The sequence below is a fragment of the Alkalibaculum sporogenes genome (assembly GCF_009362815.1).
In the GTDB taxonomy this organism is placed as follows: Bacteria; Bacillota; Clostridia; order Eubacteriales; family Alkalibacteraceae; genus Alkalibaculum_A; species Alkalibaculum_A sporogenes.
In genome coordinates this window covers 1-50,373 of sequence record NZ_WHNX01000022.1, presented here as the reverse complement: position 1 = coordinate 50,373, position 50,373 = coordinate 1, and the positions used below count along the sequence as shown (strand labels likewise).

The window sequence follows — 50,373 nt, the reverse complement described above, 5'->3', positions numbered from 1 at the left end:
TTAGCAAACGATAGCTTCGCTAAATTCAAAAGAAGGAGACGATTAACGTCAAGAATTTTTGACTGTTTGAGCGTAGCGAGTTTCAAAAATTTAGTTAATCTTCGAGTTCTTTCATACAGTATGCGACAGCGTGTTTGAGTTTGTTTTAAACATACTCTTGCTCTCATCATGTATATGAGACAAAATCATATTCCATTTTTTCTTTGTTTTATCATTAGATAGCCCTGGTAATTACTAGTAAATTTACGATTATCCATTAATTTATTGTATAATCAAACTATTATATAATATAATGGAGTTAAGTTGAATTGTACATGTTTAAATATAGTGCTAAAGATATTAGTGAAGTTTATAAAAAGGAGATGATGTAGTGGAAGCGATAGTAGATGTAGTACAAGGTAAAATATCGAACTATAATCAAATAGACAAAGATTCTATAATCCTAAGTGATGAGGTAAGAAATCTTTGTGAGAAAAATTATTGTGGTAGTTACGGTAAGAACTGGGTATGTCCACCAGCTATAGAGAATTTAGATTCGATTAGAGATACATTTGAAAATTATAATAATTTTATGGTGCTTCATGAGGTTTATGAATTAAATGATTCATACGATTGGGAGGGCATGGTTAATAGCGCTAAAGATTTTCAGGAAAAGTTATTGTCAGTCAAGAAAGGTTTTGGCAAAGACTTTGATTTTAAGATATTTGGAGTAGGAGCATGTTCGTTATGCAAAACATGTACATATCCAGAAGATAAACCATGTAGACGACCTGAGGATAAGATTATATCACTAGAAGCAAGTGGTATTGACGTAATGTCATTAATGAAAGATAATAATTTACAGTACAATAACGGACCTAATACTGTTACATATATTGGTGGGATATTGTATTAAGAATATAAAATAGCAATTAGATATAATTAAAAATTTAAGAAATACTGTGTAATATGTTTTATGATCAATAGGCTGCCAGTTTGGCAGCCTATACTTGAATTTCTCTATTATACTTGAATAAGCGTCTAAGTCGCTATTTTTGTATAGAATTATTTAACAAGTAATTCTTATTAATAAAAATTACTTTTTCTATACTTTCTTTAGATGGACCTCCATCTACTTTTCGATTATTTACACATGCTTCTAGAGTTATACTACTATATACTGTTTCATCAAAGCAATCAGAAATATTCTTATATTCTTCAATAGTTAATTCTTCTAGTGTTTTATTATTTTCAATGCTATAAAGTACTAATTTTCCAATTATTTCGTGTGCTTCTCTAAATGGTACTTTATTTTTGACTAGCCAATCTGCTGCATCAGTAGCGTTAGTAAATCCTCTGCCTGCTGACTTATACATGACTTCTTTATTTACTTTTAATGTGGCAAGCATTTTTGTGAAAATTGGTATAGCCATGGAAAGAGTATTTACAGAATCAAATAATGCTTCTTTATCTTCTTGCATATCTTTGTTATATGCCAAAGGTAATCCTTTCATGGTAGTAAGTAAGGCTAGTAAATTACCGTAAACTCTTCCAGTTTTACCTCTTACTAGTTCTGCTATATCTGGGTTTTTCTTTTGTGGCATAATACTACTGCCAGTACTATATTCATCATCTAATTGTATGAAATTAAATTCATCAGAACACCAAAGGATAATCTCTTCGCTAAACCTACTTAAGTGCATCATCATTAGGGACATGGCACTCATAAATTCTATACAAAAATCTCGATCTGATACAGAATCCAAACTATTCATAGTTATACCATCAAAATCTAGTAATTTTGAGACATAAGTTCGATCTAAATTGTAGGTGGTAGTTGCTAGAGCTCCTGCACCTAGGGGCATAATATTTACTCTTTTATAACAATCTGAAAGCCTTTCACGATCCCTTTTAAACATTTCAAAGTAAGCTAGTACATGGTGAGCTAAGGTTATGGGTTGCGCTTTCTGTAGATGTGTATAGCCAGGCATAATTGTATCTATATTTTTTTCTGCAATATTTACTAATACCTCATGTAATTCGTGTAGTAAACTATCAATATGTTTAATTTTATCTTTTACATACATTCGAATATCTAGGGCTACTTGGTCATTTCTACTTCTGCCTGTGTGAAGTTTTTTTCCAGTATCACCTATCTTATTTATGAGGAATTTTTCTACATTCATATGAATATCTTCTGCAGAAACATCAAATTCTACTTTGCCCATTTTAATTTCTTGTAGAATTTCATTGAGTCCTTTTATTATAAGTTCAGCTTCATCTATACTAATAATTCCTTGCTTTCCTAGCATAGTTGCATGGGCTATACTTCCTTGGATATCATAACTGTACAATATATTGTCAAAATGTATAGAAGAATTAAAATCATCAGTTAACTGGCTAGTGTCTTTTGTAAACCGTCCTCCCCAAAGTTTCATGAAGTCACATCCTTTTTTTTATCATGGTTGATTCTTTTGCATTTTCATAAGTGCTCTTACTCTAAGTGGTAAACCAAACAATCTAATAAAACCTTCCGCGTCCTTATGATCGTATAAGTCACCAGTAGTAAAGCTAGCAATTTCTTCATTATACAATGAATTTGGAGAAGTTGCACCTGCTGATATTATATTTCCTTTGAATAATTTAAGTTTAACGACACCTGATATAGATTCTTGTGTAGTTTCAACAAATGCTTCTAAAGCTTCTCGAAGTGGAGTAAACCATTCACCACTATATACTAACTCAGCGTATTTAATTGATAAAGTTTGTTTATAGGAGTAAGTTTGTTTGTCTAAGCATAAATGTTCTAGTTCTTCGTGGGCTCTATAAAGAATAGTGCCGCCAGGAGTTTCATAGACTCCCCTAGATTTCATGCCGACAATTCTATTTTCAACTAAGTCAATAACGCCAATAGCGTGTTTTCCACCAATTTCATTTAACGCTGTAATCATATCATTCCCGTTTAGTTCTTTTCCATTTAATTTTATTGGGATACCTTTTTCAAATTCTAGTTCTACATATTCAGCCTCATTTGGGGCATTTTCTATTGTGTTTGACATCTGTAGTATTTTTGATAAATCAGGTTCAATAGAAGGGTCTTCAAGTTCTAAACCTTCGTGGCTTACATGCCATAAGTTTCTATCCCTACTATAACTAGTATCTTTTTTCATATTTAGTTTAATATCGTGTTTTAAACAGTAGGTTATTGCGTCTTCCCTAGATTTAATATCCCAAATTCTCCAAGGTGCTATGATTTTCAAGTGGGGTGCTAAAGCTGTCATAGTCAATTCAAATCGCACTTGATCATTTCCTTTGCCTGTAGCGCCATGGCATATAGCAACTGCACCTTCTAATAAGGCATAATGAACTAGTCTCTGTGCAATCAGCGGTCGAGCTATGGAAGTACCTAAGAGATACTTGTTTTCATACACAGCTCCAGCTTTCATAGTAGGGTAAACGTAATTTTGTACAAATTCTTCACGTACATCATCTATGTATAATTTGCTTGCACCTGAAGAAATAGCTCTTTCTTCTAAACCATCAATTTCTTGACCTTGGCCTACATCAATACAAACAGCAATTACTTCGTAATCATAGTTTTCCTTTAACCAGGGTATAATAGTTGTTGTATCTAAACCGCCTGAGTATGCTAATATTACTTTTTCTTTCATTCTATATTCCTCCAATAAAAATAATTCATTTTACTATTGAATAATTATACAATAATAATGTATAATATGCAATATAAATAAATATAAAATATTATTGATATAAATTGAAGAGGTGTTAAATTTGATTAAGGTAGCAGTTGTAGGAGCTTCAGGATATGCAGGGCAAGAACTTATAAGACTTTTGTATCAACATCCAAATGTAGATATTAAAGTAATCACATCTAGAAGTAATATAAATGAAAGATATGATAGTATGTATGGTAATTATATTAAACGGAGTAATTTAACATTTGAAGTGAATGATGTTGATAAAATATGTAAAGATGTAGATATAATATTTTTGGCACTACCTCATGGAGTTGCTTCTAATATAGTAACAAAAGATATTATATCTAAAGCAAAGATTATAGATTTAGGGGCAGACTTCAGAATAAGCGATTTAAGCATCTACGAGAATTGGTATAACACAAAGCATGGTAATGAAACACTTCTTAAAGAAGATTCTATTTATGGTTTGTGTGAGTTAAATAGAGAAAACATTGGTAAGTATAAATTAATAGCTAATCCAGGCTGTTATACTACTTGCAGCATACTATCCCTAGCACCAATTATGGATAAGAGTTTTATTGATAAAAAGTCACTAATAATAGATGCTAAATCTGGAGTAACTGGTGCAGGAAGAAGTTTAGATATTTCTACCCATTTTACTGAGTGTAATGAATCAATTAAAGCTTATAAAGTTGCATCCCATAGACATACACCAGAGATTGAAGAACAGTTATCTGTAATAGCTGGAGAGGATATACATTTGATTTTTACTCCACACTTAGTACCTATGAATAGAGGGATATTAGCAACTTGCTACATTAGATTAACGGAAGATATTCATATTGACGATATTTACAATATTTATCGTGAGTTTTATAAAGATGATTATTTCGTAAGATTATTAAATAAGGGAATAAATCCTGAGACTAAGTGGGTAAAAGGATCAAACTATTGTGACATAGGTATTAATTTAGATTCTAGAACAAATACCTTAATAGTAGTTGGAGCAATTGACAATCTTATAAAAGGAGCCGCAGGGCAAGCGGTACAGAATATGAACATTTTATTTGGTTTAGACGAGACAACAGGATTAGAAGATATAGCAATATTTCCAGTATAATGGGAAAAACAAATAAGAAAGAAGTGAGAATTATGCATATAGTAGAAGGCGGAGTTGTTGCACCTAAGGGGTTCAAATCAGGAGGAAAATTTATTGGTCTAAAGAAAAAAAGGAAGGATTTATCAATAGTACTAAGTGAGATTCCATGTAGTTTTGCTGCGTTGTTTACTACTAATAAAGTCAAAGCAGCACCAGTAATATGGAATCAAGAGATATATAATAATTATTCTAAAATCAGGGCATTGGTAATAAATAGTGGAAATGCCAATGCATGTACTGGACAAAAAGGGTATGAAGATACAGTATTAACTGCAAAGACTCTTGCAAAATCTATAGGAGCAGATCAACATGAGATATTAGTAGCCTCCACAGGTGTTATTGGAGTGCCACTACCTATAGATAAAATTACTAACAATATAGATGGTTTAGTTCAAGAACTCGACGATGATGTTGTATCGGGAATTAATGCAGCTGAAGGTATTATGACTACTGACACCAATATAAAAATGATATCAGTAAAGATAGAAATTGAAGGAAAGGAAATACATATTGGGGGAATGGCAAAAGGTTCAGGTATGATACACCCAAATATGGCAACTATGCTCTCTTTTATTACAACTGATATTAATATTGACGAAAGCTTGCTCAGAGATACGCTTAAAGAGATTACAAAGGACACCTACAATATGATTTCAGTAGATGGAGATACTAGTACAAATGATATGGTTATTGCTCTAGCAAATGGAATGGCAGGTAACGCACAAATAATCTCCCGTGATGAGAACTATAAAATATTTTACGATGCATTTTTATATGTTAATAAGTACTTAGCCCAAGAGATTGTTCGAGATGGTGAAGGTGCTAGTAAATTTATTGAAGTAAATGTTAATGGTGCTAAAAGTAAAGAAGATGCAATCTTAATTGTTAAATCAGTGTTAACTTCTAACTTAGTAAAAACTGCTTTATTTGGAGAAGACGCTAATTGGGGAAGAGTGTTATGTGCTGCAGGATACTCAGGAGCAGATTTTAATCCTGATAAAGCCACATTGTACTTTGAAAGTAATAATGAATCTATATTACTATTAGAACAAGGTTTACCTGTGACATTTGATGAAGATAAAGCTTTTAATATACTTAAAAACAATGACATAACAATAAGGATAGAATTGGAAGAAGGAGAGGGCTCATCTACAGGATGGGGATGTGACTTAAGTTATGAATACGTGAAAATAAATGGAGAATATCGAACCTAATCTATACTATTCGCGCTGAGCCTAGAGACCAAGATAATACCATCATATAATAAATAATAGATACAAAAGGAGTATATAATGGCCAAACATCTAAATAAAGCTACCACATTAGTAGAGGCTTTACCTTACATACAAAAATTTAACAATAAAGTCATCGTAATAAAATACGGTGGAAGCGCTATGATCGATGAAAAATTAAAGCTGTCAGTTATTAAAGATATTAGTTTAATGAAGCTTGTGGGAATTAAACCAGTAGTTGTACATGGTGGCGGAAATAAAATTAGTGAAATGTTATTAAAAATTGGCAAAGAACCAAAATTTATACAAGGACTTCGTGTAACAGATGACGAGACTGTTGAAATTGCAGAGATGGTTCTTTCAGGAAGCGTCAATAAGGGAATAGTTCAATTGTTTGAACAACAAGGTATGAAAGCAGTTGGTATAAGTGGAAAAGATGGAAAGAGTATTATCGCAAAAAAGAAATTAGTTGATGGAGAGGATATAGGTTGGGTAGGTCAAATTGATACTATTAACCCAGAGTTGATTAGGGCATTAATAGATGATGATTTTATACCAGTTATAGCTCCTATAGCATGTGATGAAGACAATAATACCTATAATATTAATGCTGACTATGTGGCAGGTGCTATTGCTTCTGAATTAAAAGCTGAGAAATTAATTTATATGACGGATGTTGAAGGTGTCATGAAGGACGTAAATGATAGAGAAAGTCTAATATCAAAGATAAAACTTAATGAAATACAAAACTACATAGAAAGTAAAGTAATTGTAGGTGGAATGATCCCTAAAATAGAGTGTTGTGCTGAAAGCATTGAGAAAGGTGTATCTGGAGTTCATATCCTTGATGGTAGAGTTGAACATAGTTTGATTCTAGAAGTATTCACTAATTCTGGGATAGGAACAATGCTTATGCCATAGGCACAGGAGTATAAAAGTAACACTATTTTAAATAAAGGCTAATACGCTTCACATACTATAGGAGCAAACTTATAGTAAAAAAAATAAACAAATAACCGGAGGTTATAGAATGGAAAATGATACTATAAAAAAGGGTAATCAATATATAATGAATTCTTATGCTCGCTTCCCTATTGTTTTTGATAGGGGAGAAAAAGTATATTTATATGATGACAAAGGAAAGAAGTACCTAGATTTTGTGGCAGGCATTGCAGTAAATTGCCTGGGGTATGCAAATCAAGAGTTTATTGATGCTATCAATGAACAGTTGAAAAAACTAAATCATGTATCAAATCTTTACTGGATAGAGCCTGCTGTTGAAGTAGCTGAAAAATTAGCTAAATATTCAGGTTTAGATCAAGTTTTTTATTGTAATAGTGGAGCAGAAGCTGTAGAGGCTGCAATTAAATTAAGTAGAATTTACAGTCAAAAAAATAAAAGCGAAGAGTGCTATGAAATAATTTCTATGAATCAATCTTTTCACGGAAGAACAATGGGAGCTTTATCATTGACTGGACAAGAAAAATATCATAATAATCTAAAACCTTTGTTATCTGGTGTTAATAGAGCGCAGATTAATGATTTAAGCAGCTTACAGGCTCAAATCACAGAAAACACATCAGCAATTATAATAGAACCAATACAAGGAGAGGGTGGTATTAACCCTGTTGATCAAGAGTATTTAGAGGAAGTTAGAAAAATATGTGATAAAAAAGATATAGTTTTAATATTTGATGAAGTTCAAACTGGAATAGGTAGGACAGGGGAATTGTTTGGATTTCAAAAATATGGTGTTGTACCAGATATCGTAACTTGCGCAAAAGGTTTAGGTAATGGAATTCCAATAGGTGCCATAGTGGCAAAGAAAAAGTTTTCAGTAGAATTTACGCCTGGAACTCATGCATCAACCTTTGGAGGCAATGGCATAGCTTGCAGTGCTGCAAAAGTAGTGTTAGATCAATTAATGGAAAAAGGTTTATTACAGAGTATCAAAAAAAGAGGAGAACATCTTGCTAATAAATTAAGTGAATTGAAAGATAAATTTAATATTATTAAAGATGTAAGAGGTATAGGTTTAATTCAAGGAATAGAACTTACAATTCCAGTATCTGATATTGTAGGTGCATGTATGGAAAAAGGATTACTACTTGTTCCATCTGGAGCTAATGTGATTAGATTTGTTCCACCATTGATTATCACAGATGAACAAATAGACGAGGGGATTTCTATTTTAGAATCCGTTTTGGAGGAAATTTAAAATGAAGGCATTTATATATTTGGAAGACGGTACAAAATTAGAAGGAAAATCTTTTGGTTCAGATAATACTGTGATTGGAGAACTAGTTTTTAATACTGGGATGACAGGATATCAAGAAGTGTTGACAGATCCATCATATAGAGAACAAATTGTAATTATGACTTACCCTATGATTGGAAATTACGGAATTAATAAAGACGACAATGAATCTAATGAGGTGCAAGTAAAAGCTTTTATTGTAAGAGAGTATAGTGTAATTCCTAGTCATTACGAGAGTATTAACACTATAGATAATTTTCTTAAAGAGAATAATATACCAGGTGTTTACGATGTAGATACTAGAATGCTTACAAAAAGGATAAGAAATAGTGGAAGCATGAAGTGTCTTATAACGACGAAGGAACTAAAGGATTATAAAAATCTAATTGATAGTTACCAATTACCAAAAGACATCGTAAGTATGGTATCGAGAAATTTGAAAGAATATTTTCCGGGAAATAATTACAAAGTAGGTATATTAGACTTAGGTCTTAAAAAGGGAATAGAGAACAATTTAAAAAAGATGGGTTGTTCTGTAATCATTTACCCGTATAATACTACAAAAGATGAAATTATGGACGATAATATAGACGTTTTGCTATTGTCTAATGGTCCTGGCGATCCAAAAGAAAACTTGAAGGTAATAGATTTAGCTAAAGATATGATGGGAACTCTGCCTTTATGGGGGATTTGTTTAGGTCATCAAATTTTAGCTCTAGCATTAGGTGGAGACACTTATAAGATGAAATTTGGGCATAGAGGTAGCAATCATCCAGTAATGAATATAGAAACTGGCAAAATATTAATTTCGTCGCAAAATCATGGTTATGCAGTAAAAGATGAATCCTTATCTGCTGGAATAATAAAAACTTACACTAATATTAACGATGATACTTTAGAGGGGTTCGATTACCCAGATTATAATATCAAAGCAGTACAATTTCACCCAGAAGAAGGTCCAGGACCTATAGATGGGCATATTATATTTAAAGAGTGGCTAGACAGCTTGAAGGAGGTCGAATAAAGTGCCTAAGAACAATGACATTAAAAAAGTTTTAGTAATTGGATCAGGTCCCATTATCATAGGTCAAGCAGCAGAATTTGATTATGCAGGAACTCAAGCTTGCAAAGCACTGAAAGAAGAAGGCATACAAGTAGTATTGGTTAATAGCAACCCAGCTACAATAATGACAGATGATAATATTGCTGACAAAGTATATATTCAGCCTATAAGTATCGATGCTATTTCGTATATAATATCCAAGGAGAAACCCGATGGTTTACTTGCCACTATTGGAGGACAAACAGGACTGAATATGGCAGTTGAACTACAAGAAGCTGGAGTTCTTGAAAAGTATAATGTTAAGCTACTTGGGACATCACTAGAAGCGATAAAAAAGGCGGAAGATAGGGAAAGTTTTAAAGCATTAATGGAAGAAATTGATGAGCCAATTCCTAAAAGTGCTATCGTATCGGAAGTAGAAGATGGAATTTTATTTTCAAAAGAAATAGGATTTCCTATAATAGTTAGACCAGCGTATACTTTAGGTGGAACTGGTGGAGGTATAGCTAATAATGAAAAAGAGCTTAGGGATATTATTTATACAGGCATTATGTTTAGTCGTATAAATCAAGTATTATTAGAACAAAGTGTAGCCGGATGGAAAGAATTAGAATACGAGGTAATGCGTGATAGTAATGATACTTGTATTATAATTTGTAATATGGAAAATATCGATCCTGTAGGTGTTCATACTGGAGATAGTATAGTAGTAGCACCATCTCAGACCTTAACGGATAATGAATATCATATGCTTAGACAATCAGCACTTAAGATTATTAGATCTTTAAAAATTGAAGGTGGGTGTAATATCCAGTTTGCTTTAAATCCTAAGAGCAAAGAATATATCGTGATAGAAGTAAATCCTAGAGTAAGTAGATCTTCTGCACTTGCTTCAAAAGCAGCAGGTTATCCAATTGCTAAAATAGCTGCTAAAATTGCTGTTGGCTTACATTTGCATGAGATAGATAATGCAGTGACAAAAAAAACTAAGGCTTCTTTTGAGCCAACATTGGATTATATAGTTACCAAGATTCCGAAATGGCCTTTTGATAAATTTGATTACGCTAATAGAACTTTAGGTACTCAAATGAAGGCTACTGGGGAAGTTATGGCCATAGATAGAAATTTTGAAAGTTCACTATTAAAAGCTGTTATATCATTAGAGGGCAATGTAATTTCAATGCGAAAAGAGTATCTAGAGAAATTAAACGATGATGAACTTGATGCTTTACTGTATACAGTAGATGACAACAGAATTTTTACTATATTTGAAGCAATAAGAAGAGGCACGACCATAGATCGAATTCATGAAATAACAATGATTGACAAGTGGTTTTTATATAAATTCGAAAATATCGTAAACGTTGAAAAAGAAATGATGAATAAAGAGTTAGACTTTGAACTATTACATAAAGCTGAAAAACTTGGATTTACTGACCGTGAAATTGAAATTTTATCTGGTGAGAGCAACGATGTAATAGATGCAATAAGAAGAGCGCATCAATTGTACCCTGTATATAAAATGGTTGATACTTGTGCAGGAGAATTTGAATCTACTACTCCTTATTACTACTCTACTTATGATTTAGAAGATGAAAATGTAATAAGCAAGAAAGAAAAAATTATCGTAATCGGATCTGGACCTATTAGGATAGGACAAGGTATTGAGTTCGACTATTGTTCTGTACATGCAGCTTGGGCAATACAAAAATGCGGTTATGAATCTATAATTATTAATAACAATCCTGAAACAGTAAGTACTGATTTTGATATATCTGACAAATTATATTTTGAACCTCTATTTATCGAGGATGTTTACAATGTAATTCGAAAAGAAGTTCCTAAGGGGGTTATTGTTCAATTTGGAGGTCAAACTTCTATTAATCTGGCACAAAAATTAATGAATAGGGGTGTCCAAATACTTGGAACATCAGTAAATTCTATCGATGTTGCAGAAGATCGAAAGCGTTTTGATAGACTACTTCAAGAGTTGAAAATACCAAGACCAAAAGGTACAGCTGTAACTTCATTGGAAGGTGGAATTAAAGCTGCAAAAGACATTGGTTATCCAGTTCTTGTAAGACCTTCTTATGTAATAGGGGGAAGGGCTATGCAAGTAGTATATAATGAATTAGAGTTGATAAAATATTTAAAAGAAGCAGCTAGTATATCTACAGAACACCCTATCTTAATAGATGAGTATATACTTGGTGTAGAAGTAGAAGTTGATGCTATTTCTGATGGAAAAGACATTTTAATTCCTGGAATTATGGAACACCTTGAGAGAACAGGTGTACACTCTGGCGATAGTTTTACTGTATATCCACCGCAAAATTTAAGTATAGAGATTATAAATAAGCTAATTGAATATACTAAAAATATTTCTAGGGCACTTAATGTGAAAGGACTTGTTAATATTCAATTTGCTATTAAGGAAGATCAGATATATATTATTGAAGTAAACCCTAGGGCTTCACGAACAGTACCTATTATGAGTAAAGTGACAGGTATACCGATGATTGATGTAGCGATGCAAGTAATATTAGGCGATAGATTAGCTGACCTTGCATATGGAACTGGATTAAAAGAAAGTGACAATTTAATAGCAGTCAAAGCACCAGTTTTTTCTTTTCAAAAATTATTAGATGTTGATTCAGCCCTTACGCCTGAAATGAAATCTACAGGAGAAGTATTAGGCATTGATACAAAGTACGAGTTAGCATTACTAAAAGCATTTTTGGGAGCTGGGTATGTATTCAATTTGAAAGGCAAAATATTATTTAGTATAGATGATAGAGGCAAAGAAGAATGCGTAGAGTATGCAAAAAAATTCATAGATTTAGGTTTTGATATTATTGCCACAGATAATACCTATAAGTATTTAAGTGAAAGAGGTATAAAAGTAGAAATGATTAGCAAAACTGACTTAGAAATAATAAAAGAAAAATTGAAAAAAGGGGAAATATGTGCAGTAGTAAATACACCTACAATTGGAAAAGATACTTCTAGAACAGGCTTTAAAGTTCGTTCCTACTGCCAGATGATGAACGTACCATCCTTTACTTGCTTTGATACAGTCGATGCGTATCTAGTGGCTTTAAAAGCTTTAAAAAGTGAAGAAGAAATCACATACGATACTATTTTAGAATATAGATAAAGATATAGTAATATATAAAGACGTTATTTCAGTAAATTGTTGAAATAACGTCTTTATAGCACTTTATATGTTTTTCCTATTAAGAGGCATACTCATACAGCGGGGACCACCACGCCCTCTTGAGAGTTCATAAGACTCAAATTCTAAAACTTCTATACCGTTTTTTCTTAAAGCCTCATTAGTGATGTAGTTTCTATCATAACATATTACTTTACCTGGTTGAATTGCTAGAGTATTGCTACCGTCACTCCACTGTTCTCTTCCAGCAGCAATCAAATTACCGTCTCCGCAGCGAATCAAATTAATTGCAGGTAATTTTAAATACTTTTTAAGTATAGATGTAAGAGTATCAGATTCGAATGAAATAGCCAATGCATTACCAGGGCTTTTTTTAATGCTGTATACGTCTAATGGGTTTTCAATTCCTGGGTAAATTGTGAACTTATCATAGTCTACCATTGTAAAAACCGTATCTAAGTGCATAAATTCTCGAGCCTTTGGAATGTCAAAAGCTAAGATTACTTCAAAAGATTCATTAGAGTATAAGAGCTTTTTAGCAACCTTTTCTACAGCTATTGAATCTGTACGATCGCTAACCCCAATAGCAATTACTTTATTTGATAAAATCAAGATATCTCCTCCTTCAATAGGATGAGTTTTATCCCTATTGTACCAGCGGGGAACATCTTTAAACCTTGGATGATAGTCAAATAGGTATTTAGCAAATAAAGTTTCCCTATTTCTAGTAGTTGAAGACATAACATTAAGTGTTACACCATGTCCCATAGAAGCAAAGGGATCCCTTTGAAAATAAAGATTAGGTATGGGATCCAGGTAAAAGGGGTATGGATTTTTAACTATATCTGCTAATGATTTTTTTGGAATGTGCGCTAACTCGGATTTTTGTACTCCTGCAATACATTTTTTAACCATGTCAATAGGAGACATTCTACTAAAAAAATCTCGTAGAGTTTCTTTTACAGCTTCTGTAGCCACGTTACCCTCTACCATAAAATCTTCTAAAAATTGTTTTCGAGTATCAGGGCAATTAAATATTTGAGCCATCAAATCGGTTAGGTAAAGCACTTCTATTCCTTCATCAATCATTAATTTTGCAAATTGCAGATGTTCTTTTTGAGCTTGTTTCAAATATATTATTTCATCAAATAAAAGTCTTTTTAGATATTTGGGTACAATATTTTCTACTTCATCTCCAGGACAATGAAGTAATACACTTTTTAATTGTCCAATTTCATTATATACGTTTAAACCAGAATTTTCAGTAATCATAATATCAAATCCTCTCCTATAACATCATTACCCAATTTTGCTAGATTTATTAATTTATTTTTGAATATCGAAAAAATCCAAGTCGATTTTAATAAGCAATTAAATACTAGAATAATTACTTTACTAGAATAATATAATGTAAAAACATATAAACGTAATGTAATTTAAGTGGAGGATGTAAATTTGGATAGAACTATTATTTATGCCCATAGAGGGGCTTCAGGATATAGTCCTGAAAACACTATAAGCTCATTTCATAAAGGTATTGAATTAGGAGCAAATGGAATAGAATTAGATGTACATCTCAGTAAAGATGGCGAGATAATAGTATGCCATGATGGAAAGGTAAACCGTACTACAAATGGTAGAGGATATATCAGAGAACTAAATTTAAAGCAACTAAAGAAATTAGATGCTGGCTCTTGGTTTAGCAAAAAGTATAAAGGAGAAAAATTGCCTACATTAAAAGAAGTTTTTGAAGTTTTTAACAAAGAAAAAATGCTAATAAATATTGAGATTAAGAATATCCCATTTATCTACCCTGATATTGAAAAGAAAGTAATCGAATTAGTAGAAAGCTTCAATGCGGTTAATAGAGTAACAATTTCTAGCTTTAACCACTATAGTTTATTAGAAATAAAAAAAATAAATCCCAAAATAAAAACAGGAGCATTGTATATGGCAGGACTCATACGTCCGTGGAAATATGCGCAAGATATAGGTGTAGATGCCATTAATACATACATGTATAATATTATAGCTATGCCTTCATTAGTTAAACAATCTATAGATAATGGGATAGAAGTTAATGCTTTTACCGTAAATGAACTTATACATATTAAAAAAATTTTAGAAACAAATCTTACTGGAATCATTACGGATTTCCCTGATCGAGTAGTAATGGTAAGGGGGAAAATGAGTAATAAACCCTAGAGCAATCACTAGGGTTTATAATTATAGTTTTACTTTATTAACGATTACGTTTTCTCTCTAGTTCAGTTAAGAACTTTTTCCTGATTCTTATACTATCAGGAGTAATCTCAACTAGTTCATCATCGTTGATAAATACTAAAGCTTCCTCTAAGGTCATAATTCTTGCAGGTGGAAGTTTAATAGCATCATCTGTACCAGATGATCGTACATTGGTCATTTTTTTGTTTTTAGTAGGATTTACTGTCATATCGTCATTTCGAGAATTAAGACCAATAACCATTCCTTCATAAACTTTTGCACCAGGCTCAATAAATAACTGGGCTCTTTCACTAATATTATTTAGAGAATATGCCATAGCTTCGCCATCATATTGTGAAATTACTACACCATTAGTTCTTTGAGGAATTGATCCTTTATGTTCCTCGAATCTTTCAAATCTTCTAACTAAAGTACCTTCTCCTCTAGTATCATTGACAAACTCACTGGAATATCCAAGTAATCCTCGAGTAGGAACTAGGTATTCGATGTCTACATACTCGCCTTCACCAGACATAGTTTCCATAACACCTTTTCTAACGTTTAATTTTGATATAACTGAGCCAGAATGTTCTTGAGGAACAGATATAATAACTTTCTCAACTGGTTCCATTAACTTACCATTTTCTTTGTGCATGATAACTTCTGGTTTAGATACACTTAGTTCATACCCTTCACGGCGCATGTTTTCCATCAGAATAGATAAATGCAATTCACCACGTCCAGATACTTTGTACCCATCTGTTTGCTCTAATGGTTCTACTTTAAGACCCACATTTACTTCTAATTCTTTTTCAAGTCTTGCTCTTATATGTCTTGTAGTTACGAACTTTCCAACTCGCCCAGCAAGAGGTGAGGAATTAACTAAGAAGTTCATAGACAGAGTTGGTGCTTCAATATTAATCATTTCCATAGGATCTAATTTGTCTACTTCTCCTATGGTTTCGCCTATTGTAATGTCAGGTATACCTGATATTACAACTATATCCCCACATTCAGCATTTTTTACCGCTACTCTACTCATACCTTTATATACAAAAACTTGAGCAATTTTACCTCTAGCAAAAGTGCCATCTATTTTAGCTATCTCAACAGTTTGACCTTCCTGAATAGTACCTTTATAAATTCTGCCGATTCCAAGCCTACCCAAATAATCATCATAAGCTAATGATGAAACTTGTAATTGTAGTGGATCTTCGTTTAAATCAGGATATTCATGAACATGATCAAGTATAGTTTCAAATAGTGGTGCAAGATCAGATGAATCATCATCAAGATCTTTTTTAATAATACCTTCTTTTGCAATACCGTAAAGTATTGGGAAATCTAGTTGTTCGTCTGTTGCATCTAAATCTACAAATAAATCAAATACCATATTAACAACTTCTTCGGCTCTTTGGTCTTTCTTATCTATCTTATTAATTAACAAAATAGGTTTAAGTCCCATTTCTAAAGATTTGTTTAATACAAATCTAGTTTGTGGCATAGGTCCTTCACTAGAATCTACTAATAATATAACGGTATCTACTGTTTTAATGATTCTTTCTACTTCTGATGAAAAATCAGCATGACCAGGTGTATCGACAATATTTATTTTAATGTCTTTATACAAAACAGAACAATTTTTAGAATATATTGTAATGCCTCTTTCTCTTTCTAAGTCATTACTATCCATAACACATTCTACTACTTCTGCACTTTCTCGAAATATCCCACTTTGAGATAAAAATGCATCTACCAAAGTAGATTTACCTGCATCTACGTGGGCAATAACTGCAATATTTATTATTTTTGACTTCATTAATTGACTCCTTCTTTCAAATTAAAACCTTTAATAGTGTATACTTTTACGTTAGTTTTTACAAGTTTTATATGATAAAAACTCGCAATTTTTTACAAATTTCTTTAAAAGCACCTTAATTAAACGATATACTAAGTAAAATATATGAAAAAAGGCTTCAATATGTAGATAATAGGAAATAAAGAAACAGGTGATAATAAAATTATATCGATTTAAAAGAAAGCACTAGTGTCAATTAATGAAAGTCAATAATCACTCGAACCACTTTAATATGCAATATAGTTTCCTAAAACTTTAAATTTCTTACAGGTTATTGATAATTCATTAAATGCCTTTTTTATATTTTCGTCTTCTAAGTTACCCTCAAGATCTAAATAAAAAGAATATTGCCATGGGATGTTTTTGATTGGCCTAGATTCTAATTTCATCATGTTAATATTATTTTTTGCTAAACATCCTAGAGCTTCATACAAAGCACCAGGTGAATGTGAAGTAATTAATATAAGACTGATTTTATTAGAATTTTTATCAAATGTAAGATTATTTGTTATTATAATAAATTTGGTTATATTATTTATATAATTGTTTATTTTAGAATCTAATATCTCTAAATTGTAAAAATTTGCAGCCATTTTATTTGCAATTGCAGCACAGGATTTATTATTCATTTCGCTAACTGCTTTTGCACTAGTAGCAGTATTTCGATAAGGCATTTCATGAAAATTCATTTTGCGGATGTATTGTTTACATTGATCTAGTGCTTGAGGATGAGAATAAACTGTAGTTATATCTTGAATTTTTGCATCTTTGATGGACATTAAATTATGATTAATCTCTACGCAGATTTCACCCACAATATAACAATTCTCATAAGTGTTTAATAAATCAAATACTTCATACACTCCACCAGTTGTAGAATTTTCAAAGGGAATAATACCATATTTGGCATTACCTTTTGAAACATCCTCAAAAACATCAGGAAAGAAGTCTTTATTTTCAAAGGTGATATTATCACCAAAAAATTCTAACATGGCCTCATAACTATACGAGCCTGGATCACCTTGGTATACAATTTTTTCTATTGACATATAAATGCAACCCTCCTATAATAGATTTCTATCATTATAAACAATATAAGCAAACAAATCAAATTTAAAGTGTGTAACAAATACTAAAATCATTAAATTATATATGAACATAACAAATATTGCTATTTATAATTTGAACGACTTAGTATATAATATTAATATAGTAATTTTAATTACTTATTCCTGAGATGTGCGATATACTCTAATATTTTGAACCTACAAATATTTATCGGGAGCTTTTGTTCTCATGATAATGTCAGGCCCTCCTCGAAGGGAAGACAGAGGCATAAGACGAGGCACCCACCTAGAACTCTTCTAGGCGTCAAAATCTTAGAGAACGGCATTTTGGGTAATTTAAGCACCTGCGGGTGCTTTTTTTGTGTTTTACTTTTCTTTACACTTTACAATTTTTAATTTACATCTTATAAGTTTGCAATTACATAATTATTGTGTATAATTCAATATAATAATAGGAGGGTCTTATGAGGAAGTATCAAGAAAATTATTTTACTTACATATATAATGTAGATGGACAAACATTCGACACTAAGGTTAAAGATTATCTAATGGATAAATTTCACTACTCATCTCGATTAATTAGAAAAATTAAAAGGGAAGGAGAAATATTAGTTAACGATATTAAAGTGACAATAAATGAGCCACTAAAAGCTAATGACAAAATTGTCGTCTATTTAGGAGAAGAACATATAGACAGTGATCCTGAAGATATTCCTATAAAAGTTATTCACGAGGATGATGATGTATTAGTAATCAATAAAAATCCTGGAATAGTAACACATGCTACTAGAAGTCATCCGAGAGGGACTTTAGCTAACGCAATTGCATTCTACTGGGAAAAAAATAATATTAATGCAAAGATTAGATTTGTAAACCGTTTAGATAGAGACACTTCAGGAGTAATAATAATTGCAAAAAATAAATATGCTCATCAGTTTATACAAAATGAAATGAAACAAGATAAAGTAGAAAAGATTTACTGTGCTTTGGTTGAAGGAATACCTGATGTAGAAGAAGGAACCATCCACGCGCCCATAGGTCGCCCTTATGAAGACTCGATAATGCGTATAGTAATGGAAGAAGGAAAAGAAGCTATAACCCACTATAAAACAATAAAAAAATTTAAGGAACACTCTCTACTTGAAATAAGATTAGAAACGGGTAGAACACATCAAATTAGAGTTCATTTAAAGAGTATAGGTCATCCTATTATAGGTGATAGCTTGTATAATGAAAATTCAATGCAATATATTAGCAGGCAAGCCTTGCATGCTAATAAGATAGTATTTAATCATTCAAGACTGCATATTCCATGTGAATTTAAGGCAGATATGCCTAGAGATATAGAAGAGGTAATTAACAAGTTGGAATTGTAGGATGTAAAAATCAGATAATATATAGCTAATATAGGATAAGGTTAATCGAGTTAGGATACTTAATTAATACTACAACTAAGTATAAAGCTTTTATAGAAAGAAGGTGAAAACAAATGAAGAAAAGAATTGTGTTAGCCACAATTTTTATAGTTATGATTATATTTTTAATCTTTGGTTGTTCATATTCTCCAGTTGATGTAGAAAATTACGAATATAAGCCACCTGAAAAAACTCAAGTCGTATCTGCAGATGGTGTGATCGTAGGCGAAATGTATAATCAAAATAGGACATATGTGAAGCTAGAAGAGATGCCAGATGATTTAATAAATGGAATTATTGCTGTAGAAGATTCAAGGTTTTATGAGCATCATGGATATGACCCTATTGGAATTGGTCGTGCATTGCTAGCAAATATCAGAAAAGGTGAAATAACTGAAGGTGCTAGCACTATTACTCAACAATTAGCTAGAAATCTTTTTGATGAAATATCGACAGAACAGACTATTTTCAGAAAAATAAATGAAGCCTTAACCGCTAGACAATTAGAAAAAAAATATACAAAAGATCAGATACTTGAAATGTACTTGAATGAAATTTATTTAGGTTCAGGAACATATGGAGTTCAAGAAGCAAGTAAAGAGTTTTTTGGAAAAGACGTATCAGAGCTCTCGCTACCAGAGAGTGCTATGATAGCAGGTCTACCACAAGCTCCAAGTGCGTATGCACCTGATTCTAATTACGAATTAGCAAAAAAAAGACAAGAGACTGTACTCGATAGAATGGCAACAGCTGGTTATATAACTGAAGAGGAAGCAAGGTCTGCTAAGAACGAAGAAGTTGTTATAATAGATAGTGAATCCTTAGAATCAAGTAAAAACAAACAAGGATATAGTGCTTATATTAATCAAGTTATTTTAGAGTATCAAAATCATTTGCAAAAGAAATATCCCAATAAAGAGATATCAAAAGAACAGACAAAAGAATTAATTGAAAATGATGGACTTACCATTCACACCACTATAAACAGTAAAATGCAGAATTTAGCCCTAGCGTCTCTAAATGAGGAACTTAAATCCTCTGTATTGCAGAATCATGTCACAGGATCATTTGTGACTGTTGATTCTGCATCAGGGGCGATTTTAGCATATTATGGGGGAAATACTGATATAGATATGGCGAAAATTCCAAGGCAGCCAGGATCTGCGATTAAACCTCTTATATACTCGATGGCGTTAGAGGAAAATATTATAACAGCTAATTCGTTAATTTTGGATGAGCCAACAAATTTCAATGGTTATAATCCTAAAAATGTTGGAGACAATTATCAAGGATATATTACTATAAGAGAAGCCATTGTCAATTCGGCGAATATACCAGCTGTAAAGATACTAAATACATTAGGTGTAAAAAAAACTATAGATTTTATCAATAATGAATTTGGAATTACATCTATTAAAGAAGAAGATTATACGCTAACCACCGCTCTAGGCGGAATGAGTTATGGCATTTCACCTTTAGAAATGGCAAATGCTTATGGAGTATTTGCAAATGGTGGTGTTAAGAATGAAGTGTATTATATAGATCATATTACAGATAGTAACGACAATATCATTTACAATCGTGAATATAGCCAAGTCAATACAAGGCAAGTAATTAGTCCAAATACAGCTACAGAAATTAAGCAAGTACTAATTGATGTAGTAAATCGAGGTACAGGGAAAAGTGCTAAAACACCTTATTCTACTGGAGGAAAAACAGGAACTACCGATGAAAACAAAGATCTATGGTTTGTAGGGTTTACGGGTAGTATAACCACTGCAGTATGGATTGGAGATACAGAAAATAAAGCTACAAATGGTAGAAGTGATTATTCTGCTAGAGTATACGGAAATTATATCACAAGATCATTAGAAGAAAATTTGATTGCCACTGAACAACTAGTGAAAACAGGTAATAATCCGACCATAAATATATCTGTATTGTCGCCAGCAGCTCAAGAAAATGTGGATACTAATAATATATTGGAAAGCCAAATTGTAAATATACTTATACCCGAAAATCAAGAAACATATTTTAATAGTGTTAGAATATCAGTTGTTGAAGTGGATAAAGACACTGGAAAATTATTTGTAGCTGGTAAATGTCCCGAAATTAGTAAAGAAGAGAGATACTACCTTATGGGTCAAGAACCTGTAGAACTATGTGATAAATTACATCTTATAAATAGAATAGAAGATTTTTTTAATGGAATAGGAAATGGTAATAAAACCCCTGCTGAATAAAGTTTCACTTTATTCAATTTATCTATTGTAAATAGCCAATAGGTAGGGTATTGATATACGTTTACAAAATGTTATGAATATAACAAAAACCTAGAGTTAGGTTGTTAAAAATCAGATTAAGAATAGCTAATTCATATGTCCATAATTTAAATTATGAACTTGATATAGAGGATTTGACTATTATCTGAATACAAAAAAGTTTTAAAATCGTAAAACTAGTTTATATCAAAATAAGCTGCCTAACTACAGGCAGCTTATTTTAATATAAAAGTAAAATTAACTATATAAACATATGTAGTTGATAATAAGCCGTTATATATACTTTGAAAAATATAATTGAACTCATTAGGCTTTTTCATCACTATATATAAAAATCTCTTGTAACTAAAAGAGTTGTATAATAATTATATAGATTGTATTAGTTGATTTAGAGAGATAATTATTATAAAAGTTAAACTTATGTGAAAACGTTATCATAATTTTTGATTTGTAATGACCTAATTTGTAAATACAAAGACAAGCGCATCTTAAATAAAGTACAAATAGATAAGAAAAAATGAATGTAAAATATTTTTTTTGCATATTTTTTTTATTGAATATACTTTATTGTACTCGTTAACAAAGATATATACTGCTTACTGATAAGAAATTAACAATTTTTTGCGAAATTAAGCTTTTTGCGGTTGACAAATACAGTTTCTACTATTAAACTAAGACTATAAAGTTGTATATACAAGTAAAAAAGTTTTTGAGTAAATTATCGCTTAAAAAAGGGAGGTAAAACAATGAGTCATGAAGTCTTAGGATTTGATGTAACTGCCGATGCTTTATTGGAAAAAGCCAAGAGAGACGGCGCGGAAACAATGTGGGACAGAAAAGCTGCTATGAAAGCATCTTGTGGATTTGGAGAAAAAGGTATCTGTTGTAAAAACTGTTCTATGGGACCATGTAGAATTAGTCCAGTAGAAGGAAAAGGTGCTCAAAAAGGTATTTGCGGTGCTACTGCCGATACTATTGTTGCAAGAAACTTTGCTAGAACTGTAGCAGCAGGGGTGTCATCTCATTCAGATCATGCGAGAGATATTATCCATGTACTACATATGGCATCTGAAGATGGTAATTATAAAGTGAAAAACCCAGAAAAGTTAATGAAACTTGCAAAAGAATGGGAAGTTGACACAGAGGGTAAAGAAATATACCAGATTGCTCATGAAGTCGCAGAAGTAGCGCTTATGGAGTTTGGTAAGCCATTTGGAACACAAAGATTCATTAAACGTGCTCCAGAACCAAGACAAAAGATATGGAAAGACCTTAATATAGAACCAAGAGCTATTGACAGAGAAGTTGCAACGATTTTACATTCCACTCATATCGGTTGTACTAGTGAAGTGGATAGTTTAATGGATATGTCTATGAGAACATCCCTTTCAAATGGTTGGGGTGGATCGATGATGGGGACAGAATTTACTGATATAGTATTCGGTACTCCAACAGCTAGAAGTACAGAAGCTAATCTTGGTGTAATTGAAGAAAACATGGTAAATATCTTATTACATGGACATGACCCTAGTTTTTCTGAGATGGTAGTACTGGCAGCAGAAGATCCAGAACTTATGAAACTTGCAAAAGATAATGGTGCAGAAGGTATTAACTTAGTTGGTATGTGCTGTACTGGTAATGAAGTAACTATGCGACATGGTGTTAAGATTGCAGGTAACTTTTATCAACAAGAAATGGCAATTGTTACAGGAGCAATGGAAGCTGTACTAGTAGATGTACAATGTATTTACCCTGCTCTACCAAAATTAGCAGAATGTTATCACACTAAGTTCATTGCAACTTCACCAAAAGCGAAAATGGAAGGCGCTACTTACATTGAATTTAATGAAGAACATGCATTAGATATTACGAAAAAAATCGTAAGAGAAGCTATCCTAAACTATAAAAATAGAGATAGAACTAAAGTGATGATTCCTCAACAAAAAAGTAAGGCGATGCTTGGATACAGTGTTGAAACAATTATTGATCATCTTGACAAAGTTGTAAATAGTCAAACGGATGTATTCGAAACTGTTAAGCCACTTTCTGATGTAATATGGGCTGGTGTTATTAGAGGTGCTGCAGGTATAGTTGGATGTAATAATCCAAAAGTGCAACATGATAATAGTCATATAACAATTATGAAAGAATTAATAAAGAACGATATAATTGTAGTTACAACAGGATGTGCAGCACAAGCAGCAGCAAAAGCAGGACTTCTTACTATGGAAGCTAAAGAATTAGCAGGTCGTGGACTTAGAGAAGTATGCGAAAGAGTTGGTATTCCACCAATCCTTCATATGGGATCTTGTGTAGATATTAGTAGAATTCTTGATCTTGTAAGTAGAGTTTCTAAAGAAAGAGGTTTAGATAACTCAAATCTTCCTGTTGTTGGTGTAGCTCCTGAGTGGATGAGTGAGAAAGCAGTAGGTATCGGTACTTACGTAGTGTCATCAGGAATTGATACTTTCTTAGGAATAACTCCACAAGTAACTGGTTCTGCAAGATTTGTGGACATTTTAACTAATCAGTTAGAAGACAAAGTTGGAGCTAAATTCTTCTTTGAAGAAGATCCAACTGTATGTGCTCAAAAAATTATGGAAAGAATAGAAGAAAAAAGAGATAGATTAGGAATATAGGTGAGTATATGAAAATTGCTATTACAGGAAAAGGCGGAGTTGGTAAATCAACCATATCCGCCGCCCTATGCAGATGTTTCAATGAAAATGGTTACAAAGTTCTTGCAGTAGATGCTGATCCAGACGCAAACTTAGCTTTGGCATTAGGTATGAATGCTGATGATGCAGCTAAAATAGTACCCATATCAGAAATGAAAGACCTTGTGGAAGAAAGAACAGGTTCTCCAGCAGGTACCTACGGGCAAACATTTAAACTTAACCCAAAGGTAGATGATATTCCCGACAGATACGCCAGGGAGTATGATGGTGTGAAAGTATTAGTTATGGGTAGTGTTGATATTGGCGGAGCAGGTTGTGTATGTGCTGAACACGTGCTCTTAAAGAAACTTATGTCACATTTGATTTTACATGAAAAAGATGTAGTTGTTATGGACATGGAAGCAGGCATAGAACATCTAGGTAGAGGGACAGCAAGTGAAGTAGATGCCTTTATTGCAGTAGTAGAGCCTGGAGAAAGAAGTGTACAAACATTTTATAGTGTGAAAAAATTAGCTGCTGATTTAGGAGTTTCTAATGTAATGGTGATTGGAAATAAGATTACCGACAAAGAGGACGAAGATTTTATTAGAGAACATGTTGGAGAAGAACATTGTATTGGTTTTATCTATTATGATAAAAAAATAAGTGTATCCGATCGTGAAAACACTTCTTCATACAAGGCCAGTGATAAGTTAAAAGCTAGTATCCAAGAAATTACTCAAAATCTAATTAATATAGTTAAATAATCGATCATATAGTAAGGGAGGATAAGCAGAATGAATCTGTTTAATATTATTTACTCAGGAATGAATCAATATCTTGAATTAGCAGAAGAAATGGTGAAAAAAGCAATTACTGAAAAAGGTAAAGACGCTAGCGTTAAATTTCCATCAACAGCTTACGCACTACCAGTAATATACGCAGTAACTGGTGAGAAGATTACAACAGTAGGTGAACTTGAAAAAGCATTAGAATTAGCAAAAGGATACATTCAAGAAGGAAAATTATTACAAAATGCACTAGATGCAGGTACTGCTTCAGCTATGTTTGCTGAAATTATAGAAGCTGTAAAATATACATTAGAAGAAAACCCATATCCAGAACCACTTCAAGGTCACTTAACTGATGCACAAATAAGAGCATTTGGGGTACCATTAGTAACACAAGATATCCCAGGTGTAGCAGTAATTATTGGAAAGTGTAAAGACAGTGCTACTGCTGCAGCAATTGTCAAAGAGTATCAGGAAAAAGGACTTTTAACTTTCATGGTTGGAAAAGTAATTGACCAATGTATAGAAGAAGGCGTAAAAATGGGAATAGATCTTAGAGTAATTTCTCTAGGATATGAAATCGAATCAGTTATTCACGTTGTTTCAGTTGCAATAAGAGCGAGCTTAATATTTGGAGCCGTTGCACCAGGTGATTTCCAAGCTCATAAACAATACATAAAAGATAGAGTTATGGCATTTGTAAATGTATTTGATGATTGGGATGATAAGATTATTGCTGCAGGTGCTGCTGCAATAGAATTAGGCCTTCCAGCAGTTACTGAAACATTTATTAATGAAGTACCTACATTATTGCTTCACCAACCTGATAATGACAAAGTGATTCAAACTTCTTTAGAAGTAAGAAATATTAAAATTAAAGTTACTAAAATTGATGCACCTGTAGGCGTATCTTCAGCATTTGAAGGTGAAAGAATTCGTAAGAATGATATGTATGCTGAATTTGGCGGACAGAAAACAAAAGCTTGGGAATTAGTTAGAATGAAAGACATCTCAGAAGTTGAAGACCATAAGATAGAAGTAATTGGTCCAGACATCGATACAGCAGATAAAATTCCTTACAATATGCCATTTGCAGTTGTAGTTGATGTTGCAGGAAGAAGTATGGAAACAGATTTTGAACCTGTACTAGAGAGAAGATTACATTACTTTATGAATTATATTGAAGGCGTAATGCATATTGGTCAAAGAAATATTGCATGGATACGTATAGGAAAAGAAGCTTTTGAAAAAGGATTCCGTCTAAAACATATTGGTGAAGTTATATATGCTAAGATGAGAGATGACTTCGATAGCGTAGTAGATAAGTGCCAAATCACTATTTACACAGATGCTGATATGGTTGCTAAACTAGAAAAAGAAGTTGCACTGCCACGATATGCAACAAGAGATGAAAGATTAGCTTCATTATTAGATGAAAATGTAGATACATTCTACTCATGTGCACTATGTCAATCATTTGCACCATCACATGTATGTATTGTAACTCCAGAAAGACTAGGTTTATGTGGGGCAGTTAGTTGGTTAGATGCAAAAGCTACAAAAGAATTAGATCCAACAGGAGCGGTTCAACCAGTGCCAAAAACAGGTGTTGAAGACGAGAGATTAGGTATTTGGTCTGAAGTAAGTAAAGCAGTTGAAACTAGTTCTCAAGGCGCTGTTTCAAGAGTATCATTGTATAGTATATTAGAAGATCCAATGACATCATGTGGTTGCTTCGAATGTATTTGTGGTATAGTACCAGAAGCAAATGGTGTAGTTATTGTAAACAGAGAGTTCGGAGATGTTACACCAGTAGGTATGACATTTGGAGAATTAGCTTCTATGACTGGTGGAGGAGTTCAAACTCCAGGATTCATGGGTCATGGTAGACATTTCATAGGATCCAAGAAGTTTATGAGTGCAGAAGGCGGTCTTGCTAGAATCGTATGGATGCCAAAAGAATTAAAAGAAGATGTTAGAGACAGATTAAATATTGCAGCAAAAGAATTGTATAATATTGATAATTTTGCAGATATGATTTGTGATGAAACTATATCGACTGAGTCTGAAGGATTACTAGAATTCTTAGAAGAAAAAGGACATCCAGCATTGTCATTAGATCCAATAATGTAATGCTGTAAGAGTCGCCGGAGACGGCGACTTGTATCCTTTATTTATACACTAATGTTAAAACTTAGATTTCTCCAGTTCTATAGATTCATGGATTATTATAAGTATACTTACTATCTTATCTGAATTAGGAATGAAACCTCCCATACAATGTATGGGAGGATGAATTGAGGTTTCCTTATAATATTTGGATTATTTAATACTTATCTAATGCCTTGGACACCCTGAATTCTTATGATATAATTGTATTATTAATACTTAAGGAGGCTACTCAAAATGTACAATAAAATAGCAGTTGCTGGAAAAGGCGGAACTGGTAAGACAAGTTTAACTGGACTTATTATAAACTTCTTAATTCAAGAGGGTAAAGGCCCTATACTTGCAGTAGATGCAGATGCAAATTCAAATCTTAACGAGGTCTTAGGAGTAGATATTCAAGACGATTTAGGAAGTATACGTGAAGAAGTGAATTGGGCAGAGCGTAAAGGAACTTCTATACCTGCTGGAATGACAAAAACAGAATATCTTGAATATAAACTGAACCAAGTAGTTTGTGAAGGAAATGGATACGACATGTTAGTGATGGGCCGAACACAAGGTGAAGGGTGTTATTGCTATGTTAATGGTATTTTAAAAAACCAAATTCAAAAACTTGCAGGTAATTATAATCATGTAGTAATAGACAATGAAGCTGGTATGGAACACATTAGTAGAGGAACTGTGGGAAATATGGATTTATTATTACTAGTAAGTGATTATTCTAGAAGAAGTATCCAAGCAGTAGGTAGAATAAAAGTTTTATCAGAAGAATTAAATTTAAAAATTCCTAAAATGGGCTTAATTGTAAATAAAGCACCGAATGGTGAATTATCAGAATCTATTTTAGAAGAAATCAAAAATCAAGAGCTAGATCTCATTGGTGTGGTACCATTAGATCCTACTATCTCTGATTATGATTCAAAGGGAATACCGTTAGTAGATATGCCTGAGGACACTTTGTCTAAATGTGCATTGAAAGATATACTAAAAAAACTACAACTGATTTAAAGGAGGTTCAAACATTGGCTTATAAAAAAGTTGCAAAGAAGTATAGTGGAAAGATTAAAGAAGTAACTATTGGTACTGGTGACAAAGCAATTACCTTGGGTGGAAGAAATGTATTACCCCTTCATGCTTTTGATGGTGAAGTTGGACAGTCTCCAAAAGTAGGATTGGAAATTGTCGATGAAGTACCAAGTGATTGGATTGATGCATTTGCTAATTTATACGGAGATGTTCAAAAAGACGCAGCAACATGGGCTAAATATGTTGAAGAAACGTATGCTCCAGATTTCATCTGTCTAAGATTTGAAGGTGCTGATCCAAATGGATCAAATAGAAGTGTAGAAGAATGTGTAGAAACAGCAAAAAAAGTATCAGAAAGTGTTTCACTACCTCTAGTCATTGCAGGTTCAAAGAATGTTGAAAAAGATTCTGAGATTTTTAAAGCAATTGCAGAAGCGCTAGAAGGAAAAAATATTTTATTATTGTCTGCACAAGAAGAAAATTACAAAACAGTTGGAGCAGCAGGTGCTTTAGCTTATAAGCAAAAAGTAGCAGCAGAGTCTTCTGTTGACATTAACTTAGCAAAACAACTTAATATACTAATGACACAATTAGGTGTGCAAAAAGAAGATGTAGTTATGCACGTAGGATGTGCAGCAGCAGGATATGGATATGAATATGTATCTTCAACTATGGATAGAATTACCCTTGCAGCACTAGGACAAAATGATGAAACATTACAAATGCCTATTATCACACCAATTTCTTTTGAAACTTGGTCTGTAAAAGAATCTATAGCAACAGAAGAAGACGAACCAAATTGGGGTAGCATTGAAGAAAGAGGTATCCATATGGAAGTCTCTACTGCAGCAGCATCTATAGCTTCAGGTTCTGATGCTGTAATTGTAAGGCACCCTAAGTCTTTAGAAGCAATTAAATATTATTTAAATAGTATTATCGGATAATTTAGTTCACTATAAGGAGGTAGTAAATTAATGGCTTTAAGTGGTATTCAGATTTTTAAACTAACACCAAGAACAAACTGTAAGGAATGTGGATTTCCAACATGTATGGCATTTTCTATGAAAGTTGCAGCTGGTGCTATTACAATAGATAAGTGTCCACATATTTCAGATGAAGCTACACAACAACTTGCTGAAGCAACAGCACCACCTATGAAAACTATCGTTATAGGAAAAGATGCTGCTGAGAGAAAAATCGGTGGAGAAACTGTCTTATTTAGACATGAAAAAACATTAGTTAGCAAAACTTTATTTGCAGTTCAATTTTCTGATACAATGACAGATGAGGTTATTGAATCAAAAATGGCAAATATAATAAAAGTTGATTATGACAGAATACAAGAACAAATGAGCGTAGAATCTATAGTAGTCAAATATGATGGTAACAAAGACAAATATTTAGTATTAATTGAGAAATTAAAATCATTAGGTAAAATTTTTATATTAGCATGTACAGATGTTAATATCGCTAAAGAAGCAATAGCATTAGTAAAAGACACTAAGCCTATACTTGTAGGAGCAAATAAAGACAATATTGACGACATGATAGCTTTAGCTAAAGAAAATAACGTTGTTCTTGGTTTAAATGGAGATACTGTTGAAGATATATATGCTTTAGTTGAAACTGCAGAGAAAGCAGGACATAAGGAATTAATCCTAAATCCTGGTACTACAGAAATGGCTAAAACATTTGAAAACACTATTGAAATTAGAAGAACTGCAATTGTTGGAGGAGATAGAACATTTGGTTATCCATCGATTGTATTCGCTAACGAATTATCAAACGGGAATCAATTTGTTGAAACAGCATTAGCGTCTACATATATACTTAAATATGGATCTATAGTAGTACTAGATGATATTAATTATCCTAAGGCATTAGCGTTGTTTGGATTAAGACAAAATATATTTACTGATCCTCAAAAACCAATGAGGGTTGAACCTAAAGTTTATGAATTCAACAAGCCTAAAGAGGATTCACCAGTACTTATTACTGTTGATTTTGCTTTAACATACTTTGTTGTTTCTGGCGAAATTGAAAGATCTAAAGCACCAGCATGGTTATTAATACCTGATGCAGGTGGATTGTCTGTATTAACATCGTGGGCAGCAGGTAAATTTGGTGGTACAGTCATTAAAAACATGATTAAAGAATGTGGAATAGAAGAAAAATTAACTAAGAAAAGACTTGTCTTACCTGGAAAGGTTGCAGTACTTAAAGGTGATTTAGAAGAAGAATTACCAGGATGGGAAATAATCGTAGGTCCAGAAGAGGCAATGCAATTACCTAAATTTCTTAATGAATTAGTATAGTAGTCTATAACTTTATATTAAGCAGGACATAATTACTCTATGGACCCTATGAGGGTAATATGACCTGCTTTTTTTACTAAATAAAAATTTTTTTATTCACAAGAAGACCGTTTAGACGATCTTCTTGGTAAAAACATTGAATACAACAAAACATGAAAGAAGGTCTATTAATGGATAAATTTATTGTTATCGGAGAAAGAATTCACTGTATATCACCTGCAATAAGAACAGCAATTAGTGAGAGAGATCCTGCTCCTATTTTAAAAAGAGCTAAAGAACAAATTGATGCTGGTGCAACTTACTTAGATGTAAATATAGGACCTGCAGAAAAAGATGGTGTTGAAGTAATGCAGTGGGCGGTACAGTTAATACAATCAGAATTTGACAATGTACCTCTTGCTTTAGATACTGCTAACAAAAAAGCTATAGAGGGCGGTATTAAAGTATATAATAGGTCTAAAGGAAAACCAATCGTAAATTCAGCAGATGCTGGAGATAGAATTGATAATATTAACCTAGCTGCTGCTAATGATGCTATGAGTATTGCATTATGTGCAAAAGAAGGTATTCCGAGAGATAATGACGAAAGAATGATGTATTGTCAAGAAATGATTGAGAGAGCTATGGATGCAGGAATGGAAGTTGAAGATTTATTATTTGACCCGTTATTTCTAGTTATCAAAGGAATGCAAGAAAAACAAGTAGAGTTGTTTGAAGCAATTAGAATGTTAAGTGAAATGGGATTAAAAACTACAGGTGGACTTAGTAATGTTTCTAATGGAACACCAAAAGAGTTAAGACCAATTTTAGACTCTTATACTGTTGCTATGGCGATGCAATGTGGTTTAACTTCTGCAATAGCAAATCCATGTGATAAAAGATTAATGGAAGCAATTAAAACATGTGATATGATATTAGGAAAAACTTTATATGCTGATTCTTACTTAGAATTATAATTTTAGGGTATAAAGAAAAGTAGAATTAATAAGATAATAATTAAAAGATATATTCCCGTATGAGAAAACTAACCACAAGTGGTGTAATATATTACACCACTTGTAGTAGTTATAATAAATCCATGAAGGAAGGGAAAAATGATGAGTTTATTTGAGATTATTTACACAGGATCAAATGCGGCCTTAGGCTTAGCACAACAAACCGTAGCAGATGCTATAAAAGAGAAAGGTAAGGACCATAAAGTAGCATTCCCAGGAACAGCTTATTCACTACCAGTCATTTATGCAGCGACAGGTATAAAAATCGCAACTTTAGGAGAGTTAGAAGGCGCTCTTGGAGTAGTTAAAAGCTTAATCGTTGAAGAAGAAGACATGGGAAAAGCGCTAAACGCAGGACTTGCCACTGCTGTATCCGCGGAAATAATTGAAGGCGTAAGGTATGCACTGTCAGAAGACCCATACAAAAATGAAACAGGAATAGGATTTGTACCAGACTCAATTATACGTTCTCTTGGTGTACCATTAGTAACAGGAGATATCCCTGGTATCGCAGTAATCATAGGAGAATCATCAGATAAAGATTCTTTAGGAACCATTGTAAAGGATTACCAATCCAAAGGTTTACTAACATTCTTAGTTGGAAATGTAATAGATCAAGTGGTAGAAGCAGAAGTAAAAGTTGGTTTAGAGTTTAGAGTTATTCCACTTGGAAACCAAATAACCTCTGTTATACATGTAGTATCTGTAGCAGTAAGAGCAGCGTTAATATTTGGAGCATTAAAACCAGGGGACTTAAGCGGTTTACTTAATTATACAAAAGAGAGAGTTCCAGCATTCATTAACACATTTGGACCATTAAATGAAGTAGTTGTATCATGTGGAGCAGGAGCTATAGCTTTAGGATTCCCTGTAATTGCAGATACAGATGTTCCAGAAGTACCTGGTGCATTATTGTCTCAAAAAGACCATAATGAAACAGTAAGGACTTCCTTGGAAGCTCGAAACATAAAAATAAAAATAAAAGAATTACCTATCCCAGTAAGTTATGCTTCAGCATTTGAAGGTGAACGAATTAGAAAAGATACATTATATGCAGAATTTGGTAGTAAAAGAAGCAAGGCCTGGGAAATAGTTAGAATGAAAGAAGCTAGCGAGATACAAGATCATAAAATCGAGATTATTGGGCCAGACATTGATAGTATGGATGAACCTGTATACTTACCACTTGCAATAATAGTAGATGTGGCTGGTAAAAATATGGAAGAAGACTTTGAACCTGTACTTGAAAGAAGATTACATTATTTTATTAACTACATAGAAGGTGTAATGCATATTGGACAGAGGAATATAGTCTGGATTAGAATAGGTAAAGAGGCATTTAATAAAGGACTTCGATTAAATCACATAGGTGAAGTACTTTACGCTATGATGCACGACGATTTTGGGTCAGTAGTAGATAAATGTCAAGTTACTATAATTACAGATAAGGAAAAAGTGGAAGAGTTAGAAAAAGAAATAGCTCTACCTAAATATAGATTGAGAGATGAAAGAATTGCATCGCTTACAGATGAGAGTGTTGATACATTCTACTCTTGTGCTATGTGTCAATCTTTTGCTCCAGCACATGTATGTGTAGTAACTCCTGAAAGATTAGGATTATGTGGAGCAGTAAGTTGGTTAGATGCAAAAGCTACTAAAGAATTAAATCCTACTGGAGCTTGTCAACCTATAGCTAAAGAGGGAGTAGAAGATGAGCATAAAGGTATTTGGAGTAAAGTAAATGAAACAGTAGATACGCTTTCAAGAGGTGCTGTGGATAGAGTTTCATTATATAGTATACTAGAGGATCCAATGACTTCATGTGGTTGTTTTGAATGTATTTGTGGTATCGTTCCAGAAGCTAATGGAGTAGTAATTGTAAACAGAGAATATGATGGTATCACACCTGTAGGAATGACTTTTGGTGAATTAGCCTCTATGACTGGTGGAGGAGTACAAACTCCTGGTTTTATGGGACATGGAAGGCATTTTATTTCATCGAAGAAGTTTTTGAAAGCTGAAGGTGGAATAGAGAGAATTGTATGGATGCCAAGTGAATTAAAGAAAGATATTGCAGATCGATTGAATTTAACTGCAAAAGAATTATACGGAATAGATAACTTCACAGATATGATATGCGATGAGACCATTGCGACAGATATTGAAGGAGTCGTAAGTTTTCTTACTGATAAAGGTCACCCCGCATTAGATAAAGATCCATTAATGTAAAGTTGAAGGCTTTTCGTTTACGAAAAGCCTCCATAACTTTTATTTTATGATAGGAAAGTTAGATTAGCTTGCTGGGTTCCAAACTTTGCTATCATACTTGAATAATGCGTCGAAGGCGCTATTCTTGTTACACCTAGGGGGAATATTATGAAAGTAATTATAAATACACCAGATAATAGAAAAGTTATTGATGTATCTAGTGGAGAAAACCTTATTGATATTATTAGAAGCGCTGGTATTAACATTGATGCACCATGTAATGGATTTGGTACATGTGGGAAATGCAAGGTAAAGCTTGTAAATGGTAAAGTTAAAGAAAAGAAGAATAGTCATAAGCTAAGTAATCAAAATAAAGATAGTAAGTACATATTAGCTTGTTCAAGTACTATAATTGAACCAGTAGAAATTGATGTGCCAAAAGAGTCAATACTCGATGTAACAAATATCAAAATCGAAAAAAACAATACTGAGCATTACGAGAAGTATTATAATATAAAAAAAACTTTTGAGAGTAAACATAGTACAAAGAAACACTTAGAAATATTAGAATTACAATTAGATATACCCAATATAGATGATAATATATCTGATGTGACTAGAATTAAGAAATTTATAACTAGAGAGCTTAAAAATAAAAATATTGAAATAGGTATTGCTTTATTAAGAAAGATTCCTAGTGTTTTGAGAGAAAATGAGTTTAAAATTGCAATAATATATACAGTGGATAAAGGAATTATTAAGTTATTAGATATTAGGTCTCAGGGCAATTTAAATATATACGGAGTTGCCATAGATATTGGCACGACTTCAGTTTCAGCATGTTTAGTTAACTTAAAGGATGATTCTATACTAAGTGAAGTGTCATGTGCAAATGCGCAATCTAAGTATGGTGCAGATGTAATTAATAGAATAATATACTCAACAAAAGGAAATGGGTTAAATAAATTAAAAGAAGCTATGGTAAGCGAAAGCATTAATCCATTGATAATTGAATTATGTTTATTAAATAGTATTTCTAAAGATGACATATTAATATTCACAGCTTCAGCAAACACTACTATGTCACATCTCTTATTAGAAGTTTATGCTGATTACTTAAGGAAAGAACCTTATATACCCGTATTTGCTGATACAAAAGATATAGCTGTAACTTCTGAGGATATGGGGCTTAATATTAATAAAAATGCAATAGTCATTATATCTCCATCAGTAGCAAGTTATGTTGGAGGAGATATTAGTGCAGGAGTAATTGCATCTGATATGAGAGAGAGTGAAAAGAATACAATATTAATAGATTTAGGAACAAATGGTGAGATAGTATTTGGTAATAAAGATTTTTTAATGACATGTGCTTGTTCTGCAGGACCAGCTTTTGAAGGTGGAGAGATTTCATGCGGAATGAGGGCTGCACATGGAGCGATTGAAGCTGTTACGATTGATCAATTGTCTTATATACCAAATTTAGATATAATCGGTAGTTATCGTCCTTATGGAATATGTGGATCAGGGATTATTGACTTAATATCAGAGTTGAAAAGAGTAAATTTAATAGATCCTAAAGGTAAATTTCGAAAAGATTCCCATTCAAATAGAGTAAAATTTGATGAATATGGAATTGGATACTTTATTGTTGCATTTAAAAAAGAATATGGAACAGATGAAGATATATGTATAACAGAGATAGACATTGATAATTTCATTAGAGCAAAAGCTGCTGTATATTCAGCTACATATGTTCTTTTATCTAGTTTAGGTCTTGATTTTGATCAAGTAGATGAAATAAAAGTAGCTGGTGGTATTGGTTCTCACATAAATATAAAGAGCGCCATTAATATAGGATTATTTCCAGATATAGACGTGGAAAAGTATCATTTTATCGGCAATAGCTCTTTAACAGGTAGTTATATGAGCCTGATAAATAAAAATGCGAAAGATTATATAGATAATACAGCCGAAAATATGACATATTTAGAGTTGAGTGTTTATCCTGGTTATATGGATGAATTTATATCTGCATCGTTTATACCCCATACAAATATTAAACGGTTTCCAAGTCATAAATAACAAATAAAAATTAAGTGGACATAGAATATAATCTTGACTAAGAGTTATGTAAATGATATCATAACTTGTATATACATCTATCTAATACTATGATTTTTGCTAGTATTTTATCCATAGGATAATATTATAATATTTATACATTAAGAGGAGGTTTTCATATGATCGATTTAAAGCAAGTAACCCAATTGGTAGGAGAATTGGATGAAGAACAAGTAATGAGTATATTAGAAAATTTTGTTGCATCAAACCCAACTGAAGTAGACGCACAAAACGTAGTAGGTGCATGTCAAGAAGGTATGGCTGTTGTTGGAGATTTATTTGAAAAAGGTGAATACTTTGTAGGAGACTTAATCTTTGCTGGAGAGCTTTTATCTGAAGCTATCAATATTTTAAAGCCAGCTATTGGTGGTGGAGTTACATCTACTGTAGGCACCATAGTGCTTGGTACAGTACATGGTGATTTACATGATATTGGTAAAAACATATTCAAAAGTATGTCTGAAGCAGCTGGATTTGAAGTACACGATATTGGTATAGATCAATCAGTAGAAGCTTTTGTTGAAAAAGTGAAAGAAGTAAAACCAAATATTGTAGGAATGAGTGGAGTACTTACACTTGCTTTAGAAGCGATGAAGGACACTGTCGATGGATTTAAAGAGGCTGGAATAAGAGATGATATTAAAATTATTATAGGTGGAAATCCTGTAACGAAAGAAGCTTGCAAACACATCAATGCAGATGCGTTTACTACTAATGCAGCAGAAGGCGTAAAAATATGTCAATCTTGGGTTAAATAAATATAAAATTGTATTTCTTGCAAGCGATGTAAGATGATTTACAACCAGAAGAAACTAAAGAAACATGTTTCTTCTGGTTGTTTTCATTATCGCAAAGTAATGAGCTAAATGGTTGATTGCAGACATTTGGCGACTACTGCGTAACCACAAGAAACTCGCAAAGCGTGTTTCTTGTGGTTTGTATATTACTAAACTTTATATATAAAATGCAGCTATTTATTGACTTTGTATCTATTTTGAATTATCATAATTAGAAATACATAAAAATACATAAAGGGGTGATTCAGAAATGAAAGCATCGAAAGCCATCATTAAATGCTTAGAAAATGAAAATGTCCATACTATTTTTGGATACCCTGGTGGTGCCGTTTTACCTTTATACGAAGCATTAAGAGAATCAAAATTAAGGCATATTTTAGTTAGGAATGAACAGTCCCTTGTTCATTATGCCAGCGGATATGCTAGGGAAACAGGGCAAGTGGGTGTCTGTATTGCTACGTCAGGACCAGGAGCAACAAATACCATTACAGGTATAGCTACTGCTTATTTAGATTCTATTCCCGTGGTAATAATCACTGGCCAAGTAAATACTGAATTATTAGGAACTGATGCATTTCAAGAAGCGGATATTAAAGGAGCTACTGAACCTTTTACAAAGCATAATTATCTTATAAAAGATTCTAGCGAGATACCTAGAGTATTTAAGGAGGCTTTCTATTTAGCAAATAGTGGAAGAAAAGGTCCTGTATTAATAGATATTCCAAGAAATATTCAAGAAGAAAATATAAAATTTAATTCTGAAGGCATAAATATTATTGGATATCAACCTACATTGACGGGACATAAAGGTCAAATCAAAAGAGCAATAACTAAGATAAAAAGTGTAGAGAGACCAGTAATATACGTAGGTGGAGGTATAATTTCGGGTAAAGCTGAAAAAGAATTACTAGGATTTGTATCCCAGACACAAATTCCTATAATAAATTCTTTTATGGGGATAGGTAGTTTTCCTCATGATCACCCGCTATATTCTGGAATTGTAGGAAGCCATGGATATGCATATTCTAATAAAATTATTGAAAGGGCTGATTTACTAATTTGTATCGGTGCTAGAATGTCAGATCGGGCTACTGGGAGATTTGATGATTTAAATGCAAATTTAGAATATATACATATCGATATTGATCCTGCAGAAATAGGTAAAAAAATTGATACTGTTATACCTATAGTAGGCGATGCAAAATTAATATTAGAAGAGCTAACTCACAAAAATATTAATATAGATATGACACAGTGGTTACAAGAAGTAGAAGAAATAAAAGAGACCTATCCTATTAACATGAAAATGCAGGCAGGGTGCTCATTTATTAATCCTAAGGAATTAATAAACACAGTGTCTAACACATTAAATGATAGCGCCTGTTTGGTATCAGATGTGGGTCAAAACCAAATTTATTCTGCACTGTATTATAAAATAATTGGAAGTCGTAATTATTTTACATCAGGTGGCTTAGGTACAATGGCATATAGTTTACCCGCTGCAGCTGGTGTTAAGGTAGCAAACCCTGAAAGACAAGTTGTATGTGTAATGGGCGATGGGAGCTTTCAAATGTGTTTGGGAGAGCTTGCTGTTATAAGAGAACAAAACATTGGAATAAAAATTATATTATTCAATAATAACAAATTAGGTATGGTTAAGGGACTACAAGACGCTTGCTATGGTAAACATCATAACTTTGGTATTGATTTAAACTGTAATATTGATTTCACTAAAATAGCAGAGGCTTATTGTATTGCAGGTTATAAAGTAGAAGATATAGAAAGTTTTACAAATGTATTAAACAAGGTTTTACAAGATGATGAACCGTGCTTAATACAATGTCTAATAGACCCAGAGTTTATTACATTTTAGGAGGATGAATTAAAATGAAAAAGTATGTATTATCCCTATTAGTAGAAAATAATTCTGGAGTGCTGAGTAGGATAGCAGGACTTTTTGCAAGAAGGTGCTATAACATAGATAGCTTAACAGTAGGAATGACAGAAGATCAAAAGATATCAAGGGTAACTATTACAGTTATTGGAGATGAACAAATACTAGAACAGATTAAAAAGCAATTAAATAAACTGATTGAAGTTATTAAAATAGTGGAATTAACACCTGAAGATTCAGTAAGCAGAGAATTAGTATTTGTAAAAGTTAAGGCAGATAATAAAGCAAGGTCAAATATTATAGAAATATCTAATATCTTTAGAGCCAATATTGTAGACGTTTCTAATAGTAGTCTGATACTCCAATTAACAGGAGATGAGGAAAAGGTTAAAGCATTTATGAATATGCTAGAACCATTTGGAATAATAGAATTTATAAGATCTGGTGCTACTGGGTTACAAAGAGGAGATAAGTCAATAAGTATGTAGTGTACGTGAAAAAAGACTCTGACAGAGTCTTTTTTACATAGAGATATAAGTCGATTATTAGTGTTGTATTATGCCTTCTTCTAACTATAAGCAAGTGCCACAAGTTTATCATTAAGGGCGTCGCCTACAAAGGCTAAATCTTCTGCTGAAAAATAATAGGGTACATTATCACTGAAGAGTATTTGTGCAGAAGCTTCAAACTCTTCATCTCCAAGCCATATAATCACATAGACATCTATATTGTGTAGAAACTTTATTTTATATGATAAGTCACCTAATTCTAATTTTTCTGCATTCAATTTTTCCATAGCAGATATTAAAAGCTCTATTTTATTTTTAAATGTCTTAGATAAACGAAGTATACAACGACCATAAAAATTATGATAATATAAATTACCATCAGGTACATCTTTATAATTAATCATATTACCACTTGTTGAAATATCCTTACAATTAATAAGATACCTTAGCAACAATGTCTTTAATGGGTATTTGATTTTTGGATTATCTTCATCTATATTACCAGAAGGATAAGATATATAGTGATAATCGTTAAGCAATTTTAACTTAAAAGTAGATGTGTTACTATCATATTCGACTCCTGAATTTTGACATATTGACTCAGGATTTAATTTTTTAAATTCTTCTTTGTAATACTCGTAAGGTATTTTATCTTTACGTTTATTAGTCACAGCTTCAGGCTTCATATTAAGCACCTTCCTTTGTTAATGTTGTTATATTGTTTTTATTATAACATGAAATAGTGCAAAGTTGTAAGACCTAAGATTTTAACATAGGGTCTCAGTTTAGGATATTAGTGTTAAAATAACATATAATAAAATAATAATAATTAAAATAAGTTTGATATTTTTAAATATTGGTATAATTAATACAAGTGTTAAATTCACATTTGACAATGCAACGAAGTTAGTGATATCATTGACTTTAATTTGCGTGTTAAATACAGGGAGGTATTTTAGGTTGATGGAATTTAGTAAATTGACTCAAGCACTTAGTGACTTGAAAGACGATGAAGTGCTAGATATGATAAATGATTTTATGAAAGAAGATCCAGATGAACAAAGAGCTAATGAGTTAATGAAAGCTGCTCAAGAAGGCATGGCTGTAGTAGGAGATAGATTTGAAAGAGGCGATTATTTTGTCGGAGATCTAATATTCGCAGGAGAGATATTAACTGAAGTAATAGATATCATTAAACCTGCAATTGGTGTAAAAACTCAGCAGAATATAAAAGGTAAAATAGTACTAGGTACTGTTAAAGGCGACTTACATGATATAGGCAAGAATATATTTAAGATTATGGCAACTGCTGAAGGATTTGAAGTACACGATATAGGTATTGACCAACCTGTTGAGGCGTTTGTGGAAAAAGTAAGAGAAATAAAACCAGACATTATGGGTATGAGTGGTGTATTAACTTTAGCCCTTGATGCTATGAAAATGACAGTGGATGGATTAGTAGAAGCAGATTTAAGAGAAAATCTTAAAGTGATAATTGGTGGCAATCCTGTAAGTAAAGATGCAAGTGAAAATATTGGAGCAGATGCTTTTACAACAAATGCAGCTGAAGGCCTTATGATTTGCAAAGAATGGATGCAAAAATAAAAAAAAGTTATTCCATACGGGATAACTTTTTTTATTGCGAAGTAATGATCCAAGTGGCTGTTTGAAGACATTTGGGGAATACCGTGTAACCGCGAGAAACTGGCAAAGCGTGTTTCTTGTGGTTTCAATATAGTTTATTTAAATAGGTATTTTTCATAAAACCAGTTGTAAAATTTGGATTTGAAGCTATCTCCACGTGTATAGCACTTTTAGCGAGTTTATTACATTCTTCTTCTTCATCTTTTGAAAGTAAAAACATTTGACAACCTGTAGCTGCAGCATTTCCAATAGAGGAGACAGGAATATTCTTGAAATAAGGGATCATTCCAATATATTGAGCTTTATTAATATCGATATAGTTACCGAAGGCACCAGCGATGAGGATTTCATGTAAATCTTCACCTTTTAAGTTACTTTCTTCTATTAACATTAGACAACCAGTGAAGATTGCTGCTTTAGCTAACTGAACTTGTCTAATATCTTTTTGGGTTATAAGAATTGGTTTTCCAGATTCAGTTTCATTTCCATATGCAATAATAAATGATTTAATATTGCCGTTTATTATAATTCTCTCTGCAAGCTTTAATTCTGTTACTGTAGAAGGATCCGCAATTGCACCACGTTTGTTGATAATATCGTAATGGAGCAATTCCGAAACTATATCAATAATTCCAGAACCGCATATCCCTAGAGGTTTAACGTCACCAATTACTTTATATACTAAATCTCCTGAGTGGATATTAACACGTTCAATTGCACCTTTGGTACCGCGCATTCCAAACTCTAGTCCTGCACCTTCTAAAGCAGGGCCACATGCAGTAGAAGATACTTTATAGGAATAATTTCTACCAACTGCAATTTCTCCATTTGTACCTAAATCAATAATCAATCTATCTTTGTCATCATTTTGTAGAGATAATAAAACGGAGGTAGTATCTGCACCGACAAAGCCGCCTAACAAGGGTAAAAAATTTACACATGCTCTAGGGTTAATATTGATTCCTAACTTTGAGGCAATGGTGTTTACGCCTCTATGTGTAGTACTAGTAAAAGGAGCTAGCCCGAGATGAGCGGGGTTAAGTCCTAAAAAAAGATGTTGCATAGTGCTATTTCCACAAAAGCTAGCTTGGTAAATATTATTTTTATCAATATTGTTTTCTTTACAAATATTTTCTGCAATTTCATTAATAGTATCTATTACGAGTTTCTGTAATCTTACTAAGCCATTAGGATTTGTGATTGTATATTCTATTCTACTAACAACATCACCTGCTATACTAGTCTGTTTATTCAATTTTGAACTTATACCAACTTGAGTGTAATTAGTTAAATCGTATAGATAACCTACAATAGATGTTGAACCAATATCATAAGCTAATCCGTATAGTGGCATATCTATATCTTTAGGAAGTATATCTAGGACATTATTGTGGGAAATTACTAAAGTAATTCCCTTAGGATTGTGATAATTATTAGATAAACTTTGAAGGACTTCTAAAGAAGGTTCATTAAGATCTATACCTGTAAGTTGAATTATTCTATCCCAATCGTTTTCACATAGAGGTGTATTCAGTAGATTGTTGTTAAGATGAAGTAAGTACAGTGATGGATTAGGTTTAATATTTTTCGATATATTAGTAGTAAGGATTTGGGCTTCTTCTGACTCCTCTGTTATCATTATATCTATACCTTCAGATACTTGTGTTTGGCATGCTAGAACTGTTGATAATTCCCCATATACGCTTATATCAACTGCACATTTATTACACTTACCTTTTCCCCCACATACTAAATTTAATGGATGACCAGCTAACTCACATGCATCAGAAATCTTGCGATTTTCGTCAATATGAATACTTTTGCCAAGCAAGGGGAAGTTTACATTTATGTAATCAGACATAACATAGCTCCTTTTAATTAAATTTAATTACTACTATTATATTACAAAAAATAATCTTGTACAAATATAAACAAAATTATAACAAGTCAAAAAATAAAATATACTATGTGGGACAATTATATTGACAATAAAAATAACCTTTGATAATATACTAATAGATAAGGCTTGTATATACAAGCTTGTATATACATGATATAAGCATATTGAAATCGGTATCAAAAAAACACTAGGAGGTATTAATATTGATTATTATCGGTGAAAAGATTAATGGAGCAATCCCACCTGTTAAAAAAGCTATTGAAGAAAAAAATGCGGAGTTTATTAGAGATCGCGCTATAAAACAAACTGAGGCTGGCGCAGACTACATTGACATATGTGCGTCTACAGCACCTAATGTTGAAGTAGAAACATTGAAATGGTTAATTGACATTGTACAAGATGCAGTAGATACACCAATATGTATTGATAGTCCAAATCCATTATTTTTAAAAGAAGTACTTCCTTTCATAAAAAAACCAGGTTTAATTAACTCAGTTAATTTAGAAGATGTAGAGGGAACTGATCAAGATAAATGTGATATTATATTTCCATTAATACAAGGGACTGAATGGCAAGTAATAGCTTTAACTTGCGATAGTGAACACGGTACTCCACAAGATGTGAAGACTAGAGTTGAAATTACAAAAGCCATGGTTGAAAAAGCTGCAAAATACGATATCACACCTGATAGAATACATATAGATCCTTTAGTTATGGCTCTATCAACTGACAATCAATCTTTATTAAACTTTATAGACAGTATTAAGCAAATAAAGGCACTGTATCCAACGATTAAAATAACTTCTGGCTTAAGTAATATTTCATTTGGTATGCCACTAAGAAAATTAATTAATCAAAACTTTATGACATTGTCAATATATGCAGGTATGGATTCTGCAATTATGGATCCACTTAATAAAGATATCATGAATTCTATATATTCTACAGAAGCGTTACTAGCAAAAGACAGACACTGTAGAAAATTCAGTGCTGCATATAGAAAAGGAAAAATTGGTTAAAGTTGATTTTTTATAACTTATAACATATAATTAAATTGTTAAAATTTTATTAAACTAATTCTTGAGGAGGAATTTATCAATGAGTTTTAAAAGTGATATTGAAATTGCACAAGAAGCAACACCAAAAGACATTAGAGAAATTGCAGCGAAATTGGGTCTTACTGAGGACGATTTAGATTTATACGGAAAGTATAAAGCGAAAGTAGACATTAACCTTTTACAAAAACCTTCAGGTAAGAAAGCAAAATTAATTTTAACAACAGCTATTAATCCTACTCCTGCAGGAGAAGGCAAAACTACTACAACTATTGGTGCTGCTGATTCATTAGCTGCATTAGGAAAAAATTGTTTAGTAGCATTAAGAGAACCATCATTAGGACCAGTTTTTGGTGTCAAAGGTGGAGCAGCAGGTGGTGGTTACGCACAAGTAATACCAATGGAAGATATCAACTTGCATTTCACTGGAGATTTCCATGCAATTGGAGCTGCAAACAACTTATTAGCTGCAATGGTAGATAATCATATTTTCCAAGGAAATGTTTTAGATATTGATGTAAGAAGAGTTGTTTGGAGAAGAGCAGTAGATATGAACGATAGACAACTTAGAAATATAGTAAATGGTCTAGGTGGTAAAGCACAGGGAATGCCTAGAGAAGATGGATTTGATATAACAGTAGCTAGTGAAGTAATGGCAATATTCTGCTTGTCAAATGATATTATAGATCTTAAGAATAGATGTGCAAAAATTATCGTTGCTTATAATAGAAAAGGTGAACCAGTAACAGCTGGAGATCTTAAAGCTCAAGGTGCTATGGCTGCACTATTAAAAGATGCTTTAAAACCAAATTTAGTACAAACATTAGAAGGAACACCAGCGTTTATACACGGTGGACCATTTGCAAATATAGCTCATGGTTGTAACTCAGTACTAGCAACTAAATTTGCTATGAATTATGCTGACTATGTAGTAACAGAAGGTGGATTCGGAGCTGACTTAGGTGCTGAAAAATTCATCGATATAAAATGCAGAATGGCAGATTTAAAGCCAGATGCTGTTATAATAGTTGCAACAGTTAAAGCGTTAAAATACAATGGTGGAGTAGGTAAAAATGATTTAGGTCCAGAAAATCTTGTAGCTTTAGAGGCTGGATTACCAAATTTATTAAAGCACGTAGAAAATATTACACAAGTATTTAAACTACCAGCAGTAGTTGCAATTAATAGATTCCCTACTGATACAGAAGCAGAATTAAAGTTAGTAGAAGACAGATGTAAAGAATTAGGCGTTAATGTTGCACTTTCTGAAGTATGGGGAAAAGGTAGCAAAGGTGGAGAAGTATTAGCCAAAGAATTAATTAGACTTACAGATACTGAAAACAATATGGAATTTGCATATGATTTAGAAGATCCTATTAAAGAAAAAATACGTAAAATCGCTCAAAAAATATATGGAGCAGATGATGTTGCTTTTACTGCAAAAGCAGAAAAAGAAATCGCAAATTTTGATAAATTAGGATTTAGTAATCTTCCTGTTTGTATGGCAAAAACACAATACTCATTAACTGATGATCAAACAAAGTTAGGTAGGCCAACAGGTTTCACCGTAACGATTAGAGATCTAACAGTTTCAGCAGGTGCAGGGTTTATAGTTGTATTAACTGGAGATGTTATGAAGATGCCGGGATTACCAAAAGTTCCATCAGCTGAAAAAATCGACGTTGATGAAAAAGGTGTAATAGCAGGATTATTCTAGATCGACTCAATAAAATAATTACATCATAATTTATGTTGGTTTACACCTATTATATATGCCTTAGTGTATATCCCTATGGTGTAAACCAACTTTTTTAAATAAGGGAGGGTATAATATGAAAATGATACATGGAAGTTGTGTTGAATTTGTAAATGAATTGGCATCTAAGAATGCAGTGCCAGGTGGTGGAGGTGCAGCAGCTTTAACTGGAGCAATAGGTACTGCTTTAGCGAGTATGGTAGTGAACTTAACTCTAGGAAAAAAGAAATACGCTGATTATGAAGAAGCAAATAAAGAGATAATGGCTAAAGCTATACAAATTCAAGAAGATCTGATGGAAATGGTAGATAAAGATGCTGAAAACTTTCTGCCTTTATCGAAAGCATATGGATTACCTAAGGAAACTGAAGAAGAAAAGAGAATTAAAGATGAAACTATGCAAAAGTGTTTAATTCAAGCATGTAGTGTACCAGTTGATATTGTAAAAAAATGCTATGAAGCGATTGTACTTCATGAAGAATTAGTTGATAAAGGATCAAAATTAGCAATAAGTGATGTAGGAGTTGGAGTACAATGCCTCCGTGCAGGATTGATTAGCGGTTGGTTAAACGTATTGATTAATATTAACATGATAAAAGATGTTGATTATATTACAAATATTAATGAAGAAGTACGACCACTGGTGGCAAAAGGTATTGCTAAATCTGATGAGATATATGCTAAAGTAGAAGCAATGCTTTCTTAAAGATTGAAGTAAAATAAGATAATATATTTATTAGTGACTAAATATAAAAAGGAGGATATTTATGGGACAAATATTAGATGGAAAAATTGTAGCAGCTAGTTTAAAAGAAGAGACTGCTGCCGAAGCAAATAAACTAAGAGATAATGGTGTTATTCCAAAATTGACGATAGTAAGGGTAGGAGCAAATCCAAGTGATTTATCATATGAAAGAGGAGCTCTTAAAAGAATGGAAGGTTGTAACATAGCTACAGAAGTAAAAGAATTACCGGAAGATATTAATCAAGAAGACTTTATAAAAGCACTAAAAGAAGTAAATGACGATAAGACTACACATGGAATTTTATTATTTAGGCCTCTTCCAAAACAGTTAGATGAAGAAGTTATAAAATATGTCATAGCACCAGAGAAGGATGTAGATTGCTTAAGTCCTACAAATGTTGCAAAAGTAATGGAAGGCGATAAGTCTGGTTTTGCTCCTTGTACACCAACTGCCGTTATGGAAACTTTAAAATACTACAATGTTGATTTAAAAGGTGCTGAGACAGTTGTGCTCGGAAGATCAATGGTAGTAGGAAAACCTGTATCTATGCTTTTATTAGGTGAAAATGCAACAGTTACTATTTGTCACTCTAGGACAAAAGATTTATCATCAGTAACTTCTAAAGCGGATGTATTAGTAGTTGGAATAGGTAGAGCAAAAATGGTAACTAGTGAGTACGTTAAAGAAGGTGCAATAGTTGTAGATGTAGGAATAAATGTTGACGAAAATGGAAAATTATGTGGTGATGTAGATTTCGATCAGTGCATTGAGAAGGCATCTTTAATAACACCAGTTCCAGGAGGAGTTGGATCTGTTACAACATCAGTCTTAGCAAAACATGTAATTAAGGCTTGTAAATTGCAAAGTTAATGAACATTTTCACTTTGCTATAAGTAGCAATATCCGTTAAATGTATTTAATAAAGCACATAAAGACTTGTAGCATTCTAAACATAAGCTTTCCTTCAAGGAAAGCTTTATTAATATCATCTATATGATTATTGATTATGACAAGGGGGTGAATTATGTTTATTGAAGCTCATATGCACATATCTTTAAATGGAGAGAATGCGTCTAATTTTAGAAATAAAATAGTTCAAGATAATACTATTGCTGAGCAACTTATTAGGCAAAATATAATAGCATATAAAAGTAGAGGGATATTAGCAATACGTGATGGAGGAGATCCAATAAATTTGTCACATATAGCTAGAAGAGTTGCACAAGAAGAAGGGATTATATACAAGACTCCAATTCATGCAATATATAAGAAAGGTCAATACGGTAGCTTTATTGGCAAAGGGATTCACGATACTAGTGACTTTAAAGTAGTTATGGGAGAAATAGAAAAATACAAGCCAGATTTCATAAAGATTCCAGTTACAGGTATGATGAATTTCGATCAATACGGAGAGGTTGGAGAAATAGCATTTAGTGAAGATGAATTAAACTATATGGTAAAATACGCCAAGGATAAAAATTTACCTGTTATGGTTCATGTGAATTCAAGAATTGGAGTACAAAGAGCAATACAAGCAGGAGTTGATACAATAGAACATGGTTATTATATGGAAGAAGAAGAACTACATGCTATGAAAGAGTCAAATATAATTTGGGTACCTACCTTAGCACCACTTGGTAATATCATTTATTCAAAGGATGAAAGGTATAAAAGTCAAATTAAAATAATTAGAAAAATATTCGAAGAACAATGTAATACGGTATTAAAAGCCTATAGTATAGGTGTTAAATTAGCTGTAGGAAGTGATGCAGGTGCTTATAAAGTGTGCCATGGGTCAGGATTTTTCGATGAACTGATATACATGAACAAAGCTGGTATTAAAAAACAGCCATTAATGGATTTAGCGTATGAAAATGGACTAAGAGCTCTAAATATCACTTCTAAAGAGATGGAAGAAGCACAAAATCAAATTATAATGAATGAGTAAAGAATGTAGTACTTAAAGATGAAACAAAAATTCCAATTTCTATGTAAAGGGGGTACCTATGAAAAAGTGTATTTTTTCGTGGTTCGGGTTTATTATTCCATTGCCGGAAAGATTAAGATTAATTAAAGAAAGCAATTTTGATGCTACTTGTTTATGGTGGGAAGATGAAACATATCCCAAGATCATTAAAGTCGATGATATGCCCAATATAGTCAGGGACAATGGCTTATCAATAGATAATATTCATTGTCCTTATAAGGATATAAACAAACTATGGAGTCATCATAAAAGTGAAAGAGAAAGTGTAGTAGATACATATTATAAATATATAGACGCTTGTACTAAGCACAATATATCAAATATGGTTATGCATGTAACTGATGAGGGTTTTATATGTGAAAGAACCTCATTAGGTGTAGAGAGTTTTTTATTACTAGCAAAAAGAGCAGAAGAAAACGGTATAAATATAGCTATCGAAAATACTAGAGATATGGATATTGTAGATCATATTCTAACTGAAATTAAATCTAATCACTTAGGTTTATGCTATGATTCTTCACATGACTGGATCTATGGACAAAGCGAAGGAGAGCTATTAGAGAAATGGAAACATAGACTGTTTTGTACACACCTATCTGATAATGATCGATTAGATGATAGACACTGGATTGTAGGGGATGGAGAAATAGTGTGGGATAAAATTATAGCTAATATAATAAATGCAGATATTGATTATATCACTATGGAATTAATGTCAAGTAAAGAGCAAATATCTGATCCCAAAATATTTTTAAACACTGCATATAGTAGATTAGATTATATTATGGGTAATTGCCAATGAAGTACTTGATAAATATGGTCAACCACGAATCCAAATTATCTTGGTTTGAAAATGATTGGGCGAAATTACGATTGTACTTGCAAGAATATAAGATAGACGGTGTAGAATTAATATTTTACCATGATTATGATATAAGTGCTATTCCAAATGACATAGCAGAAGGAATGCATCTTATTTACTATCCTACATGGTTGGACTTTTGGACAAATAACAAACAAAATCTTTATGATCAATTTAGAGAAGATGATAATATAATAGCATTTTACGGTAGCCTAGATCGTCAGTCAATGGTTGATAAATACAAAGAAGAATTTAAAGTAGCTCAAGAGATGAAAACTTCGTACATGGTATTTCATGTTGCCCATGTAGAAGTAGAGCATACATTTACATGGGAATTTACATATACAGATAAAGAAGTATTAGATGCGGCTACAGACATGATTAATGAGATATACGGAGAAGTAGATAAAGGAGTAACATTATTGTTTGAAAATCTCTGGTGGCCTGGTTTGAACTTTCTTGATCCGGTTCTTACGAAAGAGTTCTTTAATAAAATCAATTACCCTAATAAAGGTTTTGTATTAGACATTGGGCATATAATGATTACTAATAAGGAATTGAAAACTTTAGAAGAAGCATGTAACTACATAAAGTATATATTAGATAGAAACCCGTTTTTAATTGAACATATTAAGACTATCCATTTAAATAAATCTTTGACAGGTAAGTATCTACGCGAAGATCATGGAAACAAATTAAAAAAAGTACAAGATTGTGATAATATATGGGATTCACTGACAGAAACACGGAATCATATATCAAATATAGATACTCATGTGCCATTTGATTACAATGGAATAGTTGAGATAATAAATAAAGTAAACCCAAGTTATGTAGTATATGAATTCTTACCAAGCACGCTACAAGAGTTAACTAATATGATAGAATTACAAAATGAAGTTTTGGGTAGATAAATTAAATACAGATCAATGAAAAATCAGTGGTGCTATTTAAAAAAACTACTTTACAATTAATATAGTATTCATTATAATAAACATAAACTTCATATCAAATTATCATAGGTGCCTTTAATAGGAGAATAGGAAATCGGGTGAGATGCCCGAACGGACCCACCACTGTAATGAGGAGTGCTGTACGATACCACTGGAAACGGGAAGGTGTACACCACGATGAATCAGAGTCAGGAGACCTGCCTAATAATAGAAATTTCATGAACGACGGTAAAGTTTATGATCAATTGAACCCACCCCAATTGATCATAAACTTTTTCTTTTTCGCGAAAATAACGAGCCAAGCGAAAACGAAGTTTTCGCTTATTAATTCTTATGATTAAACAGGCAAATGGCTTGCCGATTTGACTGATAAAGCATAAGAATAAATGAAAACTTGTTTTCATTTGGCGAGTGTCCGCGACGTAGGAACCGCGAAGCGGTTCCGGAGGTAAGAAACCTTATTAATTCTTATGATTAAACAGGCAAATGGCTTGCCGATTTGACTGATAAAGCATAAGAATAAATGAAAACTTGTTTTCATTTGGCGAGTGTCCGC

General features: G+C 32.5%; 37 protein-coding genes, 1 other RNA gene and 1 riboswitch. Of the genes, 31 read left to right on the top strand and 7 right to left on the bottom strand.

Annotated elements, in window-relative coordinates:
- The first annotated feature begins 370 nt into the window (after positions 1-370).
- On the top strand, positions 371-895 hold the full coding sequence (locus tag GC105_RS12655) for a DUF2284 domain-containing protein (RefSeq protein ID WP_152805339.1): 525 nt from the start codon (positions 371-373) through the stop codon (positions 893-895).
- Positions 896-1,028: 133 nt separating this feature from the next.
- Here GC105_RS12655 and argH read toward each other — a convergent pair whose 3' ends face one another.
- Together argH and GC105_RS12645 are read right to left on the bottom strand one after the other, a co-directional pair.
- The gene (argH, locus tag GC105_RS12650; protein WP_152805337.1) at positions 1,029-2,417 is read right to left on the bottom strand and encodes an argininosuccinate lyase; all 1,389 of its coding nucleotides are present in this window, start codon (positions 2,415-2,417) and stop codon (positions 1,029-1,031) included.
- A 21-nt stretch (positions 2,418-2,438) separates the two neighbouring features.
- Positions 2,439-3,650: an argininosuccinate synthase gene (locus GC105_RS12645; RefSeq protein ID WP_152805336.1), complete on the bottom strand. Its 1,212-nt coding sequence runs from the start codon at positions 3,648-3,650 to the stop codon at positions 2,439-2,441.
- A 121-nt stretch (positions 3,651-3,771) separates the two neighbouring features.
- Between GC105_RS12645 and argC the strand changes: the two genes are divergently transcribed.
- From argC to carB, 6 genes are all read left to right on the top strand, one after another.
- On the top strand, positions 3,772-4,818 hold the full coding sequence (argC, locus tag GC105_RS12640; protein ID WP_152805334.1) for an N-acetyl-gamma-glutamyl-phosphate reductase: 1,047 nt from the start codon (positions 3,772-3,774) through the stop codon (positions 4,816-4,818).
- Positions 4,818-6,071: a bifunctional ornithine acetyltransferase/N-acetylglutamate synthase gene (gene argJ / locus GC105_RS12635; RefSeq protein WP_246169835.1), complete on the top strand. Its 1,254-nt coding sequence runs from the start codon at positions 4,818-4,820 to the stop codon at positions 6,069-6,071. Before argC ends, argJ begins: the two co-directional genes overlap by 1 nt.
- 78 nt (positions 6,072-6,149) lie before the next feature.
- Positions 6,150-7,010 carry an acetylglutamate kinase gene (argB, locus tag GC105_RS12630; protein WP_152805330.1) on the top strand — a complete coding sequence of 287 codons (861 nt, stop codon included), beginning with the start codon at positions 6,150-6,152 and terminating at the stop codon, positions 7,008-7,010.
- Between the two features lie 109 nt (positions 7,011-7,119).
- On the top strand, positions 7,120-8,307 hold the full coding sequence (locus tag GC105_RS12625; protein ID WP_152805328.1) for an aspartate aminotransferase family protein: 1,188 nt from the start codon (positions 7,120-7,122) through the stop codon (positions 8,305-8,307).
- A gap of 1 nt (position 8,308) precedes the next feature.
- A complete protein-coding gene (gene carA, locus GC105_RS12620; RefSeq protein WP_152805326.1) occupies positions 8,309-9,370 on the top strand; it encodes a glutamine-hydrolyzing carbamoyl-phosphate synthase small subunit in 1,062 nt (353 codons plus the stop codon).
- Position 9,371: 1 nt separating this feature from the next.
- Positions 9,372-12,566: a carbamoyl-phosphate synthase large subunit gene (gene carB / locus GC105_RS12615; protein ID WP_343030027.1), complete on the top strand. Its 3,195-nt coding sequence runs from the start codon at positions 9,372-9,374 to the stop codon at positions 12,564-12,566.
- Positions 12,567-12,629: 63 nt separating this feature from the next.
- Here the strand turns inward: carB and arcA are convergent, their stop codons facing one another.
- On the bottom strand, positions 12,630-13,853 hold the full coding sequence (gene arcA, locus GC105_RS12610; protein ID WP_343030029.1) for an arginine deiminase: 1,224 nt from the start codon (positions 13,851-13,853) through the stop codon (positions 12,630-12,632).
- A 186-nt stretch (positions 13,854-14,039) separates the two neighbouring features.
- On the opposite strand from arcA, the gene GC105_RS12605 reads away from it, so the two are divergent.
- The gene (locus GC105_RS12605) at positions 14,040-14,789 is read left to right on the top strand and encodes a glycerophosphodiester phosphodiesterase (protein WP_152805321.1); all 750 of its coding nucleotides are present in this window, start codon (positions 14,040-14,042) and stop codon (positions 14,787-14,789) included.
- Between the two features lie 37 nt (positions 14,790-14,826).
- Here GC105_RS12605 and typA read toward each other — a convergent pair whose 3' ends face one another.
- A complete protein-coding gene (gene typA / locus GC105_RS12600) occupies positions 14,827-16,626 on the bottom strand; it encodes a translational GTPase TypA (RefSeq protein ID WP_152805319.1) in 1,800 nt (599 codons plus the stop codon).
- A 266-nt stretch (positions 16,627-16,892) separates the two neighbouring features.
- A complete protein-coding gene (pheA, locus tag GC105_RS12595; RefSeq protein ID WP_152805317.1) occupies positions 16,893-17,714 on the bottom strand; it encodes a prephenate dehydratase in 822 nt (273 codons plus the stop codon).
- A gap of 177 nt (positions 17,715-17,891) precedes the next feature.
- Here pheA and ssrS point away from each other — a divergent pair.
- The 15 genes from ssrS (at position 17,892) to ilvN (ending at position 38,893) form a co-directional block, all read left to right on the top strand.
- Positions 17,892-18,070: non-coding RNA, 6S RNA (ssrS, locus tag GC105_RS12590), on the top strand.
- Between the two features lie 126 nt (positions 18,071-18,196).
- Positions 18,197-19,108, top strand: coding sequence for an RluA family pseudouridine synthase (locus tag GC105_RS12585; protein WP_152805315.1), 912 nt, complete (start codon positions 18,197-18,199; stop codon positions 19,106-19,108).
- A 113-nt stretch (positions 19,109-19,221) separates the two neighbouring features.
- On the top strand, positions 19,222-21,390 hold the full coding sequence (locus GC105_RS12580) for a transglycosylase domain-containing protein (RefSeq protein WP_152805313.1): 2,169 nt from the start codon (positions 19,222-19,224) through the stop codon (positions 21,388-21,390).
- Between the two features lie 785 nt (positions 21,391-22,175).
- Positions 22,176-24,068, top strand: a complete 1,893-nt coding sequence (cooS, locus tag GC105_RS12575) for an anaerobic carbon-monoxide dehydrogenase catalytic subunit (protein WP_152805311.1) — start codon at positions 22,176-22,178, stop codon at positions 24,066-24,068.
- Between the two features lie 8 nt (positions 24,069-24,076).
- On the top strand, positions 24,077-24,853 hold the full coding sequence (locus tag GC105_RS12570; RefSeq protein WP_152805308.1) for an ATP-binding protein: 777 nt from the start codon (positions 24,077-24,079) through the stop codon (positions 24,851-24,853).
- Between the two features lie 30 nt (positions 24,854-24,883).
- Positions 24,884-27,010, top strand: a complete 2,127-nt coding sequence (gene acsB / locus GC105_RS12565; protein ID WP_152805306.1) for an acetyl-CoA decarbonylase/synthase complex subunit alpha/beta — start codon at positions 24,884-24,886, stop codon at positions 27,008-27,010.
- Positions 27,011-27,283: 273 nt separating this feature from the next.
- Positions 27,284-28,054 carry an ATP-binding protein gene (locus tag GC105_RS12560; RefSeq protein WP_152805305.1) on the top strand — a complete coding sequence of 257 codons (771 nt, stop codon included), beginning with the start codon at positions 27,284-27,286 and terminating at the stop codon, positions 28,052-28,054.
- Positions 28,055-28,068: 14 nt separating this feature from the next.
- On the top strand, positions 28,069-29,016 hold the full coding sequence (acsD, locus tag GC105_RS12555) for an acetyl-CoA decarbonylase/synthase complex subunit delta (protein ID WP_152805303.1): 948 nt from the start codon (positions 28,069-28,071) through the stop codon (positions 29,014-29,016).
- A gap of 30 nt (positions 29,017-29,046) precedes the next feature.
- On the top strand, positions 29,047-30,387 hold the full coding sequence (gene acsC, locus GC105_RS12550; RefSeq protein ID WP_152805301.1) for an acetyl-CoA decarbonylase/synthase complex subunit gamma: 1,341 nt from the start codon (positions 29,047-29,049) through the stop codon (positions 30,385-30,387).
- Between the two features lie 170 nt (positions 30,388-30,557).
- Positions 30,558-31,343 (top strand): carbon monoxide dehydrogenase/acetyl-CoA synthase methytransferase subunit, encoded by a 786-nt coding sequence (acsE, locus tag GC105_RS12545; RefSeq protein ID WP_152805299.1) that lies wholly within the window; start codon positions 30,558-30,560, stop codon positions 31,341-31,343.
- 141 nt (positions 31,344-31,484) lie between these two features.
- Positions 31,485-33,611, top strand: coding sequence for an acetyl-CoA decarbonylase/synthase complex subunit alpha/beta (gene acsB / locus GC105_RS12540; RefSeq protein ID WP_152805341.1), 2,127 nt, complete (start codon positions 31,485-31,487; stop codon positions 33,609-33,611).
- Between the two features lie 147 nt (positions 33,612-33,758).
- A complete protein-coding gene (gene acsV, locus GC105_RS12535) occupies positions 33,759-35,675 on the top strand; it encodes a corrinoid activation/regeneration protein AcsV (protein WP_152805298.1) in 1,917 nt (638 codons plus the stop codon).
- A 158-nt stretch (positions 35,676-35,833) separates the two neighbouring features.
- Positions 35,834-36,472 carry a cobalamin B12-binding domain-containing protein gene (locus GC105_RS12530; RefSeq protein ID WP_152805296.1) on the top strand — a complete coding sequence of 213 codons (639 nt, stop codon included), beginning with the start codon at positions 35,834-35,836 and terminating at the stop codon, positions 36,470-36,472.
- A gap of 289 nt (positions 36,473-36,761) precedes the next feature.
- Positions 36,762-38,384 carry a biosynthetic-type acetolactate synthase large subunit gene (gene ilvB / locus GC105_RS12525; protein ID WP_152805294.1) on the top strand — a complete coding sequence of 541 codons (1,623 nt, stop codon included), beginning with the start codon at positions 36,762-36,764 and terminating at the stop codon, positions 38,382-38,384.
- Positions 38,385-38,398: 14 nt separating this feature from the next.
- Positions 38,399-38,893, top strand: a complete 495-nt coding sequence (gene ilvN, locus GC105_RS12520; RefSeq protein WP_152805292.1) for an acetolactate synthase small subunit — start codon at positions 38,399-38,401, stop codon at positions 38,891-38,893.
- 80 nt (positions 38,894-38,973) lie between these two features.
- On the opposite strand, the gene GC105_RS12515 is transcribed toward ilvN, so the two are convergent.
- Positions 38,974-39,600, bottom strand: coding sequence for a DUF3786 domain-containing protein (locus GC105_RS12515; RefSeq protein ID WP_152805290.1), 627 nt, complete (start codon positions 39,598-39,600; stop codon positions 38,974-38,976).
- 274 nt (positions 39,601-39,874) lie between these two features.
- Here GC105_RS12515 and GC105_RS12510 point away from each other — a divergent pair, with 274 nt between their 5' ends.
- A complete protein-coding gene (locus tag GC105_RS12510; RefSeq protein WP_152805289.1) occupies positions 39,875-40,519 on the top strand; it encodes a cobalamin B12-binding domain-containing protein in 645 nt (214 codons plus the stop codon).
- A gap of 124 nt (positions 40,520-40,643) precedes the next feature.
- Here GC105_RS12510 and GC105_RS12505 read toward each other — a convergent pair whose 3' ends face one another.
- The gene (locus GC105_RS12505) at positions 40,644-42,419 is read right to left on the bottom strand and encodes an ASKHA domain-containing protein (RefSeq protein ID WP_152805287.1); all 1,776 of its coding nucleotides are present in this window, start codon (positions 42,417-42,419) and stop codon (positions 40,644-40,646) included.
- 242 nt (positions 42,420-42,661) lie between these two features.
- Here GC105_RS12505 and GC105_RS12500 point away from each other — a divergent pair, with 242 nt between their 5' ends.
- From GC105_RS12500 to GC105_RS12470, 7 genes are all read left to right on the top strand, one after another.
- A complete protein-coding gene (locus GC105_RS12500) occupies positions 42,662-43,477 on the top strand; it encodes a methyltetrahydrofolate cobalamin methyltransferase (protein WP_152805285.1) in 816 nt (271 codons plus the stop codon).
- Positions 43,478-43,556: 79 nt separating this feature from the next.
- Positions 43,557-45,230 carry a formate--tetrahydrofolate ligase gene (locus tag GC105_RS12495; RefSeq protein ID WP_152805282.1) on the top strand — a complete coding sequence of 558 codons (1,674 nt, stop codon included), beginning with the start codon at positions 43,557-43,559 and terminating at the stop codon, positions 45,228-45,230.
- A gap of 121 nt (positions 45,231-45,351) precedes the next feature.
- Complete coding sequence (locus tag GC105_RS12490) at positions 45,352-45,975, top strand: cyclodeaminase/cyclohydrolase family protein (protein WP_343030028.1); 624 nt, start codon at positions 45,352-45,354, stop codon at positions 45,973-45,975.
- Between the two features lie 61 nt (positions 45,976-46,036).
- Entirely contained in the window at positions 46,037-46,885 is an 849-nt protein-coding gene (locus GC105_RS12485) for a bifunctional 5,10-methylenetetrahydrofolate dehydrogenase/5,10-methenyltetrahydrofolate cyclohydrolase (RefSeq protein ID WP_152805278.1), read from the top strand.
- Between the two features lie 154 nt (positions 46,886-47,039).
- Positions 47,040-47,963 carry an amidohydrolase family protein gene (locus GC105_RS12480; RefSeq protein ID WP_152805276.1) on the top strand — a complete coding sequence of 308 codons (924 nt, stop codon included), beginning with the start codon at positions 47,040-47,042 and terminating at the stop codon, positions 47,961-47,963.
- Between the two features lie 58 nt (positions 47,964-48,021).
- Positions 48,022-48,804: a sugar phosphate isomerase/epimerase family protein gene (locus GC105_RS12475; protein ID WP_152805274.1), complete on the top strand. Its 783-nt coding sequence runs from the start codon at positions 48,022-48,024 to the stop codon at positions 48,802-48,804.
- Positions 48,801-49,778, top strand: coding sequence for a sugar phosphate isomerase/epimerase family protein (locus tag GC105_RS12470; RefSeq protein ID WP_152805272.1), 978 nt, complete (start codon positions 48,801-48,803; stop codon positions 49,776-49,778). The genes GC105_RS12475 and GC105_RS12470 overlap by 4 nt, the downstream gene beginning before the upstream one ends.
- A gap of 89 nt (positions 49,779-49,867) precedes the next feature.
- Positions 49,868-50,036: riboswitch (cobalamin riboswitch) on the top strand.
- Positions 50,037-50,373 lie beyond the last annotated feature (337 nt).

Coding starts and splice junctions, on each gene's coding strand:
- acsB (WP_152805306.1), top strand. CDS start 24,884: ATGAATCTGTTTAATATTATTTACTCAGGAATGAATCAATATCTTGAA.
- GC105_RS12485 (WP_152805278.1), top strand. CDS start 46,037: ATGGGACAAATATTAGATGGAAAAATTGTAGCAGCTAGTTTAAAAGAA.
- acsC (WP_152805301.1), top strand. CDS start 29,047: ATGGCTTTAAGTGGTATTCAGATTTTTAAACTAACACCAAGAACAAAC.
- GC105_RS12645 (WP_152805336.1), bottom strand. CDS start 3,650: ATGAAAGAAAAAGTAATATTAGCATACTCAGGCGGTTTAGATACAACA.
- GC105_RS12475 (WP_152805274.1), top strand. CDS start 48,022: ATGAAAAAGTGTATTTTTTCGTGGTTCGGGTTTATTATTCCATTGCCG.
- argH (WP_152805337.1), bottom strand. CDS start 2,417: ATGAAACTTTGGGGAGGACGGTTTACAAAAGACACTAGCCAGTTAACT.
- acsB (WP_152805341.1), top strand. CDS start 31,485: ATGAGTTTATTTGAGATTATTTACACAGGATCAAATGCGGCCTTAGGC.
- pheA (WP_152805317.1), bottom strand. CDS start 17,714: ATGTCAATAGAAAAAATTGTATACCAAGGTGATCCAGGCTCGTATAGT.
- GC105_RS12580 (WP_152805313.1), top strand. CDS start 19,222: ATGAAGAAAAGAATTGTGTTAGCCACAATTTTTATAGTTATGATTATA.
- acsV (WP_152805298.1), top strand. CDS start 33,759: ATGAAAGTAATTATAAATACACCAGATAATAGAAAAGTTATTGATGTA.
- GC105_RS12505 (WP_152805287.1), bottom strand. CDS start 42,419: ATGTCTGATTACATAAATGTAAACTTCCCCTTGCTTGGCAAAAGTATT.
- ilvB (WP_152805294.1), top strand. CDS start 36,762: ATGAAAGCATCGAAAGCCATCATTAAATGCTTAGAAAATGAAAATGTC.
- GC105_RS12515 (WP_152805290.1), bottom strand. CDS start 39,600: ATGAAGCCTGAAGCTGTGACTAATAAACGTAAAGATAAAATACCTTAC.
- acsE (WP_152805299.1), top strand. CDS start 30,558: ATGGATAAATTTATTGTTATCGGAGAAAGAATTCACTGTATATCACCT.
- GC105_RS12470 (WP_152805272.1), top strand. CDS start 48,801: ATGAAGTACTTGATAAATATGGTCAACCACGAATCCAAATTATCTTGG.
- GC105_RS12490 (WP_343030028.1), top strand. CDS start 45,352: ATGATACATGGAAGTTGTGTTGAATTTGTAAATGAATTGGCATCTAAG.
- GC105_RS12480 (WP_152805276.1), top strand. CDS start 47,040: ATGTTTATTGAAGCTCATATGCACATATCTTTAAATGGAGAGAATGCG.
- GC105_RS12625 (WP_152805328.1), top strand. CDS start 7,120: ATGGAAAATGATACTATAAAAAAGGGTAATCAATATATAATGAATTCT.
- ilvN (WP_152805292.1), top strand. CDS start 38,399: ATGAAAAAGTATGTATTATCCCTATTAGTAGAAAATAATTCTGGAGTG.
- cooS (WP_152805311.1), top strand. CDS start 22,176: ATGAGTCATGAAGTCTTAGGATTTGATGTAACTGCCGATGCTTTATTG.
- GC105_RS12570 (WP_152805308.1), top strand. CDS start 24,077: ATGAAAATTGCTATTACAGGAAAAGGCGGAGTTGGTAAATCAACCATA.
- GC105_RS12495 (WP_152805282.1), top strand. CDS start 43,557: ATGAGTTTTAAAAGTGATATTGAAATTGCACAAGAAGCAACACCAAAA.
- typA (WP_152805319.1), bottom strand. CDS start 16,626: ATGAAGTCAAAAATAATAAATATTGCAGTTATTGCCCACGTAGATGCA.
- argJ (WP_246169835.1), top strand. CDS start 4,818: ATGGGAAAAACAAATAAGAAAGAAGTGAGAATTATGCATATAGTAGAA.
- carA (WP_152805326.1), top strand. CDS start 8,309: ATGAAGGCATTTATATATTTGGAAGACGGTACAAAATTAGAAGGAAAA.
- argB (WP_152805330.1), top strand. CDS start 6,150: ATGGCCAAACATCTAAATAAAGCTACCACATTAGTAGAGGCTTTACCT.
- GC105_RS12560 (WP_152805305.1), top strand. CDS start 27,284: ATGTACAATAAAATAGCAGTTGCTGGAAAAGGCGGAACTGGTAAGACA.
- GC105_RS12530 (WP_152805296.1), top strand. CDS start 35,834: ATGATCGATTTAAAGCAAGTAACCCAATTGGTAGGAGAATTGGATGAA.
- GC105_RS12585 (WP_152805315.1), top strand. CDS start 18,197: ATGAGGAAGTATCAAGAAAATTATTTTACTTACATATATAATGTAGAT.